At 66.0% G+C, this 56,873-nt stretch carries 52 protein-coding genes and 3 tRNA genes (1 of these 55 cut by a window edge); 30 read left to right on the forward strand and 25 right to left on the reverse strand.

Features of this window, described 5'->3' with window-relative positions; translation table 11 throughout:
• Window positions 1–415 precede the first annotated feature (415 nt).
• A complete protein-coding gene (locus ACO05N_RS02965; RefSeq protein WP_422055708.1) occupies window positions 416–1,885 on the forward strand; it encodes an oligosaccharide flippase family protein in 1,470 nt (489 codons plus the stop codon).
• Window positions 1,886–1,918: 33 nt separating this feature from the next.
• Here ACO05N_RS02965 and ACO05N_RS02970 read toward each other — a convergent pair whose 3' ends face one another.
• A complete protein-coding gene (locus ACO05N_RS02970; RefSeq protein ID WP_422055709.1) occupies window positions 1,919–2,347 on the reverse strand; it encodes a CBS domain-containing protein in 429 nt (142 codons plus the stop codon).
• 65 nt (window positions 2,348–2,412) lie between these two features.
• Here ACO05N_RS02970 and ACO05N_RS02975 point away from each other — a divergent pair, with 65 nt between their 5' ends.
• Window positions 2,413–2,697, forward strand: a complete 285-nt coding sequence (locus tag ACO05N_RS02975; RefSeq protein ID WP_300501525.1) for a hypothetical protein — start codon at window positions 2,413–2,415, stop codon at window positions 2,695–2,697.
• Here the strand turns inward: ACO05N_RS02975 and ACO05N_RS02980 are convergent.
• The 6 genes from ACO05N_RS02980 to hisS all read right to left on the reverse strand — a co-directional run bounded on the left by ACO05N_RS02980 (window position 2,694) and on the right by hisS (window position 10,053).
• Window positions 2,694–4,250, reverse strand: a complete 1,557-nt coding sequence (locus ACO05N_RS02980; protein ID WP_422055710.1) for a DUF4139 domain-containing protein — start codon at window positions 4,248–4,250, stop codon at window positions 2,694–2,696. The genes ACO05N_RS02975 and ACO05N_RS02980 overlap by 4 nt on opposite strands.
• A 10-nt stretch (window positions 4,251–4,260) precedes the next feature.
• Window positions 4,261–5,613: a DUF4139 domain-containing protein gene (locus ACO05N_RS02985; RefSeq protein ID WP_422055711.1), complete on the reverse strand. Its 1,353-nt coding sequence runs from the start codon at window positions 5,611–5,613 to the stop codon at window positions 4,261–4,263.
• Between the two features lie 133 nt (window positions 5,614–5,746).
• A complete protein-coding gene (locus ACO05N_RS02990; protein ID WP_422055712.1) occupies window positions 5,747–6,502 on the reverse strand; it encodes a DUF4167 domain-containing protein in 756 nt (251 codons plus the stop codon).
• Window positions 6,503–6,759: 257 nt separating this feature from the next.
• Window positions 6,760–7,593 carry a peptide chain release factor N(5)-glutamine methyltransferase gene (prmC, locus tag ACO05N_RS02995; RefSeq protein WP_422055713.1) on the reverse strand — a complete coding sequence of 278 codons (834 nt, stop codon included), beginning with the start codon at window positions 7,591–7,593 and terminating at the stop codon, window positions 6,760–6,762.
• A gap of 142 nt (window positions 7,594–7,735) precedes the next feature.
• Window positions 7,736–8,809, reverse strand: coding sequence for a peptide chain release factor 1 (gene prfA / locus ACO05N_RS03000; RefSeq protein ID WP_422055714.1), 1,074 nt, complete (start codon window positions 8,807–8,809; stop codon window positions 7,736–7,738).
• Window positions 8,806–10,053, reverse strand: coding sequence for a histidine--tRNA ligase (hisS, locus tag ACO05N_RS03005; RefSeq protein ID WP_422055715.1), 1,248 nt, complete (start codon window positions 10,051–10,053; stop codon window positions 8,806–8,808). Before hisS ends, prfA begins: the two co-directional genes overlap by 4 nt.
• An 83-nt stretch (window positions 10,054–10,136) precedes the next feature.
• Between hisS and miaB the strand changes: the two genes are divergently transcribed.
• The 6 genes from miaB (at window position 10,137) to ACO05N_RS03035 (ending at window position 17,509) form a co-directional block, all read left to right on the forward strand.
• Window positions 10,137–11,447, forward strand: a complete 1,311-nt coding sequence (gene miaB, locus ACO05N_RS03010) for a tRNA (N6-isopentenyl adenosine(37)-C2)-methylthiotransferase MiaB (protein WP_422055716.1) — start codon at window positions 10,137–10,139, stop codon at window positions 11,445–11,447.
• A 167-nt stretch (window positions 11,448–11,614) separates the two neighbouring features.
• Window positions 11,615–13,492 (forward strand): M61 family metallopeptidase, encoded by a 1,878-nt coding sequence (locus ACO05N_RS03015; RefSeq protein WP_422055717.1) that lies wholly within the window; start codon window positions 11,615–11,617, stop codon window positions 13,490–13,492.
• 252 nt (window positions 13,493–13,744) lie between these two features.
• A complete protein-coding gene (locus tag ACO05N_RS03020; protein ID WP_422055718.1) occupies window positions 13,745–14,749 on the forward strand; it encodes a PhoH family protein in 1,005 nt (334 codons plus the stop codon).
• Window positions 14,742–15,251, forward strand: a complete 510-nt coding sequence (gene ybeY / locus ACO05N_RS03025; protein ID WP_422055719.1) for an rRNA maturation RNase YbeY — start codon at window positions 14,742–14,744, stop codon at window positions 15,249–15,251. The genes ACO05N_RS03020 and ybeY overlap by 8 nt, the downstream gene beginning before the upstream one ends.
• An 8-nt stretch (window positions 15,252–15,259) precedes the next feature.
• On the forward strand, window positions 15,260–16,168 hold the full coding sequence (locus ACO05N_RS03030) for a hemolysin family protein (RefSeq protein WP_422058692.1): 909 nt from the start codon (window positions 15,260–15,262) through the stop codon (window positions 16,166–16,168).
• A 3-nt stretch (window positions 16,169–16,171) separates the two neighbouring features.
• Window positions 16,172–17,509 carry a PQQ-dependent sugar dehydrogenase gene (locus ACO05N_RS03035; protein ID WP_422055720.1) on the forward strand — a complete coding sequence of 446 codons (1,338 nt, stop codon included), beginning with the start codon at window positions 16,172–16,174 and terminating at the stop codon, window positions 17,507–17,509.
• Here ACO05N_RS03035 and ACO05N_RS03040 read toward each other — a convergent pair.
• Window positions 17,503–17,724, reverse strand: a complete 222-nt coding sequence (locus ACO05N_RS03040) for a hypothetical protein (protein WP_422055721.1) — start codon at window positions 17,722–17,724, stop codon at window positions 17,503–17,505. The two genes, ACO05N_RS03035 and ACO05N_RS03040, sit on opposite strands and share 7 nt — an antisense overlap.
• A 74-nt stretch (window positions 17,725–17,798) precedes the next feature.
• Window positions 17,799–18,101, reverse strand: coding sequence for a polyhydroxyalkanoic acid system family protein (locus ACO05N_RS03045; RefSeq protein WP_422055722.1), 303 nt, complete (start codon window positions 18,099–18,101; stop codon window positions 17,799–17,801).
• A gap of 78 nt (window positions 18,102–18,179) precedes the next feature.
• On the opposite strand from ACO05N_RS03045, the gene lnt reads away from it, so the two are divergent.
• From lnt to ACO05N_RS03080, 7 genes are all read left to right on the forward strand, one after another.
• Window positions 18,180–19,742 carry an apolipoprotein N-acyltransferase gene (gene lnt, locus ACO05N_RS03050; protein ID WP_422055723.1) on the forward strand — a complete coding sequence of 521 codons (1,563 nt, stop codon included), beginning with the start codon at window positions 18,180–18,182 and terminating at the stop codon, window positions 19,740–19,742.
• Window positions 19,743–19,827: 85 nt separating this feature from the next.
• Complete coding sequence (metK, locus tag ACO05N_RS03055) at window positions 19,828–21,036, forward strand: methionine adenosyltransferase (RefSeq protein ID WP_422055724.1); 1,209 nt, start codon at window positions 19,828–19,830, stop codon at window positions 21,034–21,036.
• Between the two features lie 120 nt (window positions 21,037–21,156).
• Window positions 21,157–22,218: a hypothetical protein gene (locus ACO05N_RS03060; RefSeq protein WP_422055725.1), complete on the forward strand. Its 1,062-nt coding sequence runs from the start codon at window positions 21,157–21,159 to the stop codon at window positions 22,216–22,218.
• A gap of 87 nt (window positions 22,219–22,305) precedes the next feature.
• The gene (locus ACO05N_RS03065) at window positions 22,306–23,058 is read left to right on the forward strand and encodes an EAL domain-containing protein (RefSeq protein WP_422055726.1); all 753 of its coding nucleotides are present in this window, start codon (window positions 22,306–22,308) and stop codon (window positions 23,056–23,058) included.
• A gap of 79 nt (window positions 23,059–23,137) precedes the next feature.
• Window positions 23,138–23,818, forward strand: a complete 681-nt coding sequence (gene trmB / locus ACO05N_RS03070; RefSeq protein ID WP_422055727.1) for a tRNA (guanine(46)-N(7))-methyltransferase TrmB — start codon at window positions 23,138–23,140, stop codon at window positions 23,816–23,818.
• A gap of 92 nt (window positions 23,819–23,910) precedes the next feature.
• A tRNA-Gly gene (locus tag ACO05N_RS03075) sits at window positions 23,911–23,984 on the forward strand.
• Between the two features lie 85 nt (window positions 23,985–24,069).
• Complete coding sequence (locus ACO05N_RS03080) at window positions 24,070–24,294, forward strand: hypothetical protein (RefSeq protein WP_422055728.1); 225 nt, start codon at window positions 24,070–24,072, stop codon at window positions 24,292–24,294.
• A gap of 18 nt (window positions 24,295–24,312) precedes the next feature.
• Here ACO05N_RS03080 and ACO05N_RS03085 read toward each other — a convergent pair.
• Window positions 24,313–24,399 (reverse strand) — tRNA-Tyr (locus tag ACO05N_RS03085).
• 94 nt (window positions 24,400–24,493) lie between these two features.
• On the opposite strand from ACO05N_RS03085, the gene rlmB reads away from it, so the two are divergent.
• Window positions 24,494–25,252 carry a 23S rRNA (guanosine(2251)-2'-O)-methyltransferase RlmB gene (gene rlmB / locus ACO05N_RS03090; protein WP_422055729.1) on the forward strand — a complete coding sequence of 253 codons (759 nt, stop codon included), beginning with the start codon at window positions 24,494–24,496 and terminating at the stop codon, window positions 25,250–25,252.
• Window positions 25,253–25,284: 32 nt separating this feature from the next.
• Window positions 25,285–26,058, forward strand: a complete 774-nt coding sequence (locus ACO05N_RS03095; RefSeq protein ID WP_422055730.1) for a hypothetical protein — start codon at window positions 25,285–25,287, stop codon at window positions 26,056–26,058.
• A 21-nt stretch (window positions 26,059–26,079) separates the two neighbouring features.
• Here the strand turns inward: ACO05N_RS03095 and ACO05N_RS03100 are convergent, their stop codons facing one another.
• Window positions 26,080–26,397, reverse strand: a complete 318-nt coding sequence (locus ACO05N_RS03100; RefSeq protein WP_066682426.1) for a 2Fe-2S iron-sulfur cluster-binding protein — start codon at window positions 26,395–26,397, stop codon at window positions 26,080–26,082.
• Window positions 26,398–26,460: 63 nt separating this feature from the next.
• Here ACO05N_RS03100 and ACO05N_RS03105 point away from each other — a divergent pair, with 63 nt between their 5' ends.
• Window positions 26,461–27,084 (forward strand): DNA-3-methyladenine glycosylase family protein, encoded by a 624-nt coding sequence (locus ACO05N_RS03105; protein ID WP_422055731.1) that lies wholly within the window; start codon window positions 26,461–26,463, stop codon window positions 27,082–27,084.
• Here the strand turns inward: ACO05N_RS03105 and ACO05N_RS03110 are convergent.
• A complete protein-coding gene (locus ACO05N_RS03110) occupies window positions 27,081–28,775 on the reverse strand; it encodes an ABC transporter ATP-binding protein (RefSeq protein ID WP_422055732.1) in 1,695 nt (564 codons plus the stop codon). The two genes, ACO05N_RS03105 and ACO05N_RS03110, sit on opposite strands and share 4 nt — an antisense overlap.
• Window positions 28,776–28,888: 113 nt before the next feature.
• Here ACO05N_RS03110 and ACO05N_RS03115 point away from each other — a divergent pair, with 113 nt between their 5' ends.
• The 5 genes from ACO05N_RS03115 to ACO05N_RS03135 are packed head-to-tail and all read left to right on the forward strand — an operon-like array spanning window position 28,889 to window position 33,709.
• Window positions 28,889–30,001, forward strand: coding sequence for an S-(hydroxymethyl)glutathione dehydrogenase/class III alcohol dehydrogenase (locus ACO05N_RS03115; RefSeq protein ID WP_422055733.1), 1,113 nt, complete (start codon window positions 28,889–28,891; stop codon window positions 29,999–30,001).
• A gap of 24 nt (window positions 30,002–30,025) precedes the next feature.
• The gene (locus ACO05N_RS03120; protein WP_422055734.1) at window positions 30,026–30,409 is read left to right on the forward strand and encodes a VOC family protein; all 384 of its coding nucleotides are present in this window, start codon (window positions 30,026–30,028) and stop codon (window positions 30,407–30,409) included.
• Window positions 30,410–30,420: 11 nt separating this feature from the next.
• Entirely contained in the window at window positions 30,421–31,266 is an 846-nt protein-coding gene (purU, locus tag ACO05N_RS03125) for a formyltetrahydrofolate deformylase (RefSeq protein WP_422058693.1), read from the forward strand.
• A complete protein-coding gene (gene fghA / locus ACO05N_RS03130) occupies window positions 31,263–32,105 on the forward strand; it encodes an S-formylglutathione hydrolase (RefSeq protein WP_422055735.1) in 843 nt (280 codons plus the stop codon). Before purU ends, fghA begins: the two co-directional genes overlap by 4 nt.
• Window positions 32,102–33,709: a phytoene desaturase family protein gene (locus ACO05N_RS03135; protein WP_422055736.1), complete on the forward strand. Its 1,608-nt coding sequence runs from the start codon at window positions 32,102–32,104 to the stop codon at window positions 33,707–33,709. Before fghA ends, ACO05N_RS03135 begins: the two co-directional genes overlap by 4 nt.
• 7 nt (window positions 33,710–33,716) lie before the next feature.
• Here the strand turns inward: ACO05N_RS03135 and ACO05N_RS03140 are convergent, their stop codons facing one another.
• From ACO05N_RS03140 to ACO05N_RS03190, 11 genes are all read right to left on the reverse strand, one after another.
• Window positions 33,717–34,040, reverse strand: a complete 324-nt coding sequence (locus ACO05N_RS03140) for a DUF6916 family protein (protein ID WP_422055737.1) — start codon at window positions 34,038–34,040, stop codon at window positions 33,717–33,719.
• A gap of 383 nt (window positions 34,041–34,423) precedes the next feature.
• Window positions 34,424–34,738 (reverse strand): LysR family transcriptional regulator, encoded by a 315-nt coding sequence (locus ACO05N_RS03145; protein WP_422055738.1) that lies wholly within the window; start codon window positions 34,736–34,738, stop codon window positions 34,424–34,426.
• Between the two features lie 73 nt (window positions 34,739–34,811).
• Entirely contained in the window at window positions 34,812–36,206 is a 1,395-nt protein-coding gene (locus tag ACO05N_RS03150) for an AAA family ATPase (RefSeq protein WP_422055739.1), read from the reverse strand.
• A 5-nt stretch (window positions 36,207–36,211) separates the two neighbouring features.
• On the reverse strand, window positions 36,212–37,261 hold the full coding sequence (locus ACO05N_RS03155; RefSeq protein WP_066657600.1) for a ribonucleotide-diphosphate reductase subunit beta: 1,050 nt from the start codon (window positions 37,259–37,261) through the stop codon (window positions 36,212–36,214).
• Between the two features lie 17 nt (window positions 37,262–37,278).
• Complete coding sequence (locus tag ACO05N_RS03160) at window positions 37,279–37,491, reverse strand: hypothetical protein (RefSeq protein ID WP_422055740.1); 213 nt, start codon at window positions 37,489–37,491, stop codon at window positions 37,279–37,281.
• Window positions 37,488–37,679: a hypothetical protein gene (locus ACO05N_RS03165; RefSeq protein ID WP_422055741.1), complete on the reverse strand. Its 192-nt coding sequence runs from the start codon at window positions 37,677–37,679 to the stop codon at window positions 37,488–37,490. The genes ACO05N_RS03160 and ACO05N_RS03165 overlap by 4 nt, the downstream gene beginning before the upstream one ends.
• Window positions 37,676–38,002 carry a hypothetical protein gene (locus tag ACO05N_RS03170; RefSeq protein ID WP_422055742.1) on the reverse strand — a complete coding sequence of 109 codons (327 nt, stop codon included), beginning with the start codon at window positions 38,000–38,002 and terminating at the stop codon, window positions 37,676–37,678. Before ACO05N_RS03170 ends, ACO05N_RS03165 begins: the two co-directional genes overlap by 4 nt.
• A gap of 55 nt (window positions 38,003–38,057) precedes the next feature.
• The gene (locus ACO05N_RS03175; protein ID WP_422055743.1) at window positions 38,058–40,004 is read right to left on the reverse strand and encodes a ribonucleoside-diphosphate reductase subunit alpha; all 1,947 of its coding nucleotides are present in this window, start codon (window positions 40,002–40,004) and stop codon (window positions 38,058–38,060) included.
• A gap of 473 nt (window positions 40,005–40,477) precedes the next feature.
• Window positions 40,478–42,787, reverse strand: coding sequence for a TonB-dependent receptor (locus tag ACO05N_RS03180; protein WP_422055744.1), 2,310 nt, complete (start codon window positions 42,785–42,787; stop codon window positions 40,478–40,480).
• Window positions 42,788–43,018: 231 nt separating this feature from the next.
• Window positions 43,019–43,516 carry a thermonuclease family protein gene (locus tag ACO05N_RS03185; protein WP_422055745.1) on the reverse strand — a complete coding sequence of 166 codons (498 nt, stop codon included), beginning with the start codon at window positions 43,514–43,516 and terminating at the stop codon, window positions 43,019–43,021.
• 104 nt (window positions 43,517–43,620) lie between these two features.
• Complete coding sequence (locus ACO05N_RS03190) at window positions 43,621–45,681, reverse strand: S9 family peptidase (protein WP_422055746.1); 2,061 nt, start codon at window positions 45,679–45,681, stop codon at window positions 43,621–43,623.
• An 89-nt stretch (window positions 45,682–45,770) separates the two neighbouring features.
• Between ACO05N_RS03190 and ACO05N_RS03195 the strand changes: the two genes are divergently transcribed.
• Both ACO05N_RS03195 and ACO05N_RS03200 read left to right on the forward strand, forming a co-directional pair.
• The gene (locus ACO05N_RS03195; RefSeq protein WP_422055747.1) at window positions 45,771–48,032 is read left to right on the forward strand and encodes a penicillin acylase family protein; all 2,262 of its coding nucleotides are present in this window, start codon (window positions 45,771–45,773) and stop codon (window positions 48,030–48,032) included.
• Between the two features lie 108 nt (window positions 48,033–48,140).
• The gene (locus ACO05N_RS03200; protein ID WP_422055748.1) at window positions 48,141–48,809 is read left to right on the forward strand and encodes an RBBP9/YdeN family alpha/beta hydrolase; all 669 of its coding nucleotides are present in this window, start codon (window positions 48,141–48,143) and stop codon (window positions 48,807–48,809) included.
• A gap of 20 nt (window positions 48,810–48,829) precedes the next feature.
• Here ACO05N_RS03200 and ACO05N_RS03205 read toward each other — a convergent pair whose 3' ends face one another.
• Window positions 48,830–49,537 (reverse strand): L,D-transpeptidase family protein, encoded by a 708-nt coding sequence (locus tag ACO05N_RS03205; protein WP_422055749.1) that lies wholly within the window; start codon window positions 49,535–49,537, stop codon window positions 48,830–48,832.
• A gap of 225 nt (window positions 49,538–49,762) precedes the next feature.
• On the opposite strand from ACO05N_RS03205, the gene ACO05N_RS03210 reads away from it, so the two are divergent.
• On the forward strand, window positions 49,763–51,565 hold the full coding sequence (locus tag ACO05N_RS03210; RefSeq protein WP_422055750.1) for an aminopeptidase P family protein: 1,803 nt from the start codon (window positions 49,763–49,765) through the stop codon (window positions 51,563–51,565).
• Here ACO05N_RS03210 and ACO05N_RS03215 read toward each other — a convergent pair.
• Complete coding sequence (locus ACO05N_RS03215) at window positions 51,549–51,680, reverse strand: hypothetical protein (protein ID WP_422055751.1); 132 nt, start codon at window positions 51,678–51,680, stop codon at window positions 51,549–51,551. The two genes, ACO05N_RS03210 and ACO05N_RS03215, sit on opposite strands and share 17 nt — an antisense overlap.
• Before the next feature lie 98 nt (window positions 51,681–51,778).
• Here ACO05N_RS03215 and ACO05N_RS03220 point away from each other — a divergent pair.
• From ACO05N_RS03220 to ACO05N_RS03235, 4 genes are all read left to right on the forward strand, one after another.
• Window positions 51,779–51,853: transfer RNA gene (locus ACO05N_RS03220), tRNA-Thr, on the forward strand.
• A 454-nt stretch (window positions 51,854–52,307) separates the two neighbouring features.
• Window positions 52,308–55,055 (forward strand): TonB-dependent receptor, encoded by a 2,748-nt coding sequence (locus ACO05N_RS03225; protein WP_422055752.1) that lies wholly within the window; start codon window positions 52,308–52,310, stop codon window positions 55,053–55,055.
• A 127-nt stretch (window positions 55,056–55,182) separates the two neighbouring features.
• On the forward strand, window positions 55,183–56,586 hold the full coding sequence (gene phoA / locus ACO05N_RS03230) for an alkaline phosphatase (protein WP_422055753.1): 1,404 nt from the start codon (window positions 55,183–55,185) through the stop codon (window positions 56,584–56,586).
• Between the two features lie 154 nt (window positions 56,587–56,740).
• Window positions 56,741–56,873, forward strand: the 5' portion of a protein-coding gene (locus ACO05N_RS03235; protein WP_422055754.1) for a hypothetical protein. Its footprint extends 137 nt past the window's final position; 133 of the gene's 270 nt are visible here — the first part of the coding sequence; it begins with the start codon at window positions 56,741–56,743; its stop codon lies off the right edge, out of view.

Below are 56,873 nucleotides of genomic sequence, written 5' to 3' on the forward strand. Positions count from 1 at the left end.
TTCCTGCACAATCTTTCACGTAATGGAAACGTGTAGGACATGTTTGAACCTCACCACCGAAACCGAAGCCCCGATAAGCAAAGTCCATGGAACGGCTTGATTTTACCGAGTACCCGACACCTAGAAGCTGCCAGACCCGGGGCCGCCGCCCACATGTCCCTTCATCAAAATCACAATTTCAAAGAGCGACAAAGACCGGCGCACCGCCTAACCCCTTTTTATCGGGGCGACTTGTGCGCCTGGTTTTTGGTGACCGTCGAAGCGTTCCGTGTGGAGCACCGCGTCGGTGGAGTGGCTTCTATGCGCGGCTTCGGATTCGGTCAACAGGGTTTTTGCATTTTTGTTGCGCCGCTCCTCAAACCCCCAGAAAACTGCGATTTACGCGGCATCAAGACCTGTCTGCGATAGGCATCTAATGACCCAGTTAGCCAGCGAATCGACGAATCAGGGCCGTGAATCACTGCGGAATCAGGTGCGTAGCGCGGTAATCTGGCGTTCCGGGACACAGATTCTGGGGCAGATCATCGCATGGGGCGCCACCTTCCTCGTGATTCGTATGCTCGACCCCGGCGATTACGGCCTGTTCGCCATGACCCAGGTGATCCTGGTGCTGCTCAACCTCCTCAATGGCTATGGGCTCGCCGGCGGGCTGATCCAGAAGGCGCAGGTCGACGATCGTGCGATCCGTCAGCTGTTCGGGATGCTTCTGCTGCTCAACTTCGGCCTAGCGGCGCTTCAGTTCCTCGCCGCCCCGCTCGCGGCGGCCTATTATCGCCAGCCGATCGTGGCCGATCTGCTCCGCGTTCAGGCGCTGCTCTATATAGCGACGCCGTTCATCGCCTTTCCTTATGCGCTGCTCGCGCGCGCGATGGATTTTCGCAAACAGGCACAGGTCAATCTCGTCTCCGCCGTCGCCGGCGCGCTCGCCGCCGTGGCGGGGGCCTATGCTGGCCTTGGCGTGTGGACGCTGGTCCTCGCACCGATCGTCCTGTTCGGGACACGCGCGATCGGCATCACCTGGGCGGCCGGATCACTGATGTGGCCAAGCTTCGATTTTCGCGGCGCGGGCGAGATTGCGCGATTCGGCGGGCTGATCGCGACGGGCCAGTTTTTTTGGTTCGTGCAGAGCCAGTCGGACGTCTTCATCGCCGGGCGCAGTTTCGATCCCCACTGGCTCGGCATCTATACCACCAGCCTGTTCCTGACCCAGATTCTGGTCCAGAAATTCATCCCTGCGCTGAACGAGGTCGCATTCTCCGCCTATGCGCGGATGCAGGGCGATGCCGCGGGCAGCGCCACTGCCTTTGCGCGGTCGGTTCGGCTGATCATGGTCGTCGCCATGCCCTTCTATCTCGGGCTGGCCGTGACCGCCGACCCTCTGGTCCATGTCGCACTCGGCGAAAAATGGATCGAGGCCGCACCCGTCGTCCAGCTGCTCGCGCTCGCGATGCCGTTCATGACGCTGCAGGTGCTGTTCGCCCCGGCGACCGACGCGCGTGGTCGCCCGGGTCTGGGGGCCCAGATCGCGGTGATCGGCGCGCTTCTGCTTCCCGTCGCATTTCTGATCGGGGTCAAATGGGGAGTGACCGGACTTGCCTGGTCATGGATCGCGGTGTGGCCGGTCTTTCTGCTGTTCACCGCTGTGCGCAGCCTGCCGGAAATCGGCCTGAGCTGGGGCGCGTGGTTCGGCGCGATCCTGCCCCCGATCTCGGCTGCGGTCGGGATGGCGCTGGTCGTCGGCCTGATCGACCGGCTGCTCCCGCCGCTCGCCCCCCTGCCCCATCTGCTGCTGCTGACCGGAGTGGGCGCCACGGTCTACGGCGCGTGGCTATGGTTCTTCGCGCGCGCGACCGTTGAGGACGCGATCGCGATGATTCGGCGGTAACGGACGTCCGACCCGGCAGCACCCGTCGCTGAGTTATGCCGTCTGAATATAGGCCCGCATCTGCTCCGCCTCGGCCTCGATCTTCTCGATCCGGAATTTGACCAGATCGCCGATCGATACAAAGCCGAGCAGTGCGCCGCCCTCCACCACCGGAAGATGCCGGATCCGCCGCTGCGTCATCAGCGACAATGCGCCGAGTACCGATTCGTCACGGGTCACGGTGATCGCCGGCGCCGTCATCACGCTGCGCACCGACCGGTCGAGTGCCGCCGGTCCGTCACGTTTCAGGCAATGAATCACGTCGCGCTCGGAAAAGATGCCGGCGACGTTGCCGTCTTCGACCACCGGCACCGCGCCGATGCGCCGGTTGGCGAGCAGGGCGACGGCATCGCGCACACTGGCGTCACCGCCGATGCTCACGACATCACTCCCCTTCCCGCCCAGGATTGCTGCGATCGACATCGTCAGTCTCCTTTGTCCTGTTGAGGCGGTTGAGAGTCCCACGATTCGTCCCCAAATGAAAGGGCATGGAACCCAACCTCGACAATCCCGATTATGCGCGCCTCGCCTGGCGCCGTTACCGCCGCATCTTCGGCTTTGTCGGGCTGCTGTCGCTGACCTCCGCGATCGTCGCGGTGGTCGCGCTCTATATCGCAGTGGGAGAGTTCCAGCTGCACGCGTCGATCGCGATGGCGATCGGGGTCGGGCTGTCGATCCTGCTCGGCGGCGCGCTGATGGGGTTGGTGTTCCTCAGTTCCGGCACCGGCCATGACGAACGTTCGCGCGACGCGACGGAGAAAAAGCGGGACTAACGCTGCGGGTTGGGCGGGGGAGGCAGCTGCACCGTATAGGCCAGCGTACGCGATCCGTTTGCGGGCACCGTGACCGCCCACAGATTCCGGCCATCCTTCGTGCCAAGCTTGGCCGAAGCCCCGCGCATCAGCGGCGGGTCGATATCGAACTCACCCTCGAACTGCACCGGGAAAGGGTTGGCGTTGCGCACGATCAGCTCGAATGCATAGCGGCGCGGCTCGGGCTGCTGCTGCTTCAGCTCCAGCGTAACATTGGCGGTCGCGGGAAACTTGACCTCGACCTCTTCACCCACCGCTTTGTCGCCGGTGCTCGATTCGTCGATCAGCAGCGAGCGCTCGCCCTGCCGCTCGAACAGCGCGACCGGCCCGGCGGGGAGCGGCAGGCCCAGCCCATCGCTCTCCTTGTTCTGCGCGCGAAGCAGGATTTGCGGCTGCTCGGCACCGCCGAATCCGATGTCTGACGCGTAGACGATGCGCACCGGCACCGCGTCCTTCGCCAGCATTGCGACCTGCTTCTGAGCCTTGGCGGCGACGGTGGTGCGATCAGGGATGCGATAGGCTTTCAGATCGCCCAGATTCTCCTGGACCGCCATGCGTACCCGTGCGCCGGTCACCACGACCTCTTCGCGCGCCATCGGCGGCGCCATCATCGCGGGCGGCGGCGGCGGGGGCGGCGGCGGGGGGGGCGGGGGCGGCGCTAGACTGCCGCCGTCAGGCAGATAGCAGCGGAATTCGAACTCCTCGACCGTCTCGAACGGGTTGCGTGTTCGTCCCGTCGTCCGGTTGATCTTGCCCGCAACGACCATCGTGTCGGCATCGACAAAACTGGTCATGTCGGTACTCGCCAACGTTACCCAGGCGAACAGGTCGGCGGTCCGCACCCCGGCTGCCGTCCCCCCGCCATCACGCAGCGTAGCGACATAGTTCGCCTGCCAGTCGAACCCCCAGGCGAGGTAGGACAGCGTAATCGTCGCGGTCCCGCCCTGCGGGGAATCGGTCTCGACCGACAGGGTCGGCTTGGCCGACAGCCCCTCCGGCACGCCGTCATAGGCGATGGCATCCTCGGTCGGGCCGCAATTGAGCACCTCGATCCCGCGCTCGGTCTCGACGATCGCCGCGCCCGCCGGACCGGAGCGGATGATGGCGCGCTCCTCCACGGTCTTGCCATCGCGGGTGCGGCGCAGCGTGACCGGCCGGGCAAAGCCGCGGCGATAAAGGCTGGAGGGCGACAGCAGATCCCCGTCGAGGTTCTTTTCACGCACCCCGGCAGGCAGCCCGGTGACGATCGCGCTTTCCGGCAATATGCCCGACGCCACGCCTTCGAACCGGATCACCGCGCGCCCGGCAGGAATCGTCACCGTCCGCGTCTCGGTAATCAGCGCATAACCGCCAAGCCAGCCCAGATCGATTTTCTGGTCGGCGTCGCGGTTGGGCGCGCGATAGATGGTGACTCCCACCGAATCCGGTCCGGCGGATGTCTGCATGCTTTGCGCCGACGCCCCACCCGTATCGGCGAGCACCGTCGCGATCAGCAACAGGGCGGGCAGCCGCATCGGCCGCAGCTCAGTAACGCGTTTCGAAGGTCGCGGTCAGCGTTGCCTCGCCATTGGCGGGCACGCTTACCTTCCACAGCGCCTCGTCAGCGTTGATCCGTTCGCTCGCCTGCGTCTCCTCCAGGATCCGCGTGTCCTTCCACCAGCTGTCGAGCCCGCCCTGCGACAGCTCGACCACCACCGCGTCGGGCCGCGCATTGGTCAGCGTATAGACCATCGTCGTGCGCCACTTGGTCGACCCCGCGCGCTCGCGCGTCTGGACCACCGACTTGACCTTCACGTCGAACGCCTCGCCGGTCTTGATCGCCAGCCGCGACCCCATGGGCGTGTGCGGGATCGCATTCTCGCCGATGAACTGCGGCGCTCCGCGCGCGTCCCGCATATAAATGCGCACCGTCCCCGCGGGCAGTGCATCGCCAAGGCCACCTTCCTTCGAGGACGAGAAACGCAGTACCGTGTCGACGCTGCGCGGCTGATCCTGCCGCCCCAGCCACGGGTTGCGATAGGCATAGGCCTTGGCCGCCGGCGCGCCCGCGACGTCGAGGAAGCTGACCTGCTTCTGCTGGCGCTGCGCAATCGTCGTACGGCCGGGGATTGGATAGACATAGAAGTCGCCGATCCGCTCACGCCCGGCGGTCTCGGTTCCCGGTACCATCGCTGACGACGCCCCGCGGCCGCCACCGCCGACCGCACCCGCAACGAGCAAGGTGCTGGCGTTGCTGTAGGTCACGCCGCTATTGTTGGTCAGCGTCAGCCAGCCCTGCACGTCGATCTTGCCCGCCTTTTCGTCGAACAGCGCGACATAGTCGGACTTCCAGCCCATCCCGTAGGTCAGGTAGCTCAGCGTCACCGGCCGCGCGCCCGCCGCATCGGCGTCCAGTGTCACCGACAGGGTCGGCCGTGCGCGCAACGACGGGGGCAGCGACGGGAAGATCACCCGGTCGTCCTTGCCCAGCACCTCGATCCGTCCGCCAATCTCGACCACGGTGCCGTCATTATAGGCGAGCACCTTGGCCGGAAGATTCTGTCCGCCGCGCACCACCGTCACCGACTGGCCGACGGCCTTTTCCATCAGCGCCTCGGGGGAAAGCAGGTCGAAATCGAAATTCTGTTCAACGATGGTTGCGCCCGGCGCGCCGATCGTGACCGTTTCAGGGCGGATCTGTCCCGCGACGTCGGGGAAGTCCTGCTTCGACTTGCCTGCGGGCAGGCGCATCTCGCGCTTGTCCTGCACCAACGCCAGATTGTTGTTGTAGATGGTGACCGCAACGTCGCCCTGGGCAGTCTGCGCAAGGACGGGAGTCGCCAGCGTCGTTCCGGAAAGTGCGGCTCCAGCCACAAGCGCCAACGTCGTCCGCCGCATCGCATCCCCCTTCGATCTGGTTGCCGCACCATCGCGACCCGGCTCCCGATGTCAACGGTCAAGGGATCAGGACATAAAAAAGGCCGGCCCGTAAGCTACGGACCGGCCTGTATTTTATGGAGGAGAATGGCGCTTATTCGGCCGCTTCCGGCTCGCCCTCTTCCTTCTTCACGCGGCGGCGGCGCGGCTTGACCTCGACCACCTCGCCCTCGACGCCCAGCGCGGGGGGCAGCACCGCGGCGATATCGCCGCCATGTCCCGCATCGCTGCTCGCCTCGTCGCGGCGCGGACGGCCACGGCGGGGACGACGTTCTTCGACCGGCACCTCATCCTCGTTCGCGGCGACCGGCGTTTCCTCGCCCTCGACGCCACGCGGCTGACGCTCGCGGCGGTCATCGCGGTTGCGATTGTCGCGATCGCGGCCGTCACGATTGTCGCGTCCATCGCGCTCGCGGCGCGGACGGCGTTCGTTGCGCTCGCCCCGGTCACGATTGTCGCGATCGCCAGGTGCCTGACGCTCGGCCTGCTCGTCGCCCTCGTCGCCGGTCTCGCCGCGCGGACCCTCGTCGCCCTCGAACTCGTCCTCGTCGCCGTCGAACTCGTCGCGCTGGCGGCGCTGCGGATTGTGGTCCTCGAAGCGCGAACGGCTTTCGGCCAGCACGCGGAAGTAGTGATCCGCGAACTGCAGATAATATTCGGTGTTCACCCGATCGCCCGCCATCTGCGCGTCGCGAGCGAGGTTCTTGTATTTCTCAAGCAGCTGCGCGGCGTTGCCACGTGCGCGATTGTCGATGCGGTTGCCCGAATTGGGGTTGTTGCCGCCGCCCTGCTGGCGCTGGCCACCACGGCCGCGACGGCGACCGTTGTTCGCCTGACGATTGTTGATCAACGTCTGTGTGTCCTGTCCTTACTCAATCCGCCATCGGTCAAACAGCGATCCCGGATGCGTGTTACACCGCACGCCGTCACGGCCCATCGGACCGAAACGGCTCCCGCATGGCTGCCGGACAATCAGCAGCGCGCATGCCTTGATTTGGGTCGGCAAACCTTTTCAACGATTTAGGTTGCCGGTGCCTGCCCCGGGCTCATCCTTAGCCCGCGCGGCAACAATCTCCAAGCCTTATATTGGTGCAGCGCATCGATAGTTCAATTTCGCGGCATTTTTGCCGCAACCGCGCGCGGGCGTCCGCCCAGATCGTGATGCAGCACAGGATCGAGCCCCGCGCCACGCATCAGCGCCGACACGGCCTCCCACTGCGTCCAGCCGATCTCCAGCACCGCCATGCCGCCCGGCGCAAGCAGCCGGGGCAGGTCGGGAATGATGCGGCAATAATCGTCGAGGCCCTCGGCCCCTGCGAACAGCGCGGACGCCGGCTCATGCTCGCGCACCTCCGGCCCCAGTTCCTCGGCCGCGCCGATATAGGGCGGGTTGCACAGGACCAGGTCGAACTGGCCGACAAGGCCCGCGGCCCAATCGCCGCGCCGCAGATCGACCCGTTCCGCGACACCCAAAGCTCCTGCGTTGCGCCGCGCATAGTCGAGCGCGGTATCGGACGCATCGACCCCGACACCCGTGGCGCCAGGCCATTCCGCCAACGCCGCGAGCAACAACGTCCCCGGCCCGGTCCCCAGGTCCAGCACCCGCCCCGGCCCATTGCTCCCGGCAAAATGTGCCACCGCCGCCTCGATCAGCGTCTCGCTGTCCGCACGCGGCACCAGCACGCCGGGGCCGACGCCGATCTCGACCGTCCAGAACCCGCGCGACCCGGTGATATAGGCGACCGGCTCATGGGCCAGCCGTCGTTCGACCAGCCCCGCGAACCCGTCCGGCGCGGGATCGCCAAGATGCTTCAACAACAAATCCTGATGCGACACGTCCAAGGCATGCGCCATGAGTAGTTCGGCATCAAGGCGCGGGGAGGCGGAGGTAATGCGCGCGGCCGCATCGGCGATGGCGGCACGGACGGACCCGACGCTCACCCCACCCCCCTCGTCACCCCGGACTTGTTCCGGGGTCCACTTAAAGTCGAGGCGAAAAGCCAAAGGCTTGAGCGCAGAGAGCGCGGCACCGTGGACCCCGGCACAAGGCCGCGGTGACAACCGTTAGGCAGTCGCCCGGCGATCACGAATCCAGCGCCGCCAGCCGCTCCGCCTCATCTTCCGCCACCAGCGCGCCGACCAGCTCGTCCATCTCCCCCTCGAGAATCTCGGGCAGGCGGTGGAGGGTCAGGTTGATCCGGTGGTCGGTCACCCGCCCCTGCGGGAAGTTGTACGTGCGGATCCGCTCCGACCGGTCGCCCGATCCGACCATCGATTTGCGCGCGCCCGACCGCTCGCTCGCCAGCCGCTCGCGCTCCAGCTCATACAGCCGCGTGCGCAGCACCTGCATCGCCTTGTCGCGGTTCTTGTGCTGCGACCTTTGGTCCTGCTGGATCACCACGAGGCCCGTCGGCACGTGCGTCAATCGCACCGCCGAATCGGTCGTGTTGACGTGCTGCCCGCCCGCGCCGCTCGCGCGATAGATGTCGATGCGCAGATCCTCGTTGCGGATCTCGACATCGACCTCTTCCGCCTCGGGCAGCACCGCGACGGTCGCCGCCGACGTATGGATACGCCCGCCGCTCTCGGTCACGGGCACGCGCTGAACGCGATGCACGCCGCTCTCGAACTTCAGCTTGGCGAACACGCCCTTGCCCGCGACGCTCGCGACCACTTCCTTGTAACCCCCGGCTTCGGAGGTGGACGCAGAGATCAACTCGACCTTCCACCCCTGCCGCTCGGCATAGCGGGTGTACATGCGCAGCAGATCGCCCGCGAACAGCCCTGCTTCGTCCCCGCCGGTCCCGGCGCGGATTTCGAGCATCGCCGCGCGCTCGTCCGCCGCGTCACGCGGCAGCAGCGCCAGCGCAAGGGCGTGGTCGGCCTGCGCCAGCGCCGCCTCGTTCGTGCGCAATTCCTCCGCCGCCATCGCGCGCAGCTCGGCATCCGCCTCGCGCGTCATTGCAGCCAGGCTCACCGCCTCGGCGCGCAGCCGCCGCACCTCGCCCGCCGCTGCCGCGACCGGCTCCAGCTCGGCATATTCCTTGGACACCGCGACAAAGCGATCCGACGGCAGGTCGCCGGTCGCCATCATCGCCGACAACTCATCCCGCCGCGCCTCGATCTGCGCGATCCGCTCGGGGGAAATGCGGGTCACATCGCCGCCAGTGCGGCCATCACCGCCGCAACCGCGTCGCCATCGACCGTGTCGGCGCTCAGCGTCCTGCGATTGATCGACAGTGCGTCGTCGCGGACATCGATTGACACGATCTCCGCCGGATTGAGCTTCACCGCCTTGTCGTAGCGCTTCTTGGGGCTACCCGTCGCGACCAGCTCAGCGACCACGCCCGCGCGCCGCAGCGCGGCAACCATCTCGACGCCCTTGGCCTCGTAGCCATTGCGCTCGACTACGACCGCGACCTGCAGCGTCTCAGCCTCTGGCTCCGCCAGCAACATCCCCAGCCGCTCAATCCCCGCAGCCCAGCCCACGCCTGGCGTCTCCGGCCCGCCCAGATTGCCGATCAGCCCGTCATAGCGCCCGCCGGCCAGCACCGTGCCCTGCGCACCCAGCCGGTCGGTCACGAATTCGAACGCCGTGTGCCGGTAATAGTCGAGTCCGCGCACCAGCCGCGCATTGCGCGTCCAGGCGACACCCGCCGCGTCGAGCCCGCTCGTCACTGCCTCGAAAAACGCCCGCGCCTCATCTGTCAGATAAGCGTCGATGTCCGGCGCCGAATCCGCAATCGGCCGGTCGCGCGGATCCTTCGAATCCAGAATCCGCATCGGGTTCTTCTCGAGCCGCGTCAGGCTGTCCTCGCTCAACTCTCCGCGATGCGCCTCGAAATGCGCGACCAGCGCCGCGCGCCACGCCTCCCGCGTCTCCGCATCGCCCAGCGTGTTGAGCTGCAGCGTCACGCCCTCGGCGACGCCCAGCTCCTTGAGCAGCTGGTCGGCCATCGTCAGCAGCTCGACATCGGCCTGCGGTTCGGCCGCGCCGATGATCTCGGCATCGATCTGGTGGAACTGGCGATACCGGCCCTTTTGCGGGCGCTCATACCGAAACACCGGGCCATGCGTGGTCAGCTTGAGCGGCGCATATTGCTGCCACCCCTCGGTGATATACGCGCGGCAAATCCCCGCGGTGAACTCCGGCCGCAACGTCAGCAGCTCGTCGCCACGGTCGGGGAAGGTGTACATTTCCTTCGATACGACATCGCTGGTCTCGCCCATCGATCGCGCGAACACCCCGGTGGATTCGAACACCGGCACCTGAACCTGCTGGAAACAATAGAGCCGCCGCACATGCTCGAACGCCTCGACCACGCGGGCGAAGCGGCGCTGCTCGTCGCCAAAGATGTCCTGCGTGCCACGCACGCGGCGGGGGGTTTCGATCCGTGCCATTTGCGGCGGCTATCTATTGGCAGCGCGGGCGGAACACCAGAGGCGGTTTCGCGGCCCCCGCCAATCCACTATAGGCCCGCGCCATGACCTCCACCCCCAAGACCTATCACGTCAAATCCTTCGGCTGTCAGATGAACGTCTATGACGGCGAGCGCATGGCCGAGCTGATGGCAGCACAGGGCATGACCGCAGCGGCAGACGCCGACAGCGCCGACCTGGTCGTCCTCAACACCTGCCACATCCGCGAAAAGGCGACCGAGAAGGTCTATTCGGACATCGGCCGCGTCCGCAAATCCGCGCGCCTTGCCGATCGTTCCGCGCCGATGATCGCCGTCGCGGGCTGCGTCGCGCAGGCCGAGGGCGAGGAAATCGCGAACCGCGCCAAGGTCGACATCGTCGTCGGCCCGCAAGCCTATCACAACCTGCCCGACCTCGTCGCTCAAGCTGCGGCTCAAGGCCGCGCGATCGACACCGACATGCCCGCCATCGCGAAGTTCGGTGCGCTCCCCGCCCGCCGCAAGACCGGCCCGACCGCGTTCCTGACGGTGCAGGAAGGGTGCGACAAATTCTGCACCTATTGCGTCGTGCCCTATACACGCGGCGCCGAGGTCAGTCGGCCGTTCGCGACGATCGTCGACGAAGCCAAGTCGCTGGTCGACGCCGGCGCGCGTGAGATCACCTTGCTTGGCCAGAACGTCAACGCATGGGACGATGCCGAGGGCACCGGCCTGCACGGCCTGATCGCCGCGCTGGACAAGATCGATGGGCTGGCGCGCATCCGCTACACCACCAGCCACCCCAACGACATGAAGGAAGGCCTGATCCGCGCGCATGCGGAGGTCGAAAAGCTGATGCCCTTCCTCCATTTGCCGGTGCAGGCGGGCAATGATCGTATCCTGAAAGCCATGAACCGCAGCCACAGCCGCGATTCGTACTTGGCGATCCTCGACCGCGTCCGCGCGGCGCGGCCGGATATCGCGCTGTCGGGCGACTTCATCGTCGGCTTCCCCGGCGAGACCGAGGCGGAGTTCCGCGATACGCTCAGCCTCGTCGACGCGGTCGGCTATGCCCAGTGTTTCAGCTTCAAATACTCCCCCCGCCCCGGCACCCCGGCCGCGGACATGGACGGCGCGGTGCCCGAAGAGGTGATGGACGACCGCCTGCAGCGCCTGCAGGCCGCACTCAACCGCGATCAGGCCGCGTTCAACGCCGCCAGCGTCGGCAAGATTTGCGACGTCCTCATCGAACGGAAGGGCAAGCTACCGGGTCAGATGCTTGGCAAATCGCCCTGGCTGCAATCGATCCATCTGATGACCGACGCGGCGATCGGCGATCTGGTGCGGGTGCGGATTGACAGCGCCGGTCCGAACTCGCTGGCGGGTGTGGCGGCCTGAACCTATCGTCACCCCGGCCTTGTGCCGGGGTCCACTGTGCCGCACCTCCAGCGCTCAAAGCTCTTGCTTCGCGCCTCGTCTCCCGGTGGGCCCCGGCACAAGGCCGGGGTGACAAGTGAGGTCGGCAGGTGCTGGACACGCCCCGCCCGCTCCGCCACTTTCCCCCAATGCACCTGACCTCGACCGCGCGCCTGTTCGCGCTCGCCGCGCCGCTCCTCCTTGCCACCACCGCGCTGGCTCAGCAGGCCCAGGACCCCGGCCCCAACGCCCCGGTCTCCTACGATCTGAGCTTCGACAATGCCGCGCAGCGTGAGGCGCGGATCGCGGTCACCTATCGCGACCTCAAGCCCGGCGCGGTCGAGTTCCGCATGGCCCGCTCCTCCCCCGGTCGTTACGCGATCCATGAATTCGCCAAGAACGTCTATTCGGTCACGGCGAAAGACGGCGCGGGCCGCGATCTGACGATCGACCGCAACGATCCCTATAGTTGGCGCGTCAGCGGCCATGACGGCACCGTCACCTTTGCCTACACCCTCTATGGCGACCGTGGCGATGGCACCTACAGCCAGATCGACCAGACCCACGCGCATCTCAACATGCCCGCGACGCTGATCTGGGCGGCGGGCTATGACGACCGCCCGATCCGCGTCACCTTCCGCCCCGCCGACCCGAAATGGAAGATCGCGACCCAGCTCGCGCCGGTCGGCGGCAGCGCCACGACCTTCTGGGCGCCGCACCTCCAGTATCTGCTCGACAGCCCGACCGAGCTGTCCGAACATCATTTGCGCGAATGGACGATCAGCTCGGGCGGCAAGACCCAGACGATCCGCCTCGCCGTGCACAGCGCCGACACGCCCGAAACCATCGACGCCTATGCGGAGAAGGCCAAGAAGGTCGTCGCCGAACAGATCCGCATCTTCGGCACCGCGCCCGAGTTCGATTTCGGCACCTATACCTTCATCGCCGATTATGTGCCGCAGATCAGCGGCGACGGGATGGAGCATCGCAACTCGACGATCATCAGCCAGCCGCGCACGCTGGCGGCGGGCAAGTTCGCCCAGCTCGGTACGCTCAGCCACGAATTCATCCACGCCTGGAATGTCGAGCGGCTGCGCCCGGCCGAGCTGGAGCCGTTCGACTTCACCCAGGCCGACCCGACCCCGTCCTTGTGGTTCGCGGAAGGCTTCACCCAATATTACGGCCCTCTGGCCATCCGCCGCGCCGGCGAAATGCCGCTCGACGCTTATCTCGCCAGCCTTGGCGGGACGCTCGACTTCATCGTCAACAACTCCGCGCGCCGCTATGGCTCGCCCCAGGAGATGAGCCTGCGCGCGCCGTTCGTCGATGCCGCCGCGTCGATCGACCCGGTGAATGAGCGGATCTTCGCGTCCTATTACCCCTATGGCGCGGTTGTCGCGCTCGCGCTCGACCTGACGCTGCGCCAGCGCTTCGGCAGCGATCTCGACGCCTATATGCGCCACTTGTGGCAGCGGAACGGCGCGGCACAGCAGGGCTTCGCGCCGGTCAAACCCTATACCCCTGCCGATCTGGAGGCAGGCCTTGCCGAACTGACCCGCGACCCGGCCTTTGCGAAGCAGTTCTTCGACGCGCATATCCGGGGCAGCGCCCTGCCCGATTTCGCGCTCTTGCTGGCCCAGGCCGGTCTGGTGCTCCGACCCGCCGATGCCAGCAAGGGATGGATCGGCGCGAGCAACGTCGCCGGCGGCGGCGACGAACCCGTCACGCTCTCCGAAATCCCGGTCCCCGGCAGCCCGCTCTATGCCGCCGGCCTGACGCGTGGCGACACGATCACCGCCCTCGACGGCAAGCCGATCGCCACCCCGGCCGACTTCCGCACCGCGCTGGCCGCGCTCAGGCCGGGCCAGCCGGTCGCGGTCGCCTTCATGACGCGCGCCGGGCCGGGCAGTGCCACGATCACCCCGGTGGCCGACCCCAGGCTTGCGATCGTGACACTCGAAAGGGCGGGCAGCCAACCGACGGCAGCGCAGCTCGCCTTCCGCCGGGCGTGGCTCGGCGGGGACTGACTGTTCTGGTGTTGCCCGGCTGCGTCACCCGGTACCAATCGCTGTCAGAGGCATCATTTCCGCTGTCCTACCCGCTCCGGCTCTGCCATCCTCGCCGCACGACATGCGAAACGGAACCTCCGCGCTGCACACCGGTTCGGCCCATCATGGCCCGCTGTCGCCCCCACACGCGCATTTTTGTCAGAATTGTCAGCCAATGCCGACACCGATCGATGCGCGACATCGTGACAGTCTAGCCAGCGAAAGGACCGCATGAGCCGCAAGCCCGTCCCCGCCCAGCAAGGTCAGCGCGCCCGCGTCGAGGTGAATTTCGACCGCCCGCAGCTGCTTCCGCAATTGTTCGGCGAATATGACAGCAACATCCTCGCGCTCGAGGAGCGGCTCGGCGTCTATATCCATGCGCGCGGCCAGCGCGTGGTGATCGAGGGCAGCGCCGAGGCCGTCGCCCATGCCCGCGAAGTGCTGATCGAACTGCACAGCCGCGTGATCCGAGGCGAGGCGATCGACACCGGGCTGATCGACGCGGTGATCGCGATGGCGACCGAACCGCTACTGACCGGCATCGTCCGCGCGGAAAATGACGAGGGCGCGGCACCACCCATCATGATCCGCACGCGCAACAAGACGATCGTCCCGCGCTCGCTGACCCAGACCACCTATATGCGCGCGCTGATCTCCAACGACATCATCTTCGCATTGGGACCGGCGGGCACCGGCAAGACCTACCTCGCGGTGGCGCAGGCGGTGGCACAGCTCATAACCGGATCGGTCAAGCGCCTGATCCTCTCCCGCCCGGCGGTCGAGGCGGGGGAGCGGCTGGGCTTCCTCCCCGGGGACATGAAGGATAAGGTCGACCCCTATCTGCGCCCGCTCTACGACGCGCTTTATGACTGCCTGCCGGCCGAGCAGGTCGAGCGGCGGATCGCGAGCGGCGAGATCGAGATTGCCCCGATCGCGTTCATGCGCGGCCGCACCCTCGCCGACGCCTTCGTCATCCTGGACGAGGCACAGAATACCACGCCGATGCAGATGAAGATGTTCCTAACCCGCTTCGGCCAGAATAGCCGGATGGTGGTGTGCGGCGACCCCAAGCAGACCGACCTGCCCGGCGGGCCCTCGGCGAGCGGCCTCAACGACGCGGTCAACAAGCTCGAGGGGATCGACGGGATGGCGTTCGTGCGCTTCGGCATCGGCGACGTCGTCCGCCACCCGATCGTCGGCCGCATCGTCGACGCCTATGAGAACGAGCATGCTTGAGGTCGCCGTCCAGATCGAACCCGGCTGGCCTGACGTCGACTGGGCCGCGATCGGCGCCAGGGCCGCAGCCGCTGCGGTCGCGCAGACGCCCTATGGCTATCTCGCCACCAGCGCTGCGGCGATCGAGGTCGCGGTGCGCCTGACCGACGATGCCGAGGTGCATCAGCTCAACGCGCAGTACCGGCAAAAGGACAAGCCGACCAACGTCCTGTCCTTCCCGATGATCGAGCCCGACCTGATCGAATCGCTGACGCAGAACAGCGACGATGGCGAGGTCATCCTGGGCGACATCATCCTCGCGCACGACGTCTGCGCGCGCGAGGCGGAGGAAAAGGGCTTCACGGTGGAGCAGCATGCGACGCACCTGATTGTCCACGGGGTGCTGCATTTGCTAGGTTACGACCATCAGGGGGATTCCGAAGCCGAAGCGATGGAGTCGATGGAGCGCGCCGCGCTCGCAATTCTGGGGATCCCTGACCCCTATCTGATATGCGAGGATTGAACGCCAACATGACGGACGGCCCCAGTAGCAACGGGAACGGCGACAGTAGTAGCGAAGGCGGAATATGGCGCGGCCTTCGCGCGCTGCTCTTCGGCGAAGAGCACAATGAAACCCTGCGTGAGCGGATCGAGGAAGCGATCGACGAGGCCGATGGCGACAGCAAGCCCGCCAAGGGCGACCTCTCTCCGCTCGAGCGCAAGATGCTCCGCAACCTCCTTCATTTCGGCGAGCGCGATGCGGGCGATGTCGGCGTTCCGCGTGCCGACATCATCGCGGTCGACGAAGCGACCAGCTTTGCCGAACTGGTCCAGATCTTTGCCGAGGCGGGGCACAGCCGCTTGCCCGTCTATCGCGAGAAGCTCGACCGCGTCATCGGCATGATCCACGTGAAGGACGTGTTCGCCGTCCTCGCCGCCGGGGCCGGGCCGCCGTCGAAGATCACCGATCTGATGCGCCAGCCGCTCTATGTCCCGCAATCGATGGGCACGCTCGACCTGCTTGCGCAGATGCAGGCGAGCCGCACGCACCTCGCCGTCGTGCTCGACGAATATTCCGGGACCGAGGGCCTGATCACGATCGAGGACCTGGTCGAGGAAATCGTCGGCGAGATCGACGACGAGCATGACGACGCGCCCGAAGCGCTGTGGGTCCCGCTCGACAACGGCGGATGGGATGCCGATGCCCGCGCCGAGCTGGAGGATGTCGCCGCGGCGATCGACCCCCGGCTGGGCGAGGTCGAGGAAGATATCGAGACGCTCGGCGGCCTCGCCTTCATCCTCGCCGGCCATGTGCCCGAAGCGGGCGAGTGCCTGAAACACCCGAGCGGCTGGACGCTCGAAGTGCTGGAGGCCGACGCCACGCGCGTCCGCCGCCTGCGCCTGCACCCGCCCGAAGAATTAGTTGAAATCGAGGACTGACCATTGCGCCGCAAACTCCTGATCGCCACCGCCGCAATCGTCGTCATCGGCGGCGGCACCTATTGGTTCCTGTCGCGTCCCGATGTCGCGCAGCACAGCGTAGCGGACACGAGCGGCGTGCGCCCCAAGCTGGTCGCGCCGCGCGAACAGACGATCCCGACGGTCAAGATCGCCGACGCGGTGGGCTGGCCCGCCGGCACCAAGCCGGTCGCGGCCAAGGGGCTGGCGGTCAACGCCTTTGCCACCGGGCTCGATCATCCGCGCTGGCTCTACCGCCTGCCCAATGGCGATGTGCTCGTTGCCGAGAGCAACTCCCCGCCGCGTGAGGAAGGGGGCATCACCAACTGGGTGATGAAGAAGCTGATGAACCGCGCCGGAGCCGGCGTCCCTTCGGCCAACCGCATCACCCTGCTGCGCGACGTCGACGGCGATGGTGTGGCGGAAGCGCGCTCGGTGCTGCTGACCGCCGACAATGGCCTCGATTCGCCCTTCGGCATGGTGCTGGTCGGAGACACGCTCTACGTCGCCAACCACAATGCCCTGATCCGCTTCCCGTTCAAGCCGGGCGAGACCAAGATCACCGGCAAGGGCGAGAAGGTCGTCGACCTGCCCGGCGGGGGCAACCACTGGACCCGCGACGTGATCGCCGGGCCGGAGGGCAAGCTCTATGTCAGCGTCGGTTCCGCATCGAACATCGCCGAAAAGGGCCTCGACGTCGAAAAGAACCGCGCGACGATCCTTGAGGTCGATCCGCAGGCGAAGCGTTTCCGCATCTTCGCCGCGGGCCTGCGCAATCCGATCGGCCTGGCGCTGCACCCGGAAACCGGGCGGCTGTGGACCGTGGTCAATGAGCGCGACATGCTCGGCTCCGACGGCCCGCCCGATTATCTGACCCAGGTGACGATCGGCCAGTTCTTCGGCTGGCCGTGGAATTACTGGGGCGGCTATGTCGACAAGCGCGTCCAGCCCGAGCGCCCGGATCTGCGGGAATATAGCGCACGGCCAAGCTATTCGATGGGGCCGCACACTGCGCCGCTCGGCCTCACCTTTGCGACCGACATCAAGCTCGGCAGTGCGTTCGCCAAGGGCGCGTTCGTCGGCCTGCACGGATCGTGGAACCGCGTGCCCGCCTCGGGCTACAAGGTCGTGTTCGTGCCGTTCGGCGAGCGCGGCCTGCCGGTCCCCGATGCCAAGCCGGTCGATGTCCTCACCGGCTTCCTCGATGCCAATGGCAAGGCGCAAGGACGCCCGGTCGGCGTGACGGCGGATCGCACCGGCGCACTGCTGGTCGCGGACGATGTCGGCAATACGATCTGGCGGGTGAGCGCTCCGGGTCAGTAATCGGCGACGGCGTAGGACAGGTCGGAATAGCCGGCCTCCTCGCCCCAACCGGTGCTGGCTTCGGCCACCGCCTCGCTCGCGCGCACTTCGGCCTGATAGACGGGCACCCCGCCCGACGGCGCGAGCGGGAGCATGCCGGTCACGGTATAATGCGCTGCGACCGTGCCGGCACAGCTGCCCAGCGCGCCGGTGGCGAGCAGAGCGACGGCAATCATGGGCCACGGGCGGGGCGATCGGTTCATCGCGTGTCTCCTCGCCCGGAAAAACCGCGCGCGGGAACGCAGGTTCCCTATTTCAATAGCTTGGGCGCTTCCTGCAGTAGCTTCTCACGGATTTTGCCGGCGAACAGCGCCAGCATCGGCGGCAGATCGACTTCGGCATGGACATGGGCGTCATGGATCTCCAGCCGGCTGGCGACGCTCTGCCCCAGTGCGCTGACGGTAAAGTGCAGCGTGTCGCCTTCCCACCGCTCGTCCACAGTGCCCCCGCCGGGGAACATCGACCCGATCTTCCCCACCCCGCCCGCGACCCGCGCCCGCGCCGCGTCGCGGCCAAGCTTATGGGGGATATCGACGATGACGGGTTCGGGCATGATGCTTCCTTTAGGTGTGGTGACTGCATAACGCACGATGCTTGTATCTGTCACCGTCCCGCCCGATAGCGGTGCGCGATGACCGTATTGCCCCGTCCCCGCCTGATCGCGCTGCTGACCGGCGCCATATCCGCCACCGCCTTTGCCCCGCTCGATTGGTGGGTCGTCGGGCTGGTCTGCTTCGCCATCCTGCTGCGCCTGACGCATGAGGCGCCGAGCCTGAAGCAGGCGCTGTTGCGCGGCTGGCTGTTCGGGCTTGGCCATTTCACCGTCGGCAACAACTGGATCCAGCACGCCTTCACCTATCAGGACAGGATGCCGGCCGAGCTCGGCTATGTCGCGGTGGTCCTGCTGTCGCTCTACCTCGCCATCTATCCGGCACTGGCGATGGGGCTGGCGTGGCGATTCGGGCAGCGGCGCACACTCGACCTGTCCTTCGTCGTGGTCGCGGGCGCGGCGTGGATCGTCGCGGAGTATCTGCGCAGCGTGCTGTTTACCGGCTACCCGTGGAACCCGCTCGGGGTAATCTGGCTCCCGGTGGCGGGAGTGGCGCAGACGGCGAGCTGGATCGGCACCTACGCGCTCTCGGGCCTGACGGTCCTCGTCGCCGGCGCTCTGCTGCTCGCCAGCCAGCGGCACTGGCGCTTTCCCGCCGCGGTCGCGGTCACCCTCGCGCTTCTGGCACTGAGCGGGATCGAGGTTCAGCACACACGCGCTGCCAATGAACCCGCCCGCCCCATCGTCCGCGTGCTCCAGCCCAATGTCGGTCAGGAGACCGTGCTGGACGGAACCTACGCGCAAAAGGCGTTGAGCGAGCTGATCCGCCTGTCCAACGACACCGCCACCATCCTGCCCGGCGGGCCGGTCCCGCGCCTGATCGTCTGGCCCGAGGGGACGGTCGATTACTGGCTGGAAGAGGGCTATCCCGCCCCCTGGTACGCCAGGAATGATCCCCGCACCGTCCGCCGGATGATCGCCCAGACGCTGGGGCCTAAGGATATCGCGCTGGTCGGCGGCAACGGCCTGTTGTTCAAGGGCGACGACAAGCTCGACGCCGCGACCAATTCGGTGTTCGCGATCGACGCGAGCGGTGCGATTCTCGGTCGCTACGACAAGGCGCATCTCGTGCCCTATGGCGAATATCTGCCGATGCGCACCATCCTCGAACCGCTCGGCCTGTCGCGACTGGTCGCCGGCGAGATCGATTTCGAACCCGGCCCCGGTCCGCAGACCATGACCGTCCCCGGCTTCGGCACGGTCGGCATGCAGATCTGTTACGAGATCATCTTCTCCGGCCAGACGGTCGACGCCGCCAACCGCCCCACGATCCTGTTCAACCCGTCCAACGATGCCTGGTTCGGTGCGTGGGGACCACCGCAACATCTGGCGCAGGCGCGAATGCGCGCGATCGAGGAAGGACTGCCGATCCTGCGCGCCACCCCGACCGGCATCTCCGCGATCATCGACGCGCGCGGCCGGATCGTCGCCGCCGCCGGCATGGGTGAGGCGCGGGCGATAGAGGCACCAATGCCCCACGCTCTGCCCCCGACGCTGTTCGCGCGGATCGGCAACCTCATGGCGGGGCTCGTCGCGGCACTGCTGCTTGCCATCGCCATTGCCTTCCGCCGCTTCGCTCGCTAGGGCGAGCGGCATATAAGGAAAGCTTTATATCAAGCCCATTTTCCCGTCAGGCATGGCAACGGCCTGACTTTTCTTGAGGAAGACCATGCGTTCCACTTATCTCTTTACGTCCGAATCGGTTTCCGAAGGCCATCCCGACAAGGTTTCCGATCAGATTTCCGACGCGATCGTCGACCTGTTCCTGTCGAAGGACCCCGAAGCACGCATCGCGTGCGAAACGCTGACGACCACCCAGCTGGTCGTGCTCGCCGGCGAAATCCGCTGCAAGGGCGTGTACGAGAACGGCGAATGGGCACCGGGCGCGAAGGAAGAGATCGAGAAGACGGTCCGCGATACGGTCAAGCGCATCGGCTATGAGCAGGATGGTTTCCACTGGGAGACGCTACGCTTCGAAAACAACCTGCACGGCCAGTCGGCGCACATCGCGCAGGGCGTCGATGCCGGCGAGAACAAGGACGAAGGCGCGGGCGACCAGGGGATCATGTTCGGCTATGCCGCGAACGACACCCCGGACCTGATGCCGGCGACGCTCGACTATAGCCACAAGATCCTCGAGCGCATGGCCGCCGACCGCCATTCGGGCGCGGCCCCGTTCCTGGAGCCGGACGCGAAGAGCCAGGTCACGCTGCGCTACGAGGGCAGCAAGGCCGTCGCCGCGACCGCGATCGTGGTCTCGACTCAGCACGCCAAGGGCTATGACGCGGGCGAGAAGGAAGCCGAGCTGAAGGCCTATGTGAAGAAGGTCGTGGCCGATGTGATCCCGGCCGAGCTGCTGAGCGACGCGACCGAATATCACATCAACCCGACCGGCAGCTTCGAAATCGGCGGCCCGGACGGCGATGCCGGCCTGACCGGCCGCAAGATCATCGTCGACACCTATGGCGGCGCGGCTCCGCACGGCGGCGGCGCGTTCAGCGGCAAGGACCCGACCAAGGTCGATCGTTCGGCGGCGTACATCACCCGCTACCTCGCCAAGAACATCGTTGCGGCGGGCCTCGCCCAGCGCTGCACGATCCAGCTGGCGTATGCAATCGGCGTGAGCAAGCCGCTGTCACTCTATGTCGACACGCACGGCACCGGCACCGTCGGTGACGACAAGATCGAGGAAGCGATCGGCAAGATCGAAAAGCTTGGCGGCCTGACGCCGCGTGGCATCCGCACGCATCTCGGCCTCAACAAGCCGATCTATGCGCGCACCGCTGCCTATGGCCATTTCGGCCGCAAGCCCGAGGGCGACTTCTTCCCGTGGGAGCGCACCGATCTGGTCGAGGATCTGAAGGCCGCGCTGGCCTGATCCAGCGCCAGGCAACGTGAGCAAGGGGGCGATGGTCTGCGGACCATCGCCCCTTTTTTGTTTTCGCTTGCAGCACAGCGATTTACGCGCAGAATCGGGCAAGATTTCCGGAGACGCAGCATGATCGTTCGGCTTGCCCTGTCCATGATGCTGCTCGCGTGCCCCGCGCTCGCCCGCCAGGAACCCGCCCCGATCACCGCGCGCGACGGGCAGGCGTTCAAGCACAAGCATAGCGGATTCAGCTTCCCGCCGACGCTGATCGGCCTGAAGCGCGTCCAGGGGCGCGAGGTCGTCGCGCCGCAGCTGGACCTGGTGTTCAACTATCGCGCGGCGGACGATAGCGAGGAAGTGTCGGTCTACGTCTATCGCCTGACGACCGGCTCGATCCCTTTGTGGTTCGACGTGTCGCGCCGGGTCGTGGAAACGCGCAAGGAAACCGGGACCAAGACCGCCTGGGGTGCCCCCACAGCCTTCACCCCGCCGGGCCAGGCCAATGCCTCAGCGTTGCAGCTTGGCTGGACGATCACCGGGAGCGACCTGCGCAGCACGTCGCTCACGCTCATCCCGATGGGCGACTGGCTGGTCAAGATTCGCTACTCTTCGGTCGCGCATGAAGTCGCCTCGCTCCAGCGCCGCACGGCCGAGCTCATCGCCGCGCTCGGCTGGCCCAAGCGCATCGCCGCCTCCCCCGGGGCGACGGCAATCGCCGATTGCACCGACTCGCTTGCCCTGAACGGCGCGGCCAAGCCGGTCGCCAGCAACGGCGCAAACATGCTGCTCGAAGCGGTCATGGCGCAGATGGCGGGCAATCCGGACAGCCGGAAAAAGGCGCAGAAGACCGCGCCGGCCACGCCTCAGACCTGGTGTGCGGACCGCGCGGCGCAAAGTCCGGTCGGCCTCTATCGCCCCACGGGGACGCGCGACCGTTATCTGCAGTCGCTGTCCGACTCGGGCATTGCGCTGCTGACCCAGCCGTCGGTCGCGTCGGCGCTGATGGACGACAAGGGTGACCCGACCTGGTCGGTCAGCCTGTTCACCGCGGGCAGAACCTACAACTTTGCCGCGCGGGACCGCCTGCCGCTCCCCGCGCAGGCCGACGCGATCCTCAAGGAGCGCCCGACATCGAGCGCGGCGACCTGGGGCGACCGCCAGATCAGCATCGACTCCGATGCGATGAAATAGCCCTTTCCACAGCCGCTACGCAAAAATCCCTAGTGCGGTTAACCATCCGCCGCCCGCCCGTCCTAAAAGGATCGGGTGGAGACGCTGATGCAGACTGTGACGACCCTTGCCCCGGCCCCGGTCGAGCCGGATTTCAACCTGACCATGGCGTTCCAGCCGGTCTGGGACGCGCGGCTGGGCGAAGTCTATGCCTATGAGGCATTGGTGCGCGGACCCAATGGCGAAACCGCGCGTGCGGTGATCGATTCGATCAAGCCCGAAGATCGCTATGCGTTCGACCAGCAATGCCGCGTCGCCGCGATCAAACAGGCGGTGGCGGCGGGCATTCTCAAGGTCCCCGCGCTGCTCTCGATCAACTTCTTCCCGGATGTAATCACCGATCCCTTTGCCGATAGCGAGCGGACGATGCGCGTCGCCAAGGAAACCGGTCTGCCGCCCGAACGGCTGATGTTCGAATTCGCCGAGCATGACCGGCTCGACGGGTGCCGCATGGCCGAGACGATCGAGGCGCACCGCAAGATGCACATGCAGACCGCGTTCGACGATTTCGGATCGGGCGATGTCGGGCTGGCGCTGCTCTCGCGCTTCACACCCGATGCGATCAAGCTCGATCCCGTCCTCATCCGCGGCCTGTCGACCAGCTGGTCGCGCCGGTTGCTGGTCGAAAAGATGATCGAGATGGCCCGGCTGCGCGCGGTGCGACTGATTGCCGAGGGCGTCGAAACCCGCGCCGATTATGACAAGCTGCTCGCGCTCGGCGTGCGTTACTTCCAGGGATATTATATCGCGCGACCGCAGATCGGCGTGCTGGAACAGCCGAGATTACGCCCCGCCTCCTGAGCCGGCGGCCGGGTGGCACGGCGCGTCCGATGCAGCTCACATCTTGCTCCGCCGCACCGGCTGCGCCAAGGGGCTCGCGATGAACGATCCGAGCACGATCCGCCGCCTCTATGGCCGCGCCAAGGGGCACAAGCTGCGCGCCGGTCAGCAGGCGCTGGTCGACGAAGGGCTGCCCCGGGTTGCTGTTCCCGCCGAAGGACCGATCGACGCGATGCGGCTGTTCGGTGACAACCGCCCGCTGGAGGTCGAGATCGGGTTCGGGGCGGGCGAGCATCTCGCGGGACAGGCGGCGATGCGCCCCGACCATGGATTTATCGGCTGCGAACCCTTCCTCAACGGCGTGGTTGGCGCGCTCGGCCATCTCCGCGATGGCGGGCTGGCCAATGTCCGGCTGCACATGGGCGATGCGCTGGACGTGATCGAGCGCCTGCCCGACGCCAGTCTAGACCGCGTCTATCTGCTCCACCCCGATCCCTGGCGAAAGGCGCGCCATGCCAAGCGCCGGATGGTCAATCACGGACCGCTCGACCTGATCGCAGCAAAGCTGAAGCCTGGCGCGGAATTCCGGCTGGGCACCGACGACCCCACGTATTGCCGCTGGTCGATGATGGTGATGAACCAGCGCCGCGATTTCGCGTGGCAGGCGCGCGAAGCGAAGGATTTCCTGAATCGCCCCGACGACTGGCCGGAAACGCGCTACGAACGCAAGGCGCGGCGGCAGGGCCATGAGGTATGGTACTTCCGCTACCTGCGGGTCTGAGCGCACGCTTGACCGACGGCGCCCAGTCGTGGCAGTGCGCGCTCTCGCTCGGGTCACCCGCGCGAGGCCCTGCGGCCATGCGGCCAGAGCGGGCGGGTATAGCACAATGGTAGTGCAGCAGCCTTCCAAGCTGAATACGCGGGTTCGATTCCCGCTACCCGCTCCAGCCGCGAAATGATTCGGTAAATGTGCGGATTTACGTCGAGTTGGTAGCGCGATAACCGCGACCGCGATTCGGGGGAATCTTACCTATGACGAAATTTCGGGATTTGATCTCGTCCAACGCCGGTCTGCTCGCGCTCGTTGCGGCGCTGGCGGCGTTCATAGTCGTGCTCGCCTGGCGCGCCCGACATCGGCGCAAGCGGCGCGAGCAACGGCGGGTGCGCAGACTTGCCCGGCAACGCGTATGGGACTGGCTCATGATGCGGTCGCATGTCCGGCGCCTCACCCACCAGCCCAATGACGACCCGATCTGATCGCCCGACCGGGGGAGGTGGTGGAAGGGACTGGATTCGAACCAGTGTACGGGAAACCCGGGCAGATTTACAGTCTGCTGCCTTTAACCACTCGGCCACCCTTCCATGCGGCACGCCGAAGCGAGTGCGCGCCAATGCCGAAGCGATGCGGCGCTGTCAACGCCTTGCGCAGCCGAATTGTGCCGCCTAGCGTTTCAGGATGAGCAAGGGACTTCGCCGCGGCCAGCGGCCATCGGGCAATATGGGCAGCAACAACCGCCCCCGTTTCTGGGGCCGCCATGCCGTGACGGCGGCACTGGCCAATCCCGAACGCCGCGTGCGCAAGGTGTGGGGGACGCGCGAGGCGCTGGCGGCGCTGGAGCTGCCGCCGGTGCTGCCGATCACCTATGCCGATGTCGCCGATCTCGCGCGGATGGTCCCGTCGGACGCGCCACATCAGGGAATCGTGATCGAGGTCGATCCGCTTGAGGAAATCTGGCTCGGCGACCTGCTGGAGCAGGGCGCGAACGATCGTCGTCCGTTGCTGGTGCTGGACCATGTCACCGATCCGCACAATGTCGGCGCGATCCTGCGGTCGGCCGCTGCCTTCGACGCACTCGGCATCGTGACGCAGGACCGCCACGCCCCGCTCGAATCGGGTTCGCTGGCGCGGGCGGCATCGGGCGCGCTGGAACTGGTGCCATGGGTTCGGGTGGTGAACCTCGCGCGTTCGCTGGACGAGATTGGCGAGGCAGGCTTCTGGCGAATCGGCCTGGCGGGCGAGGCCAAGGGCACGCTCGGCGAAGTGATGGGCGACACGCGCCCGGCATTGGTGCTGGGCGCCGAGGGCGAGGGCATGCGCCACAATACCGCGGCGCATTGCGACGAACTGGCGCGCCTGCCGATTTCGCCGCGAGTCGAAAGCCTCAACGTATCCAATGCGGCCGCCATCGCGCTGTACGCAGCTATCTCGCGCTGACCCGGATGGGTGCGCCAACGGGGAAATGACGCATGTTCGACCGGTTCAAGGGAGTTGCGCTGGCAATTCTGGCCCCGGTGCTGCTGGTCGGATGCGCGTTCAGCCCCGGCAAGTTCACCTCGACGCTCACCATCCTGGCGGATCGCAGCTTCACCTTCAGCTATCAGGGTGAAGTGATCGCGGTCGATCTCGCGAGCGAGATGGCCAAGGGCATGGGCGACGCGTTCAAGGGGCTGGGTGACGAGGACGACAAGAAGAAGACGACGACGACCGCCTGGCTTCGCGACGCCGCCTGGCAGGCGGAAGAGGACACCCCCGCCGACGAGGATGGGGACAGCGCCAAGGACGATGCCGAGGAGGCAGCAAAGAAGGAAGCGAAGTTCAAGGCGATTGCCGAGGCCCTGACCAAGGAAGCGGGCTATCGCTCGGTCGTGTACAAGGGCGACGGTGTGTTCATGATCGACTATCAGATCAGCGGCACGCTGACCCACAATTTCCTTTGGCCTTTCAACGTCGATGCCGAGGTGATCTTCCCCTTCGTCGTCGTCGAACTGCGCGGGCCAGACGTGGTGCGGGTCAAGGCGCCGGCTTTTGGCGACAGCGACTCGGCGGCCAAGGGCAAGTCGGACGCAGCCAACGCCAAGCTCGACGGTACCTTCACCCTGGTCACGGATGGCGAGTTGGTCAGCCAGAATAACGAGGACGGCGCGAAAGCCGCAGGCAATCGCCGCACCATCACCTGGAAGGCAACCCCGCTGACCAAGGACGCGCCGATGGCGGTGCTGAAGCTCGCGCCGAAATCCTGATCGGATCGCGGCGCGACCGCTTCAGTCCTCGGCTGCGATCGTGACCTTCAGCCCGTCCAGCGCGGACGTGAACTGGATCTGGCAGGACAGGCGCGACGTATCGGTGCGGTCGGAAGAGCTGTCGAGCAGGTCGTTCTCGTCCTCGCTCATCGGCGGGAGTTTGGCCGCAAATTCCGGGTCGACATGGATGTGGCAGGTCGCGCACGAGCAGCAGCCGCCGCAGAGGGCGAGCAATTCGTCGAACCCGTTGTCCCGGATCACTTCCATGACGCTCAGGCCCACCTCGCCTTCAACTTCGCGTTCTTCTCCTGCGCGGGTGACGACGATAAGTTTGGGCATGGCTTTCTCCTCCGTGTACCGTGCCCATGCCGAGGAATGGCGCGGCTTTCAAGGATTCGAAACATGGGCCTGACCGCCGACCAGCTGCGCGAGTCGCTCGATGCGATCGCCGCGCTCGAACCGCTGATCGCCGCAGCGGTCGCGCGCGTGGGCTATCCCGAGCCGCGTATCCGCGAGCCGGGCTATGAAACGCTGCTGCGCACGATCGTCGGGCAGCAGGTCAGCGTCGCGGCGGCGGCGTCGATCTGGAACAAGCTCGCGGCCGGGGTCGGCGACCTGACTCAACCCGATATCGTTGCCGCCGCGAGCGACGAGGCCCTGCGCGCCGCCGGCCTGTCGCGGCAAAAGGCAAGCTATGCCAAGAGCTTGGCCGAAGAGGTGTCGAGCGGGCGGCTCGACCTGACCGCCCTGCCCGCCGATGACGAGGCGGCGATCGCACAGCTGGTGCGGGTCAAGGGGATCGGCCGCTGGTCGGCGGAAATCTACCTGCTGTTCGCCGAGGGGCGCCGCGACATCTGGCCCGCTGGCGACCTGGCCGTGCAGATCGAGGTCGGACGGATCATGGGCCATGAGGAGCGCCCGTCGGAAAAGCTGACCCGTGAGATCGCCGAAGCCTGGCGCCCGCATCGCGGTGCCGCCGCGATCCTGGCGTGGCACCATTACAAGGCGGATATGGCCGCGATCTAGATGAGCTTTCCGCCCTCGACCTGCAGCGCGCGCGGGCAGCGGGACAGGGTTTCCATGCGGTGCGCGACGATCAGGATCGTCGGGCGCGGTTCGAGCGCGGCGAGGCGGTCCAGCACCGCCGCCTCGCTCGCGGGATCGAGCGCGGCGGTAGCCTCATCGAGCACCAGCAGCCGGGGGCGACGCAGGATCGCGCGCGCAATCGCCAGCCGCTGACGCTCGCCCCCGGACAGGAGCGCGCCGCGCTCACCGATGATCGTGTCGAGGCCGCGCGGCATGGCGGCGACCCGCTCTGCCGCGCCGGCGATGGCCAGCGCCTCCATCAGCATCGCGTCGTCGATGCCCGTGTCGCCCCAGTCGAGGTTACGACGGACGCTGTCGTGAAACAGGAACGCGTCCTGCGGCACATAGCCGATTGCCGCGCCCCAGCCGCCGGGCGGGAGCACCACGCCGCCAACGGTTACCGTCCCCGATTGCGGGACGAGCAGGCCTGAGATCAGATCGATGAGTGTGGTCTTGCCGCCGCCCGAAGGGCCGGCGATGCCGACCAGTTCGCCCTGGCCGATCTCCAGCGAGACGTCGGCGAGCCCCGCACCCGAAGGATGGCGATAGCTCACCGAGGCGAGCCCGATCGGACCCGGCGGCAAATCAACCGCGCCGCTGCGCGCGAACTGCGCGTCGCCAAGTTCGGACAGCGCCGTCTGTACCGCGCCATAGCTGGCGCCGAGGTGGAGCAGCTGCTGCGCCGATTGCTGCAGCTGCATCGCCAGTGGGGCCATGCGCGAGAAGATCAGCGCGAGCATGACAAGGGTGGTCGGCGACACCTGCAACAGCAAGCCGCCGGTCAGCACCCCGGCCGCGGCAAAGGCCGTGCCGATGCCGAACCAGGTGCGGGCGGTGGACTGGGCGACCATGAAGCCGCGCTGCTCCCCCGCCGCTGCGCGCTGGGCCGCGTCGAATTCGGCCGCGAAGCCGAGGCTGGCGTCCTGCGCTGCCGACGCCTTCAGTCCGCTCAGGAACGAGGTCGCGCTGCCCATCAGCGCGCGGTTCTTGTCGACCATGCGCGCGCCGAGCGCAGCGCTGTCGCCGCTGCGGCGGTTGACCAGCAGGGCGAGCAAGCCGAGACCGCCCAGCGCCGCGATCGCAAACAGCGGCGCCAGCGTCAGCGCCACGACAAGCTGGATGACCAGCATCGCGACCGCCACCAGCGACATCGAGATATAGTGTGCCGCGACGCCGATCCGCCCGATATCGCTGGTCAGCAGGCTGGTGATCCGGGCGTGCTCGACACCGGCCAGCCGTTCCCACGACGCCGACGCCAGCGTGTTGACCACCTTGCCCCGCAGATCGAGCGTATAGGCCATCTGCGCGTCGAACAGCGTCATGTCGCGCTTGCGCAGCACCAGCGCGCGCACCACCATCACCGCCACGAAGACCGCGATCAGCGCAGCGAGCCGCGAGTTGGTATCGCTGCCCAGCCAGCCGGGCAGCCAGGCCAGCGCGTCCCCTGGCGCGACGATCAGCCCGATCAGGGGAACCAGCAGTGCGAGCCCCAGCCCTTCCATCATCGCGCCCGCCGCGACCCAGGCGAGCGCCACCGCACCGCTGCGCCCGGCCTGACGGACCAGGCTGACAGCGAAGGCGATCGCCTGCCGTCCGGCAGAGGCAGCGGTGGGCGGTGCGGAAACGCTCATGCCGGTGCTTGTGCCGTGCTTTGCGCAAAGGGCAACCGACTTTGCGCGGCACGGGCTGGAAACCGACGCTGCGCTGCGCCAATAGGGGGGGAGCCAACCGGAGATGAAGACCCATGAAGACCCGCGCCGCCGTCGCATTCGAGGCCAAGAAGCCGCTCGAGATTGTCGAGCTGGATCTGGAGGGGCCGAAAGCCGGGGAAGTGCTGGTCGAGATCATGGCGACCGGCATCTGCCATACCGACGCCTATACGCTGGACGGGTTCGACAGCGAGGGGATCTTCCCGAGCGTGCTGGGGCATGAAGGCGCGGGGGTGGTCCGCGAGGTTGGCGCGGGCGTGACCAGCGTGACGCCGGGCGACCATGTCATCCCGCTCTACACCCCCGAATGCCGCCAGTGTAAGTCGTGCCTCAGCGGCAAGACCAATTTGTGCACCGCGATCCGCGCAACCCAGGGCAAGGGGCTGATGCCCGACGGCACCACGCGCTTCAGCTACAAGGGTCAGCCGATCTATCACTACATGGGCTGTTCGACCTTCTCGAACTTCACCGTGCTGCCCGAGATCGCGGTCGCCAAGATCCGCGAGGACGCGCCGTTCCAGACCAGCTGCTATATCGGCTGCGGCGTCACCACCGGGGTCGGCGCGGTCATCAACACGGCCAAGGTGCAGGTCGGCGACAATGTCGTGGTGTTCGGCCTTGGCGGCATCGGCCTCAACGTCATTCAGGGCGCGCGGCTGGCCGGGGCGAACCAGATCATCGGCGTCGACATCAACCCCGATCGCGAGGAATGGGGGCGCAAGTTCGGCATGACCGACTTCCTCAATTCGCGCGGCATGAGCCGCGAGGATGTGGTGGCGCGGATCGTCGCGATGACCGACGGCGGCGCCGACTATACGTTCGATGCGACCGGCAACACGGACGTCATGCGCATCGCGCTGGAGGCATGCCATCGCGGCTGGGGCACCAGCATCATCATCGGCGTAGCCGAGGCGGGCAAGGAAATCGCCACGCGCCCGTTCCAACTGGTCACCGGTCGCAACTGGCGCGGCACCGCGTTCGGCGGGGCAAAGGGCCGGACCGACGTGCCCAAGATCGTCGACATGTACATGACCGGCAAGATCGAGATCGACCCGATGATCACCCATGTCATGGGGCTGGAGGACATCAACAAGGGGTTCGACCTGATGCATGCGGGGGAAAGCATCCGCAGCGTCGTCGTGTTCTGAAATCATAACAGGGGAGAGGAAGCCATGTTCAGCCACATTATGCTCGGCGCGAACGATATCGATGCGTCCAAGGCATTTTACGATGCAACGCTGGGCGCATTGGGTGCGCGGGCCGGGAGCGTCGATCCCAAGGGCCGCGCCTTCTACATGCACAATGGCGGCATCTTCATGCTGAGCAAGCCGCTGGACGGCCAGCCCGCCTGTCACGCCAATGGCGGCACGGTCGGCTTTGCCGCGACCAGCCCGGAGATGGTCGACGCCTGGCACGCCGCCGGCCTTGCCCATGGCGGCACCGCGATCGAAGACCCGCCCGGCATCCGCGAAAATGCCTTCGGCGCGCTCTACCTCGCCTATCTGCGCGATCCGGCGGGGAACAAGGTCTGCGCGATGTATCGCGTCCCGAAGTGAGCGCGGGCTGGATCCTCACGCTGACCTGTGCCGACCGCGTCGGGATCGTCGCGGGGGTCAGCGGTTTCCTGGCGGAGCAGGACGGGTTCATCCTGGACAGCCAGCAATATGCCGATCTGGAGACCGGCCGCTTTTTCATGCGGGTGGTATTCACCGCCGGAGGGCCGCGCTTTCCGGCGGATCGCGCCGCTTTGGTCGCGGCCTTCACGCCCGTCGCGGAGCGGTTCGAGCTGGACTGGGGGCTGTCGGCGGCGGACGAGAAGCCAGCGCTGGTGGTCGCGGTGTCGAAGGGGTCGCACTGCCTGAACGACCTGTTGCACCGGCAACAGGCGGGGACATTGTCTGCCCGGATCGCGGCGGTGGTGTCGAACCATGAAAAGCTGCGCGACCTGACCGAATGGCATGGCGTGCCGTACCATCATCTGCCCGTCGAACCCGGCGGCAATGCCGACCAGGAACGTGCGATCGAGGCGGTGATGGAGGCGGCCGGCGCGCCGTATCTGGTGCTCGCCCGCTACATGCAGGTGCTGACGCCCGAATTCGCCGACCGGCTGGCGGGGCGCTGCATCAACATCCATCACAGCTTCCTGCCCGGGTTCAAGGGCGCCAAGCCCTATCACCGCGCCCACGACCGTGGCGTGAAACTGATCGGCGCGACCGCGCATTTCGTCACCAGCGACCTCGACGAGGGGCCGATCATCGAACAGGCGGTCGAGCGGGTCGACCATCGGGACAGCGTCGACGACCTGATCCGCATCGGCCGCGATATCGAGGCACAGGTTCTCGCCCGCGCGGTCGATGCGATCGGGGCGCGGCGGGTGTTCCTCAATGGCCAACGAACGGTGGTATTCAGATGAGTGTGGAGACGGTTTCGACCAATCGGGCGCATGGCGGGATGCAAGGCGTCTATCGCCATCAATCCACCGCGACCGGCACGCCGATGACCTTTTCGGTATTCGTGCCCGACCATGCGGAGGGGGCGCAGCTGCCGGTGCTGTGGTACCTTTCCGGCCTCACATGCACCCATGCCAATGTCACCGAAAAGGGCGAGTATCGCGCCGCCTGTGCCGAACAGGGGGTGATCTTCATCGCCCCCGACACCTCGCCGCGGGGCGATGATGTGCCGGATGATGAGGCCTATGATTTCGGCAAGGGCGCGGGCTTCTATGTCGATGCGACCGAAGAACCCTGGGGCGCGAATTTCCGGATGCGGTCCTATGTCGAGGACGAGCTGCCCGGGCTGATCCTGCGGGAATTTCCGATGGCGGACCTGGCGCGGCAAGGGATCACCGGCCATTCGATGGGCGGCCATGGCGCGCTCACCATCGCCCTGCGCAACCCGGATCGTTTCCGCTCGGTCAGCGCCTTCGCGCCGATCGTCGCGCCGGCGCAATGCCCCTGGGGTGAGAAGGCGTTGGGCGGCTATCTGGGACAGGACCGAGCGGCGTGGCGGTTGCACGATGCGGTGGCCCTGATCGAGGATGGGGCGCGGCTGCCCGAATTGCTGGTCGATCAGGGAGACGCTGACGCCTTCCTGACCGAGCAGTTGAAGCCGGAGCTGTTGGCGGGGGCATGCCGAACCGCCGGCATCGACCTCCAACTGCGGATGCAGCCGGGGTATGACCATAGCTATTACTTTATCTCCAGCTTCATGGCCGACCATGTCGCCTGGCATGCCGAGCGGCTGAAACGGTGACGCAGCGGTTCGACGCGGTCGTCATCGGGGCGGGGCATAACGGGCTGACCTGCGCCTTCTATCTTGCCCGGGCCGGCCTGAAGGTCTGTGTGGTCGAGCGGCGGGACGTGGTCGGCGGGGCGGCGGTGACCGAGGAGTTCCACCCCGGCTTTCGTAACTCTGCCGCCAGCTACACCGTCAGCCTGCTCCAGCCCAAGGTCATGGCCGACATGAAGCTGGTCGAGCGCGGCTATCGGGTGATCGAGCGGCCGGTGTCGAACTTCTTTCCGCTCGACGGCGATTATCTGAAGCTGGGCGGCGGGGCGGAGCGGACCCGCGCCGAGTTCGCCCGCTTCTCCGCCAGGGACGCTGCGGCGCTGGACGGTTATGAGGCGGCGCTGGAACGGGTGGCGGACCTGTTGCGGAGCATGGCGCTGAAGACGCCACCCAATGCCGGTGGCGGGGTCGCGGCGCTGCTGGCTGCGGCGGCTCAGGGGCGGCAGGTCGCGGCGCTGCCGATCGAGGGGCAGCGGGATGCGCTGGCGCTGTTCGTCCAGTCGGCGCGCGAGTTTCTCGACCAATGGTTCGAGAATGATCACGTGAAAGCCGCCTTCGCCTTTGATTCGGTGGTCGGCAATTATGCCGGGCCGTCGGCTCCCGGATCGGCCTATGTCTTGCTGCACCATGTGTTCGGCGAGGTGAACGGCAAGAAGGGGGCGTGGGGCCATCCGGTCGGGGGGATGGGTAGCATCACCCGGATGATGGCCCAAGCGGCGGGACAGGCCGGGGCGGTGATCCGGCTGGAGGAACCGGTCGACCGGGTGCTGACCGACAAGGGTCGCGCAGCCGGGGTGCGGCTGTCGAGTGGAGAGGAGATTGCGGCGAAGACGGTGGTCGCCAATGTCGGCCCTGCCCTGCTGTTCCGGCACCTGGTCGATCCTTCCGATTTGCCGGACGATTTCCGGTGGCGGATCAATGGCTTCAAGACCGGATCGGGCAGTTTCCGGATGAACGTCGCCCTGTCCGAACTTCCCGATTTCACTGTCCTTCCCGGCAAGGACGAAGAGCATCTCCGCAGCGGCATCATCATCGCGCCGACCATGGATTACATGGACAAGGCGCATGAGGACGCGGTCCGCTATGGCTGCTCCAACGCGCCAGTGGTGGAGATGACCATCCCCTCCACTGTCGATCCCACCCTCGCCCCGCCGGGCTGCCATGTCGCCAGCCTGTTCTGCCAGCACTTTGCCCCCATTTTGCCCAATGGTCGCAGCTGGGACGATGAGCGGGAGGCGGCGGCGGACGACATCATCGACACGGTGACGCAGCACGCCCCCAATTTCCGCGACTCGATCATCGCCACCCAGATCCACTCCCCCACCGACCTCGAACGTAAATTCGGGCTGGTCGATGGCGACATTTTCCACGGCCGCATGTCGCTCGACCAGCTATGGGCGGCGCGGCCGGTGCTGGGGCATGGCGATTATCGCAGCCCGATCAGCGGCCTGTATCTGTGCGGCGCGGGCACCCATCCCGGCGGCGGGGTGACCGGTGCGCCGGGGCACAATGCGGCGCGGGAAATCCTGAAGGACCGCAGCGTGTTCGGAAGGTTGCTGCGGAAGTAGGTCCCCCTCAGTCGAACACCGCCTCATACCGCACCGCGCCGGTCAGCGGTTCGCGGCTGCGCGGGACCAGGAACAGGCACATGCGGCCGAAGCTGGGGTGCGAGAGCCAGTAGAGCCCCTGCGGCAACGCGGTGCCGGCGGGGCCGCGCAGATACATGGAATAGGGCATGCGCCACGCGGTCGAGCTGGTGCGCGGCCGCTCGGCCCGCACCTCTTCCAGCGTCAGTTCATGCGCCGGGCCGACAATGCCGCCGACCAGGAACACGTCGCCGATCGCGGCGCAGGCATCGATCGAACTTGGTAGCGAAAGCAGCGGACGGGTCCCGGACATCAGAAACGGCAGCCCGCATCGGCGGGGGGTGAAAACGCGGCGCAGGCCATGACCTGAAGGCTCCAAAGAGTGTGGAACGCCGGATTCACCCCTCCGGACACTGGCCAGATTATGCGTGAAGTGGGTAGGCCGACAAGACGGGGGTTTTGCGGATCGGCAGATTAACCATGCGGTTTGTCGCATCCGGCGGGCTGCTCGCGGGCGGGTGGCGGACGGGCTGTCCGACGAAGCTGACGATCCGGGGCGTGGTGTGGGACGAATCGCCGGGGAAGCGACCGCGAGGCGACCGGCTGACACCTGCGACGCGACAGTGGCGCGACACGCACGCGACACCGGGGCGACGCGGGCGCTACGCGGTGTGGCGACGAGGCGACGGGCTTGGGTCATGGACGCGACGCCGACGCATCGGGCGCGCGACCGGGCGAGTCGCGGGGTGCCTTACGCGGCGCCAGCGGATCGGGCGCGAAGGGATCGGCGAGCCGCGCGGCGTGGAGCTTGAGGGCGTGGCTCCAGTGATGGTCGAACGGCGTGCCGGTCAGGCGGTTGCGCAGCGCATGCGCGCTGGACCGCGACATGCCAGCGGCGCGGGCCGCCCGCGCGACGCTGCCCGTTTCGACGAGCGCGGTGAGGAAGACGCGTTGCTTGGCGGGGGTCCAGTTGCTGCGCGGACGCGCGGCGGGGGTGGGTTGGTCGGGCATCGGATCGACTCCGGTTGGCTGGAGTCGATTCAGTTGACCTATTTGGTTCGTGTAGGAAAGGTCTAACAGATCGTCACGTCTGCTCGGATGTGTCCGGCTTATCGAATGGTAGCGTCGGTTCAGCGTCAGATTCCAGTACGCGAACACGCGGCAGCGCAACGTCAACTTTGATGTGTTGTAAAAACTCCCGGACGATTTGATTCAGCGAGAAGCCCTTATTACCACTACCAACAATCTTCAATTTCTGCCGAAGAAAGAAGAGAAAGGTAGGCTCGGTAATATGCAACATGTCTTGTGCGGCCTGCCATTCAAGTAAATTCACTCCCATACGCCGCTGGTGACCGGCGAGAGCTGTCAAAGATGAATTAATGGAGGCTAACGGGATTTTTTCGTCTTCTGACAACTCTTGAACTCTCCCGACTAGCTCGTGCTTACGTAGCGAAAACTCCAATGGCTCAAGAGCGAATGCTCCTAGTATGGCTCCATAGGTATCGTATTTTCGAGATCCACTCCTTGGCCCAGCCAAGAGTCGTTCATAATCCCGTTCATAATCGGAGTAAAATAGCTCCATCACCTTTACGAAAGCCGCATGCAAATGTGCGGGTTGGTAATCTCGCCGTCGATCCAACGAAGACGGACTCAAATCCAAGCCCAGCGCAAAAGTCTGACATATTTGCTGTGCAACAATCGGCAGTCCGCAAGATTCGTTTGCGATCATATTTCTAAATGGAACACTGCTCTTTACACCGAGAACTTCAAAACCGCGCTTGGGAATAAGCGAAAGATCAGAGAGATTCCACTTATCCAACTCTATATGACGCGTCCGCCCACGAAGATCTGGGTTTGACCTTGCAATATCAGAAGCATGGTGAGTGGTGCTTACGACAAGCACACTGACCTCTTCATCTACAAATGCCTTCCACTGCTGAAATATTTCTCTCTTAACGGCATCCGAAAGATAGTGAAAATCTTCTACGACAAGCAAAACAGGCAGCGTTCTTAAGACGGGAATTAAGTGCTTCGCAGAAATATCTGACTTAATGACGGCATAACGAAAAGACTCTTCCGATTTCTCGGTTCCAGCCAGCTTTACGGACGGAATGATCTTTGCAAGCCACCCCCAACCAAACTCCCCGCTAGCAGAAAGTTCAAATGAAACCTCTCCCGCGCTCCCTTTCGACCGCTCCTGAATCTGTTCAAAATTTAAATCTTCCAGCGCGGAAGCCCAAAAATTTCGAGCATCTAATCCCTCGGTGCAACGAATAACGACAGGCTGCCTTTTGAGTTCGGACAGCACTCGCTTGTAAAGCGTGGTCTTCCCGAGCTTACTCGGCCCGGTTAGCAAGCACAGCTGCCCCCTTGATTGTGTCGCATCCCGAAGCCTTTTCTCAACATTTCCGCTTTCCTGCGCGACATATGTTACAGTTGGCTTCCCGACGATGGGAAATACTTCTTGGGCAGTAGGCAATGCTTCTACTCCGCCGCAACCGTCCCATCGAACAACCCGCCCTCAGCGGCATCCTCGTTCGCTGCCGGAGCCGCCTTCGCCTTCTGGCGCTTGTCGAACGAATCCCACACTTCGTTCCAGTTGCCGCGCGTCGCGCCCTTTGAATATTCGGTCGCGCGGGTTTCGAAGAAGTTGGCGTGTTCGACGCCATTCAGCAGCGGGGTGAGCCACGGCAGGGGGTGTTCGTCGATCATGTAGATCGGCTTCAGGCCCAGCTGATTCAGGCGCCAGTCGGCGATGTAGCGGATATACTTCTTGATCTCCTTGGGCGTCATGCCGGGGACCGGGCCCTGTTCGAACGCCAGGTCGATGAACGCATCCTCCAGCCGCACGGTCGTCTGGCACACGTCCATGATGTCGTCCTTCACCGCCTTGGTCAGGCAGTCGCGTTCCTTGGTGAAGGCGTGGAACAGGCGGGTGATGCCTTCGCAGTGCAGCGATTCGTCGCGCACCGACCAGCTGACAATCTGGCCCATGCCCTTCATCTTGTTGAAGCGCGGGAAGTTCATCAGCATCGCGAACGACGCGAACAGCTGAAGCCCCTCGGTAAAGCCGCCGAACATGGCGAGGGTCTTGGCGATATCCTCGTCATTATCGACGCCGAACTGCTGAAGATAGTCGTGCTTGTCCTTCATCTCGGCATATTCGAGGAACATGCCGTACTCGCTTTCGGGCATGCCGATCGTGTCGAGCAGGTGGCTGTAGGCCGCGATGTGCACCGTTTCCATGTTGGAGAAGGCGGCGAGCATCATCTTGATCTCGGTCGGCTTGAACACGCGGCCGTATTTTTCGTGGTAGCAATCCTGCACCTCGACATCCGCCTGGGTGAAGAAGCGGAAAATCTGCGTGAGCAGATTGCGTTCGTGGTCGGTGAGCTTTTGCGCCCAGTCGCGGCAATCCTCGCCCAGCGGCACCTCTTCGGGCAGCCAGTGGATCTGCTGCTGACGCTTCCAGAAGTCATAGGCCCAGGGATATTCGAACGGCTTGTAGGTCTTGCGGGCTTCGAGAAGAGGCATGGGGTTACTCCGATGGATTACTGCGCGGCCGCAATGCGGCCGGTGAGCATGAGAATGGCGAAGATCGCAGCGACGATCATGAAGAACGCGCCCATGAGGCGAAGATGGCGCAGGGACAATTCGCTGCCCTGGACAGGTCGCGGCCACGGATTGCGGGGCGTGACGATCAGGAACAGTCCGACCGCCGCGAGCACGACCGGCATGAGCTGGAGGAACAGCGAGTCGCTCATGCCCCACCCACCATACCGGCCACCAGCGCGAAGCCGGTGAGGAACAGGCAGAGCGCGAGGAGCATCGTGCCGGCAATGCGCAGGGCGTACATGCCCTCGGGCGAGGCGGCGCGGCGGCGCAGCAGGGTGAGGCCCGCCATGCCCGACGCGATGCCGATGCCGGCCTGAATGGCGAGCGCGCGTGTCACTGATCGATCACCGTACCGCCGCGGTCGCGCACGACGACGCGCTCCTTGATGATCACCTTTTTGCCCCGGTTGGCGCCGACGCCGAACACGCAGATGCCGAGGAAATAGCCGAAGTCATACCAGCCGCCATTGTTCGGCACGGCATAGACCGCGACGTCGGGGACGAAGAGCGAGAGCACCCAGGCGACCGGGAAGATGAAGCCGTGCCATAGGCCGAGCAGGAAGCCGGGTGCGCCGGGCTCGACGCCGGTCGCGACCTGCTGCGCGCAGGCGGCGAGCAAGGTGAGGCCCAACAGGGGGAGGAGACGGAAGGAACGGGTCATGGGACTCTCCTTTGTCGCGCTCCCCGCACGGAGGGCGCTCACATGCCGGTGCGGCTCACTGGCAAGCCAGGCACTCATCATAGTCGGTCGATTCACCCAGATCGAACTTGGGCGCGTCGATCGTGTTGTCGGCCTCCACGCCGCCGGCGAACCCGGCGCGCTGCACCGATTTGCTGCGGAGATAATAGAGCGACTTGATGCCGAGCTCCCATGCGCGGAAGTGGAGCATCAGGAGGTCCCACTTCTCGACATCGGCCGGGATGAACAGGTTCAGCGACTGGGCCTGGTCGATATAGGGCGCGCGGTCGCCGGCGAGTTCGAGCAGCCAGCGCTGGTCGATCTCGAACGACGTCTTGAACACGTCCTTTTCCTCCTGGGTCAGGAAGTCGAGGTGCTGGACGGACCCGCCGCGCTCGAGGATCGAGTTCCAGACATTGTCCGAGTTCTTCGACTTTTCGATCAGGATCTTCTCAAGATACGGGTTCTTGACCGAGAAGCTGCCCGACAGCGTCTTGTGCGTGTAGATGTTGGCCGGGATCGGTTCGATGCAGGCGCTGGTGCCGCCGCAGATGATGCTGATCGACGCGGTCGGCGCGATCGCCATCTTGCAGCTGAAACGCTCCATCACGCCCATATCGGCGGCGTCGGGGCACGGGCCACGCTCGACCGCGAGCTGCATCGAGGCTTCGTCGACCTGCGCCTTGATGTGCTTGAAGATCTTGCTGTTCCAGGTCTTGGCCATCGCGCCCTCGAAGGGCAGGCCGCGCGCCTGAAGGAAGCTGTGGAAGCCCATCACGCCGAGGCCGACGCTGCGCTCGCGGCCGGCCGAATAGGCGGCCTTTTCCATGCCCGGCTCGGCGCGGTCGATATAGTCCTGAAGGACGTTGTCGAGGAAGCGCATGACGTCCTCGATAAAGCCCTTTTCGTTCTTCCACTCGTCCCAGGTTTCGAGGTTGAGCGAGGAGAGGCAGCAGACCGCGGTGCGCTCGTTACCCAGATGATCCTTGCCGGTCGGCAGGGTGATTTCCGAGCAGAGGTTCGAGGTCGAGACCTTGAGGCCCAGATCGCGGTGATGCTTGGGCATGTTGTTGTTCACGTGATCGGCGAACACGATGTACGGCTCACCGGTCGCGAGGCGGGTTTCGACCAGCTTCTGGAACAGCGCGCGGGCGTTGACGGTGCCGCGGACGCTGCCGTCCTTGGGCGATTTGAGGTCCCACTCCTCGCCATTGCGCACCGCTTCCATGAACGCGTCGGGGATGAGGACGCCGTGGTGCAGGTTCAGCGCCTTGCGGTTGAAGTCGCCGCTGGGCTTGCGGATCTCGAGGAACTCCTCGATCTCCGGGTGGCTGATGTCGAGATAGCAGGCGGCCGAACCGCGACGCAGGCTGCCCTGGCTGATCGCGAGGGTGAGCGAATCCATCACGCGGACGAACGGGATGATGCCGCTGGTCTTGCCGTTGAGGCCGACCGGTTCGCCGATGCCGCGGACATTGCCCCAATAGGTGCCGATGCCGCCGCCGCGCGAGGCGAGCCACACATTCTCGTTCCAGGTGTCGACGATGCCGTTGAGGCTGTCGGGGACCGAGTTGAGGAAGCAGCTGATCGGCAGGCCGCGACCGGTGCCGCCGTTCGACAGCACGGGGGTGGCGGGCATGAACCACAGGCGCGAGATATAGTCGTAGATGCGCTGGGCATGCGCGGCATCGTCGGCATAGGCCGAGGCGACGCGGACGAACAGGTCCTGGAAATTCTCACCCGGCAGCAGATAGCGGTCGCGCAGCGTGTCCTTGCCGAATTCGGTCAGCAGCGCGTCGCGCGAATGATCGACCTCGACCGGGTAGATGCGCGGGGCAACGGTCTTCGAATCCAGCTTCTTCTTCGCCTTCGCAGCCTTTTCAGGCGCGGCGGCAGCAGCCGGAATCTTGGGCTCGACGAGCATTTCGGTGGTATCGGTCACGGTTTCACTCACGCTCGTTTCCTGGCTTTCCCTGAAGTCCATCGGTCGTCCCCTGCCACGTCCAATCGTCACGACTCGGGGGGCGATGCCGATGCTGGCATCATAGCATCCGGCGCGGAGAGAACAAAACATGCCCATCCGCCCGCATCAAGCGACGGAAAAAGACACCCCGCGATATAGGATCGCGAGCGATGCTCCACCAGTGCTTGGGCTTGTCCCCCTGTGTGACCACTAGAGATTGTGCCAATCCGGCAGCAGAGGCAATACCGTAAATGACAGTTAAGCGACTCGGTTCGTCGCTGATATGACTCGGTTCATGGCACGCCGCCCAGCGCGGAGAGGCCGCGACGCGCGGACCTTCCTCGCCTTTTCAGAATGCAAGAGAACGACGTGCGAACGCAGGTTTTTTTTCGCAGGCCGATTCATCCACAGCTTTCTGATGCCCCGCCCCCACCAGATACAGTGATCCCCGCCCGGCGCGCCGGACGGGGATGTACTCGGGACCGGATTCGCGATCAGAATCGGCCGGTCAGCTCGATCCCGTAGAAGCGCGGCTCGGCCGGGATGAAGGTGGGGATGCCGAACGCGCCACCGGTGTTGCCGGCGTCGAGCAGATAATCCTCGTCCGACAGGTTGCGGCCGAACAGCGCCAGTTCATAGCGGTCGTCGGCGAACGACACGCCGGCGCGCGCGTTGAACAGGGTCACGCCCGGCTGGCTGATCAGCGAATTATTGGGGATCTCGAAGAAGATCTGCGAACGATAGGTGACGGTCGGCGTCGCGAAGACGCGCATCCCGCCCAGCTGCGTGTTGAGCGTGAAGCCGCCCGCCGCCTGCACCTCCGGCTGGAGGCGGAAGCGCGCGCCGGAGAAGGCGGGTGCGAGCGAATTGCCCTCTTCGATCTTCGCATCGATATACGCGCCATTGGCGAATACGGTCAGCCACGGGGTCGCGCGGACGCTGACTTCGGCCTCGACACCGAAGTTGCTGGCCTTGCCCGCGCTCTGGGTGACGGTGCTGCCGTCGGACTGGACCACGCTGACCTGGAAGCCGTCATATTTCTGGTAATAGACGCCGAGCGTGCCCGAGACGGGGCCGACGCGGCCCTTGAGCCCGGCTTCATAGTTCCACACCTTTTCCTCATCGACGATGCTGAGGTTCTCGGCCGGGCCGGCGGGGGTGGAGCGCGCCGAGAGCTGGACCACCGGCGAGCGGCGCCCCTTCGACACGGTGGCGAACAGGTTGATGTCGTCGGTCGCGCGGAACAGGATGTTGAAGCGCGGCAGCACGGCGGTGAAGCTGTCCTCGGCATGGAGCGTGCGGCCCGCCGTATCGACCTGGCCCGGGATCAGCGACGCGCCGCCGGTGAGCACCGAACGCGGCACGCGGGCGAAATAGCCGGAACGGCGGGTTTCGGTCAGCCAGCGCACGCCGGCGGTCAGCTCAAGCGCCTGGAACGGAATCCAGGTGCCGTCCGCGAACAACGAATAGCTGCTGTTGCGGCCCTGATTCTCGAACACGGAGCTGTAGGGGATCGCGGTGACCAGTCCGCCGGTGGCAAGCGAAGTCGCCTGTGCCGCCGTCACCACGCCGGCGGAATTGATGCAGGGAAGCCCCATGACGAGAAGGCCGGTCGCGCACTGGATGAAGGTCCCTTCCTCGGACGAGAAGGGCACGTTCTGGAAGCTGTCTTCGCCAAACACGTTGAAGCCGAACGAGCCGCGGAACCGGTCGCTGGTATAGGCGAAGCGGCTTTCCTGGCTCGCCTGCCAGCCCTTGGCGTATTCGGCGAACTCCAGATACCAGGCAGCCGAGCCATCGGCATCGAACACCTCGAGGCTGTCGAATTCGCGATAGCCATTGACCAGCGTCAGCGACCAGCGATCGGTGATGTCCCAGCGGAGCGTCAGGTTGGCGTCATAGACTTCGCGGTTGAGGCCCAGCTTGTCCATGCCCAGCGCCTGCGCCGAGACGGGCGAGCCGCCGAGATGCGCGACGCCGAACGGGTTGCCCGGACCGGCCGTGGTGGGGAGCGCGCGCGAGATGAACGGCGTGCCGCTGTTGCGCTGCTGGTCATAGGTGAGGATCAGGTCGGCGCGGAACGCGTCGCTGGGCTCGAAGCGCAGTGAACCGCGCACACCGAGCTGGTCCTGAGCGTAGAGATCGTCCTGATTGGCGGCGAGATTTTCGACATAGCCGTCGCGCTTCTTGTACTCGAACGCGATGCGGCCGCCGAACACGTCGTTGCCGGCATTGACGAAACCGGCGACGCGCCACGCGTCGAAATTGCCGTAGCTGGCGCTCAGCTCACCCGAAAACCCCGGCTCCGGACGCGCCGAAATGATGCTGATCGCGCCGATCGTCGAAGCGGTGCCGAACAGGGTCGCCTGCGGCCCCTTGATCACTTCGACGCGCTCGAGGTCGTAGATCGCCTGGTACGAGCCGCGCGAGCGCGAGATGTCGACGCCGTTATAATAGAGCGAGACGCGCGGCCCCTGCTGCGCCGAACCCGAGTCCGACGTGATGCCGCGGATCACGATGCCGGGGTTGTTCGCGCTCTGCTCCTGCACGTTGAGGCCGGGGACATAGTTGGACAGCTCGTCCAGATCCTGCACGCCCAGCTCGCGCATCCGCGCGCCGCTGTTCGCGCTGATCGTGATCGGCACGTCCACCGCGCGCTGCTCGGTCTTTTGCGCGGTGACGATGATCTCGCCATCGTCGGCCTGTGCAGCGGCGCGCGCTTCGGGCGCTTCCTGTGCGAGCGCGGTGCCGGACACGGTGGTGAGCAGCGCCGCGAATGCGACGCCGGAAAGGCGCAATGCCATGATCGGGTTCCCCTGAATATATTGTATCGGTGACCGCCCCCTGCGCCCGATCTGTTGCAGTGCAACGCCATTTCGATGACGGAGCGGGGAGAATTCGGTGACGGTTTCGCGACGGGTGCGGGGTTCAGGGCGCGCGCGGTGCGAGCGCAATGCTGCGCAGAGCCGCGATGTGCGCGGCGCTCCCGCTTCGCCCTGTTGGCGGCGGCTTCGGATCCACCGCCGTCCGTGTCGCTAGCTGCACCAGCCCATGCGGCGGCCGCGATAGGGGCGCGCCAGACCCTCGGCGACCAGCGTGTCGCCGACGCCGCGTCCGTCGACGGTGACGCGGCGCAGCTTGCGGCCATAGCGGTCGGAGTCGCGGTCGATCGGGTGGAGGGTCACTGCGCCGCTGTTGAGCAGCGCGTGGAGCCGCTGCGTCGCCGCCGCGCCGAGCCGGGCTTCCTCCGGGCAGCGCGCGGGGTGGGTTTCGGGCGTGTCGATATCGGCGATGCGGATCCTGTCCCCCGCCATGCGGAAGGTGTCGCCATCGACCACGCAGTCATCGCCGCCGCCGCTATGGCAGAAGCCGAAACTGGTTCGGGGCGCGGTAGCGGGCGCGGGTTCGACCGCAGGCAGCATCGACCAGGCGAGCCCGCCGACGACCCCTGCAAGCAGCGTCCCGCCCAACTCGCGCCGACCAAAGCCGGCGCGCCGATGGCGGCCACGGTGCAGTTCCAGGGAATGTTTCACGCCAGCGTCTCCATCGGAAACGCACTTAAAAGGCGCGGCTGATCAATTCCTTAACCGACGCATCCAGCATGGCGGGGAGTCCCGCCACAATGGAGGAACGCGGGTCAGGCGTTCGCCAGCCCCAGCTGCCACAGGATGAAGGCGTTTTCGTCGGCGGCTTCGCGCAGGCTTTCCCAGCGACCCGACTTGCCGCCGTGGCCGGCGCCCATATTGGTCTTGAGGACCAGCACATTGTCGTCGGTCTTGGTCGCGCGGAGCTTGGCCGCCCATTTGGCGGGTTCCCAATAGGTGACGCGGGGGTCGTTGAGGCCGCCCGAGATGAACAAGGGCGGGTAACCCTGTGGCTTGACGTTGTCATAGGGCGAGTAGCCGCGGATCAGGTCGAACGCCGCCTTGTCGGTGATCGGGTTGCCCCATTCGGGCCATTCGCCGGGGGTGAGCGGCAGGCTGTCGTCGAGCATGGTGTTCAGCACGTCGACGAACGGGACATCGGCGACGACCACGCCCCACAAATCGGGGTCGGAGTTGACGACGGCGCCCATCAGCTCGCCGCCCGCGCTGCGCCCGGCGATGGCGATGCCGCCCTTGTAGGTGTAGCCGCGGTCGATCAGCCCTTTCGCCACATCGACGAAATCGTTGAAGGTGTTGGCGCGCTTTTCCAGCTTGCCGTCGAGATACCATTGCTGGCCGAGATCATCGCCGCCGCGGATATGCGCGATGGCGAAGGCGACGCCGCGGTCGAGGAACGACATGCGCGCGGTCGAGAAGCCGGGCGGGATGGCGTAGCCGTACGCGCCATAGGCGTAGAGATAGACCTTGCCCGTCCCGTCGCGCGGGAAGTCCTTCGGATAGACGATCGAGCACGGGATGTCGGTGCCGTCGCGTGCGGCGATGTGCAGCCGCTCGGTCGCGTATTTCGACGCGTCATAGCCCGAGGGGATGATCTGGACCTTGAGCGTTTCGAGTTCGCCGGTCGCGACGTCATAGTCATAGACGGTGCCGGGCGTGACCATCGATTCATAGCCGATGCGCAGCTTTGCCATCGCATATTCGGGATTGTCGCCGAGGCTGGCGACATAGCTCGCCTCCGGAAAGGCGATGCGCTTGCCGGGACCGCCTTCATACTGGTGAATCTCGATCTGATCGAGCCCGGCCTCGCGCCCCTCGACCACGAAATAGTCGGCGAAGGTGGTGACGCCGGTCATGTAGAAGGTTTCGGACGGGGCGATCCGCTCGTGCCAGTCGCCCGGCGCGTCGAGGCTGGCGGTGACGAGGCGCCAGTTGGTGTGGGTGTCGTTGGTGTGGATGAAGAGCGTGCCGTCATGCTCCTCGACATCATATTCGCGGCCGGTCTGGCGCGGGGCGATCAGGATCGGTTCGGCGAGCGGGTTGTCGGCGGGAAGCAGGCGGATTTCGCTGGTGACATGGTCGCCGGTCGAGATGACGAGGAAGCGGCGCGACTGGGTTTCTCCGACGCCGACGCGATAGCCCTCGTCATCCTCGTGAAAGAGTTCGATGTCGCTTTCGACCGGATCGCCGAGCTTGTGCCAGCGGGCATTGTCGGTGCGCCACTGGTCGTTGGCGACGCCGTAGAGGAAGCCACGTGAGTCCGAGGTCCAGACGAGGTCGGAGAGGACGCCGGGGATGGTGTCGGGGAGGAGGTCGCCGGTGGTGAGATCCTTGACCCGCACCTCGAACCGTTCCGAACCATTGTCGTCGAAGGCGTAGGCGAGATAGCGGTCGTCGGGGCTGACCGAGAAGCCGCCCAGGACGAAATACTCTTTCCCTTCGGCCAGTTTCGGTTCGTCGAGGATCAGTTCGGCGTCCCCGCCCGCAACGGGCCTGCGCCACCAGCGGCGATATTCGCCGCCGGTCTCGTGATCGGTCCAGTAGAGATAGGCGCCGTCCTTTTGCGGGACCGTGGCGTCGTCTTCCTTGATCCGCCCGCGCATCTCCTGAAACAGCGTCTCGGCGAGCGGCTTCAATGGCTCCATCACGGTTTCGAAATAGGCGTTTTCTGCCTCGAGATAGGCGAGGACGTCCTTGTCCGTGACCTCGGGATAGCCGGGGTCGCGCAGCCAGTTCCATGGGTCATCGATCGTCACGCCGTGGCGCTCGTAACTGAAGGGGCGGGTGGCGGCGACGGGGGGCGTGGTCTGGCTCATTCGGCCCGTCTAGCGCAGCCGATGGTTGGCGCAAACGGTTGCCGTGAACGGAAGCGGCGCTAGGCTGCTGCGAAACATGGGAGGATCGGATGGGCAAGGCGATGCTGTTGGCGGCTGCGGGCGTGGCGCTGGCATGGAGCGGCGCGGCGCAGGCTCAGCGCTACGAAGCGACGATCACCCGGACCCAGCATGGCGTGCCGCATATCGTCGCCAAGGACTGGCGCGGGGCGGGTTATGGTGTTGGCTATGCCTATGCGCAGGACAATCTGTGCATGATCGCCGAGGAGTTCGCGACGGTCGCGGGCGAACGCTCGCTGCATTTCGGGGCGAAGGGCAGCGCGACATTGGGTTTTCAGAGCGTCGACAATCTGTCGTCGGACCTGTTCTTCCGATCGGCGATCGACCTGCCAGCGCTGCGGCGCGGGGCGAAGGCGCAGGGGGCGGCGGCGCTGGCGCTGACGGCGGGCTGGGTCGCGGGGTATAATCGCTATCTCAAGGATCTGGGGCCGGACAAGGTGCCCGCCGAATGCCGTGGCAAGGCGTGGGTGCGGGCGATTACCGCGGACGACATGCTGCGGCTGAATGAGAAGCAGATGCTGCTCGCCAGTTCGCTCAACTTCGCGCCGGCCATCGCCAATGCGGTGCCGCCGGGGAGCGCGGCTCCGGCAAAGGTGAGCATGGCGCTGCCCGATCCGGCCCAGTTCGAGGTGGCGAGCAATGGCTGGGCGTTCGGGGGCGAAGTCACCGCCAATGGCAAGGGGATGGTGATCGGCAACCCGCACTTCCCGTGGCATGGGCCGAGCCGCTTCTGGCAGATGCATGTCACGATTCCCGGCAAGATGGACACGGCGGGGGTTGGAATTGCCGGGTCGCCCTTCCCCACTTTGGGCTTCAACAAGGATATTGCCTGGACGCATACGGTGACGGCGGCACGGCACTTTACGCTGTACCAGCTGGCGCTCGATCCGACCGATCCGACCGCCTATCTGGTCGATGGCAAGTCGGAGAAGATGGTCGCGAAGACTGTGACCGTGCCGATGCCCGATGGCGCAGCGCCGGTGACGCGGACGCTGTATTCGACCCGCTTCGGCCCGGTGATCGTGATTCCGCAGGCGATGGCGAACTGGAGCAAGACCACCGCTTTCGCAATGCGCGACGCCAATGCGGGGAACCAGCGCGGGATCGGTACCTGGGTGCGGATCGCGACGGCGCGGAACGTCGGCGAGGTGCGCGCGGCGGTGAGCGAGACGCTGGGCATTCCATGGGTCAACACGATCGTCGCCGACCGGCATGGCGATGCGCTGCACGCCGACGTGACCGCGGTGCCGAACGTGTCGGCGGAGAAGGCGAAGGCGTGCGCGACGCCGCTGTCGCCGGTCGTCGCGCGCACCGCAATCCTGCTCGACGGGTCGAAATCGGCCTGTGCATGGGATGTTGTTGCGGGGACGCCGGTGCCGGGGCTGATGCCCGCCGGCGATCAGGCGGTGCAGCAGCGGCGCGACTACGTCGCCAACATGAATGACAGCTATTGGCTGAGCAATGCCGACCATCCGCATCGCGTGCTGTCGCCCATCCTGGGCGAGGCGGAGAAGGCGGTATCGCTGCGCACCCGGTCGGGGTTTATCGAGACCCGCGGGCTGATCGCGGGCGGCAAGGTCGATCATGACCGGGCCAAGACGATGGCCTTTGCCAACAAGAGCCATGCGGGCGAACTGGCGTTGAAGCCGCTGCTGGCCCTGTGCGCGGGGAAGGCCGAGGTCGCGGAGGCGTGCGCGGCGCTGGGCAAGTGGGACGGGCGGTTCGAGCTGGACAGCCGCGGGGCGTGGCTGTTCGACCGGTTCTGGATGAAGGCGGCGCGGGTGCCGGGCATCTGGGCGGTGCCGTTCGATGCCACGGACCCGATCCATACTCCGCGCGATCTGGTGACCAGCGGCGAGACCGGCGAAAAGCTGATCGCGGCGCTCAAGGCGGCGGCGGAGGACGTGACCCAGGCGGGGATCGCGCTCGATGCGCGCTGGGGCGATGTCGCGTTTGCGCAGCGGATTACGAATCGCATCCCGATCCATGGCGGCGATGGCGCGCTGGGCGTGCTCAACGTGCAGATGATGGTGCCGGCGCAAGGCGGGGTCACGCCGCGCCATGGATCGAGCTATGTGCAGGTGGTCGGGTTCGATGACGCGGGGCCGGTGGCGGACACGATCCTGTCCTACTCCCAGTCGCCCGACCCGCAATCGCCCTGGTATGGCGATCAGACGCGCATGTATTCTGCCAAGCAATGGGTGCGCTTTCCGTTCACCCCGGCGCAGATCGCGGCGGCGAAGGTCGGGGAGGCGGTGAGGATCCGCGAGTAGCGCAGCGACCGGGCGCTCACCGCGTTCGCTTCGCCGCAAGTCCATTGCATACTAATTCAGTGGGAATGAATTGGACAGCAAGGGAGCCGCCTTCGCTGGAGACGATGCATGTCCATGTTCTCACCGCACGACGCGCGATCGCCCGTCGTTCTGACCGTTCCCGGCCTGGGCGGGTCGGGCCCGTCGCACTGGCAGAGCCTGTGGGAGGTGTCGCGCCCCGATACCCGCCGCGTCGAGCTGGGGATGTGGAACACCCCGCACCGCAATGCCTGGGTCACCAAGCTGGATCAGGCGATCCGCGCGGTACAGGGGCCGGTGGTGCTCGCCGCGCATAGCCTGGGCTGCCTGGCCGTCGCGTGGTGGGCGGAGCTTTCCGGACAGACCTATGGCACGCCGGTCGCAGGCGCATTGCTGGTCGCGCCGGCGGATGTCGATGGTGGCAATCACGCGGCGCTGAGCGCCTTTGCGCCGTCGCCGTCCACGCCCCTGCCCTTCCCGTCGATCCTGGTCGCGAGCAGCGACGATCCGTGGGCGCCGATCGCGCATTCGCGCAACCTGGCCGCCAATTGGGGGAGCGTGTTCGTCGATGCCGGGCCGCAGGGGCACCTCAATGCCGACAGCGACCTGGGTTGGTGGTCCGAGGGTCAGGCGATGCTGGACCGGGTGCTGGATGCGGCGAGCGACCGGCACGGGCGGTCGCGACCCGTGGAGCGGCATGCGCTGCTGGCGGTGAATGCGTCCGATGCGGCGCAGCGGCATTATCTGGGGCGGGATTAATCCGCCCGCGCGGCGGCGCGTCACTCCGGGGTGACGACGCCGCCCATGCCGAGGCGCTTGCCGCGGGTAATGATCACCCGGTCGCCGAGCTTGGCCTGCGCGAACACCAGCTTGGCGAACTCGGTGGGAACGCCGATGCAGCCATGGGTGGCGCGACCTTCCTCCACCTCCGACCCGTGGATCGCGACGCCGTCCCAAGTGAGTCGCATCATGTACGGCATCGGCGCGCCGTAGAGGTTCGAGATGTGGTGGACCTTTTTCTGCTTGATCATGTGCACGCCGAGCGGGGTCGGCTTTTCGTCCATGCCATAGAGGATCGCGGTCGCGCCGATCTCGTACCCGTCGCGGAACACCGACATGGTCTGAGCCTCAAGGTCGACGGTGATCACCAACGGGCCATCGGCGGGAACGCCGTCGGTGTTCCAATAATAGGTGCCGAAGCTGATCGGGCCGGGGATGTCGAGGATCCGCTTGACCGTCATCGCGTCCAGCGCCGGGGCGGCGGGCGGGAGCGCGGCGGAGGCCGGTGCAGGCGCCGGCGCGGCGGCTGCCGCGACAATCGGTCTGGGCGCGGGGGCGGGCGGCCTGGGCGCGGGGGCGGGCGCTGCCGTGACCGGGGCTGCACTGCGAGCCGGTTCGGGCGCGGGGATCAGCGCAGCCGCAGCCATCGCACCGACGCCGAGCGCCGCCACGATCCCTGTCCGCACCATCCATCCGCCTGCGCGCATCAATCTCCTCCGGTCCATCACGCCAGATCGTGCATCGAACTGCTCCTTACCACCCCCCGATTTGGCCGCGTATCGCTGTGGGACAGGGTCGCGGGGCGTTAACCTGAGTGCCTCACCCCCCTTTTCAACCCGCTTCGCTTGGGCCACCAGAGCGGCTTAACGGCGTGGCGTCCGCTCCCCATATGGAGCCAACGCCGTCGCCCCAGCAGTTCGAGGACCGTTCCCATGTCGACCTACGCCGCCCGCCTTCAGGCCCTGCGCGAGCAGCTCTCCCGCGATCAGCTCGACGGGTTCGTCGTGCCGCTGACCGATGAGCATATGAGCGAATATGTCGGGGCCTACGCGCAGCGGCTCGCCTGGCTGACCGGGTTTCAGGGGAGCGCGGGGAACGCCGTGGTGCTGCCGGAGGCTGCCGCGATCTTTACCGACGGACGCTATACGATCCAGGTGCGCCAGCAGGTCGACGGGGCGCACTGGGAGTATGTGCCCGTGCCGCAGGTGAGCATCGCCGACTGGCTGCGCGACCACGCGCCGCAGGGCGGGCGGATCGGGTACGACCCGTGGCTGCACACACGCGGCTGGGTCGAGGATGCGAAGAAGGCACTGGCCGAACGCGGGGCGGAACTGGTGGCAGTGAGCCGCAACCCGATCGACGCGGTGTGGGACGACCAGCCCGCGCCGTCCGACGCCAAGCTGATCGTGCAGCGCGATGATGCCGCCGGGCGCACCAGCGCGAGCAAGCGCGCCGAGATCGCCGACTGGCTGGCCGAGCGCAAGGCGGATGCGGTCGTGCTCTCCGCGCTCGATTCGATTGCTTGGGTCTTCAACGTGCGCGGGGCGGATGTCAGCCACACGCCGGTCGCGCTCGCCTATGCCATCGTCAACGCCGACGGCACCGCCGATCTGTTCGTCGCGAAGGACAAGGTGGGTGACGACGTCGCTCAGCATCTGGGCAATGCGGTGCGGGTGCATGACCGCGCGGCCTTTGCCCCGGCGTTGCAGCGCTTTGCGGGGAAGCGGGTTGCTGCGGACCCGGCCGGGTCGGTTGCGGCGATCTTCGATGCGCTTGATGCCGGTGGGGCGACAATCCTGGCGACGCGCGATCCGGTCGTGCTGGCCAAGGCGATCAAGAATGACGCCGAGATTTCGGGGCACAAGGCGGCGCAGGCGCGCGATGGCGCGGCGCTCGCCCGCTTCCTCAAATGGGCTGAGGCGGAAATGCCCAAGGGCGGGGTGACCGAATGGTCGGCCGCCGCGCGGCTGCAGGCGTTCCGGGAGGAAACCGGCGTGCTGCGCGACCTCAGCTTCGACACGATTTCGGGCACCGGCCCCAATGGCGCGATCCCGCACTACAAGGTGACCGAGGAGTCGAGCCTGCCGATCGAGAATGGCCACCTCTACCTCGTCGATTCGGGCGGGCAGTATGAGGATGGCACCACCGACGTCACCCGCGTGATCCCGGTGGGCGAGCCCACGCAGGAGATGCGCGACCGCTTCACCCGCGTGCTCAAGGGCCATATCGCGATCGCCACGGCGGTGTTCCCGGCGGGGACGACCGGCGGCCAGATCGACGCCTTTGCGCGCCGCCCATTGTGGGAAGTCGGCTGCGACTATGGCCATGGGACCGGGCATGGCGTCGGCGCGTATCTGTCGGTGCATGAAGGGCCGCAGCGGATCGCCGCGCCCAACTATCCCGGCGGCGGTCCGGCCGAACCGCTGCGCGCGGGCATGTTCCTGTCGAACGAGCCGGGTTACTACAAGGCTGGCGCGTTCGGCATCCGGATCGAGAATCTGGTGCTGGTGGTCGAGAAGGACATTCCGGGCGCCGAATCGGTGATGCTGGGGTTCGAGACGCTGACCTTTGCCCCGATCGAGCGCAGCCTGATCGAGCCGGGCCTGTTGACCGAGGAGGAGCGCCGCTGGCTCGACGCCTATCATGCGCGGGTGCTGGAGATTCTGGGGCCGCAGCTGTCGCCCGAGGAACGGGCATGGCTCGACGCGAAGTGCCGGCCTATTGCGGCGCGTTAGGATCGGGGGTTGGCGGAGCGGGCTGTTCCGCCGCCGCCCGCGCCTGTGCCTTGCGCTTGCGCAGATTTTCGCGGAGCGCGGCGGCGAGGCGGGCCTTTTTGTCGGCGTCGGTCATGGTGCGGCGATAAACCGGGTGCCAGCGCCTTGACAATGGGGCGCTCCCGCGCGAAAGGGCCGCTCCCGCGCGGAACGGACCTGCCGCCCGCGCCGAGTGCTGCCGTAGCTCAGTGGTAGAGCGCATCCTTGGTAAGGCTGAGGTCGTGAGTTCAATCCTCACCGGCAGCACCATTTTTTCAATGACTGATCGGGTCGTGCGGCGCACGTCGCCGCGCCTGACGCGACGATCGCGTGCGCGTGGCGCCGGATGGCCGCCGCCTTGCGGACAGCAGCGGAACGCGCGCGCCCCGAGCGCCGACAAATTCCCGCTTTGGCTACATAATGGTCCGCGCGTCACAACCGCGTAACAAGTTTTCTCCACCTGCGTGCCAAGCCGAAGGGGGAGGCGCAGTGATCGTCTGATTGGCAATTCGCCAAGCATTGCCGCTGTTTCCGCAGCGACACACTCGTTCGGCCGGGAGGGGCTGACGCGCCGGAGCCGACGGGCTGCCGAGCGTCGGAACGACAAGACAAGCACAGGACCAAGAATCACGATCCGGGTCGGTGGACCGGCCGGGAAGCGTCGTTGCGCGCGTCGAATCCGCGGCGCGCGCGCAGCCAGTTATTGAAAAAGGGGGCATTAACTATGCGTTGCACACTCAACCGGCTCGACCGATCGCGCCCGCTGCTTCTGGGCGTGGCGCTCGCCGCGCTGACCGCCGTGCCGGCCACCGCGCAGACGGCCGATCCCGCGCCGGTCGACGACACGGTCGACGAAGAGATCGTCGTTTCCGGCTATCGCCGCAGCCTTGAGGAGGCAATCGACATGAAGCGCGAGATGGTCGGCTTCTCCGACTCGATCGTCGCCACCGACATTGCCGACTTCCCCGAACAGAATCTGTCCGAAGCGCTGCAGCGCGTCCCCGGCGTAACCATCGAGCGCGAAAAGGGCCTTGGCACCCGCGTCAACGTGCGCGGCCTGCCGACCGAGTTTACCTTCGTTTCGATCAACAGGCTGGCGACCGCGTCGGGTTCGGGCGGACGCGACGTCGAATTCGACATCTTCGCGTCCGAACTGATCCAGTCGGTCACGGTGCAGAAGTCGCCGACCGCCGCCGATGAAGAGGGCGGCATTGCCGGATCGGTTTCCATCCGCACCGCGCGCCCGTTCGATCATTCGGGCCTGCGCCTGGTCGGCAGCGTCGAAGGCGCGTACAACTCGATCTCGCAACAGGTAGATCCCAGCTTCTCGTTCCTCGCCAGCAACACCTTTGGCGACATCGGCGTGCTGGTGTCGGTCGCCAAGCAGCAGCGCACCAACCGCACCGATTCGAATTCGGGCATCAACTTCCGACCGATCGCGCGCTGGACCGACCGTTCGGGGACCGTTTATCGCAACCAGGCGATTTCGGTGCTGCAGCGCGACGCCGGCATCACCTTTACCGATGCGATGAAGAACAAGATCGTCTTCCTCGATAAGGTCGGCGACCGCGTGTACAAGAATGACCAGGATCGCCTCGGCATTTCCGGATCGGTCCAGTACAAGCCGAGCGACAGCTTCAGCGTCGCGCTCGACGCGTTCATCGGCTCGTACGACACGGTCGAGGACGAATATGACGCGGCCGGCTATTCGGCATCGAGCAATTCGACGCTGGAGACGATCCACGCGTTCGACGCGACCACGCTGAGCAGCAGCGGCATCGTCGTCCTGCGCGACGTGTCCTACACCAACACCCAGCATGAGTTCCTGAGCAAGGAATATCTCACCGACACCGACTATCGTCAGTTCGGCGGCGAGCTGAACTGGGAAACCGGCAACTGGAAGATCAGCGCGCTGGGCGGCTATTCAGGCGCCAAGCGGACGATCGATTACGCCAACCTCAAGCATGTCGCCTATGCGCCGTCGCGCACGCGCTATACCGAGACCGGCGGCGAGACGATTCCCAGCGCCAACCCCAACACGATCGACATGTACAACGCGCCGACGCGCTACCTGTTCGAGGCGTATGAGACGACGCGCGAAGAGGTGAAGGACGACAAATATGCCGCGCAGGTCGATGTAAGCTACAGCTTCGACGATCTGTTCATCAAGCGCATCAACGTCGGCGGCCGCTACACCGACAAGACCAACCAGCGGCAATATGGCGAGGAGAAGATCCAGGGCCCGACGCGCGGCAGCACCGCCTATGTCAATGTCCGCCGCCTCGGCGACAGCCCGCTGACCAACGTCATCGATCTGGTCGGCGGCAGCGAATATCAGGCGCGGGACCTGAGCTGGGCGCAGGTGTCGAACGCCTATGCGCGGGACTTCTTCCGCCCGGACGGCTTCGTCACGCCGTTCGCCAATGCCAACTATGCCAAGGTGCAGGAACAGACGTTCGCCGGCTATGCCATGGTCGATTTCGAGTTCGAGCTGGGCGTGCCGGTGTTCGTCAATCTCGGCGGCCGCTACCTGCGCACGGACATTCGTTCGGCGGGCTATCACCAGATCCAGAATCCGAACGGATCGACCGGCCTGACCCCGGCACCGGTGGCGAGCGAAGGCAGCTATGAGAAGTTCCTGCCGTCGTTCAACGTCCATGCCGAACTGACCGACAGCGTGATCCTGCGCGCCGCCGCGTCGCAGACGCTGATCCGCCCGGCGCTGGGCGACCTCGCCTACAAGCGCACCGCCAGCTACAGCAGCTTCCGCTTCACCGACGGCAACCCCGGCCTCAAGCCGACCTATGCCGATCAGTGGGAAGTGGGCGCCGAGAAGTATCTCGGCGGTGGCGGCATCCTGTCGGCTTCCTATTTCTGGAAAAAGATCAAGGGCGTGGTGCAGAACCAGCTGACCGGCAAGGTCGAGGACGTGACGGTCTATAACGCCAATGGCACCGTCAACGGCATCTATGACTTCGACGTCTACCAGCCGGTCAATGCCGAGGGTTCCTACAAGGTCAGCGGGTTTGAGCTGAACGCGGTCGTTCCGTTCGGCATGTTCAGCGACTGGGCCGACGGGTTCGGCGTCAACGCCAATGCCACCTTCCTCGACAGTTCGCTGACCGGTCAGTCGTCGCTTGGCATCCCGACCGCACCGATCGGCCTGGCCGACACCAGCTACAACGCGACGGTCTTCTACGACAAGGGGCCGCTCTCGGTGCGCCTGTCGTACAATCGCAAGGGAGAATATGTGGAGCGGATCGAGCGTAACATGTATCCGGTCTATCGCGATGCCTATGGCCAGTTCGATTTCGCCGCCAGCTATCAGCTGACGCGCAATTTCCGCGTCGAGCTGCAGGGCATCAACATCGGCAATGCCAAGACCACCGGCTACACGATGGATCCGTCCTTCCCGACCACCTACGAGTTTTCGGGAAGCCGGATCAGCCTGGGCGTGCGCGCCCAGTTCTGAAGGCGCCATCGCGCCCCGTCGCTGCGGCGGCGGGGCCAACGGCGCACGCGTGTCACAATCCATTGTTAGCGCGCGGACCGGCGGCCCTCGGGGCACGTCGGTCCGTCTTGGTTCGGAGTTTCCATCGATGCGTTCTTGTCTGGCCCTTGCTGCCCTGCTCACCCTGACCGCGCCGAGCGCGTTCGCGCAGGATGCGCCCGATCTGGCGCGCGGCGCACAGGGCGACGTGCGCGCGCCCGGCGGCGCGCGCCGGGTCGATGGCGACATGCGCGAGACCTATCGCAAGCTGTCGGCCCAGGCCGAAGTGCGCAACGTCATCCTGCTGATCGGCGATGGCATGGGCGATTCCGAAATCACCATCGCGCGCAACTATGCCGAGGGTGCGGGAGGCTATTTCAAGGGGATCGACGCGCTGCCCTTTACCGGCCAGATGACGCATTATTCGCTCGACCGCGAAACGGGGAAACCCAATTATGTCGCCGACAGCGCCGCCACTGCGACGGCGTGGGCCTCGGGCGTCAAAAGCTATAATGGCGCGATCGGCGTCGACATTCACGGCAAGCCGCACCGCACGCTGCTGCAGATCGCCAAGGCGGCCGGGCTTGCCACCGGCAATGTCTCGACCGCCGAGATCCAGGACGCGACGCCGGCCGCGCTGGTGGCGCATGTTACCCAGCGCAAATGCTATGGGCCGGAGGCGACGAGCAAGACCTGCCCGACCAACGCGCTCGAGAATGGCGGGCTGGGGTCGATCACCGAACAGCTGCTCGACACGCGCCCGGACCTGATCCTGGGCGGCGGCGCGGCGAGCTTTGCGGAGAGCGCCAAGGCCGGCAAGTTCGCCGGGCGCACGCTGATGGACCAGGCGCAGGCACGCGGGTTCCGCATCGTGCGCAATGCTGCGGAGCTCGACGCGGTGACCCGGGCCGACACCCGACAGCCACTGATCGGCCTGTTCGCGCCGAACAACATGCCGGTGCGCTGGATCGGCCCGCGCGCGAGCGTTCGCGGCAATCTCGACCAGCCCGCCGTCGCCTGCCAGCGCAATGCGGAGCGGACCGCGCAGATCCCGACGCTCGCCGCGATGACGCGCAAGGCGATCGCGCTGCTCAAGGACAATGGGAAGGGCTTTTTCCTGCAGATCGAGGGCGCGTCGATCGACAAGCAGGATCACGCCGCCAATCCGTGCGGCCAGATCGGCGAGACCGTCGACCTGGACGAGGCGGTTCAGGCCGCGCTGGAATTTGCGCGGGCGGACGGCCACACGCTGGTGATCGTCACCGCCGACCATGCCCATACCAGCCTGATTGTCGGCAATGGCAGCCGCGCCCCCGGCCTGACCGCCGCGCTCAACACGCGCGAGGGCGGAGTGATGACGGTGCATTACGGCACGGCGGTGGAAGGGTCGCAGGGCCATACCGGCGGACAACTGCGCATCGCCGCGTACGGACCGCGCGCGGTGAATGTCAGCGGCCTGATCGACCAGACTGACCTGCACTATATCATCCGCGACGCACTCGCGCTGGACTGACGGGCCAGCGCCCCGGATCGGCTGCCGGATTACCGGCTTCAACGCGCCCGCCGAGATCGACCGGCGGGCCAGCGGGCGCGCGACCGGTCGATACCGCGTGGAACCGCTTGCCCTCCCGCTCATTGATGCGCGGCATCAACAGGAGGAAAAACCAATGAAATCCATCTTCAAGGCGGCGCTGGCCGGTGCCGGACTGGTCGCGCTGGCGGCATGCGGTGGCAATGCCGATGACCGCGCCGCGGAAAATGTCGAGGCAAATGCCGAGGCGATGGCCGACAATCTCGAGG

The organism is Sphingomonas sp., assembly GCF_965227385.1.
Lineage (GTDB): Bacteria > Pseudomonadota > Alphaproteobacteria > Sphingomonadales > Sphingomonadaceae > Sphingomonas.

Bases quoted from the DNA above. Each gene is read 5' to 3' on its own strand.
- hisS (WP_422055715.1), bottom strand. From the start codon at position 10,053: ATGGCACGGATCGAAACCCCCCGCCGCGTGCGTGGCACGCAGGACATC.
- ACO05N_RS02970 (WP_422055709.1), bottom strand. From the start codon at position 2,347: ATGTCGATCGCAGCAATCCTGGGCGGGAAGGGGAGTGATGTCGTGAGC.
- ACO05N_RS03210 (WP_422055750.1), top strand. From the start codon at position 49,763: ATGTCGACCTACGCCGCCCGCCTTCAGGCCCTGCGCGAGCAGCTCTCC.
- metK (WP_422055724.1), top strand. From the start codon at position 19,828: ATGCGTTCCACTTATCTCTTTACGTCCGAATCGGTTTCCGAAGGCCAT.
- lnt (WP_422055723.1), top strand. From the start codon at position 18,180: ATGACCGTATTGCCCCGTCCCCGCCTGATCGCGCTGCTGACCGGCGCC.
- ACO05N_RS03045 (WP_422055722.1), bottom strand. From the start codon at position 18,101: ATGCCCGAACCCGTCATCGTCGATATCCCCCATAAGCTTGGCCGCGAC.
- ACO05N_RS03095 (WP_422055730.1), top strand. From the start codon at position 25,285: ATGTTCGACCGGTTCAAGGGAGTTGCGCTGGCAATTCTGGCCCCGGTG.
- ACO05N_RS03115 (WP_422055733.1), top strand. From the start codon at position 28,889: ATGAAGACCCGCGCCGCCGTCGCATTCGAGGCCAAGAAGCCGCTCGAG.
- trmB (WP_422055727.1), top strand. From the start codon at position 23,138: ATGAACGATCCGAGCACGATCCGCCGCCTCTATGGCCGCGCCAAGGGG.
- ACO05N_RS03015 (WP_422055717.1), top strand. From the start codon at position 11,615: ATGCACCTGACCTCGACCGCGCGCCTGTTCGCGCTCGCCGCGCCGCTC.
- ybeY (WP_422055719.1), top strand. From the start codon at position 14,742: ATGCTTGAGGTCGCCGTCCAGATCGAACCCGGCTGGCCTGACGTCGAC.
- ACO05N_RS03060 (WP_422055725.1), top strand. From the start codon at position 21,157: ATGATCGTTCGGCTTGCCCTGTCCATGATGCTGCTCGCGTGCCCCGCG.
- ACO05N_RS02965 (WP_422055708.1), top strand. From the start codon at position 416: ATGACCCAGTTAGCCAGCGAATCGACGAATCAGGGCCGTGAATCACTG.
- phoA (WP_422055753.1), top strand. From the start codon at position 55,183: ATGCGTTCTTGTCTGGCCCTTGCTGCCCTGCTCACCCTGACCGCGCCG.
- ACO05N_RS03225 (WP_422055752.1), top strand. From the start codon at position 52,308: ATGCGTTGCACACTCAACCGGCTCGACCGATCGCGCCCGCTGCTTCTG.
- ACO05N_RS03065 (WP_422055726.1), top strand. From the start codon at position 22,306: ATGCAGACTGTGACGACCCTTGCCCCGGCCCCGGTCGAGCCGGATTTC.
- ACO05N_RS03040 (WP_422055721.1), bottom strand. From the start codon at position 17,724: ATGATTGCCGTCGCTCTGCTCGCCACCGGCGCGCTGGGCAGCTGTGCC.
- ACO05N_RS03175 (WP_422055743.1), bottom strand. From the start codon at position 40,004: ATGGACTTCAGGGAAAGCCAGGAAACGAGCGTGAGTGAAACCGTGACC.
- ACO05N_RS03190 (WP_422055746.1), bottom strand. From the start codon at position 45,681: ATGAGCCAGACCACGCCCCCCGTCGCCGCCACCCGCCCCTTCAGTTAC.
- ACO05N_RS02980 (WP_422055710.1), bottom strand. From the start codon at position 4,250: ATGCGGCTGCCCGCCCTGTTGCTGATCGCGACGGTGCTCGCCGATACG.
- miaB (WP_422055716.1), top strand. From the start codon at position 10,137: ATGACCTCCACCCCCAAGACCTATCACGTCAAATCCTTCGGCTGTCAG.
- ACO05N_RS02985 (WP_422055711.1), bottom strand. From the start codon at position 5,613: ATGCGGCGGACGACGTTGGCGCTTGTGGCTGGAGCCGCACTTTCCGGA.
- ACO05N_RS03080 (WP_422055728.1), top strand. From the start codon at position 24,070: ATGACGAAATTTCGGGATTTGATCTCGTCCAACGCCGGTCTGCTCGCG.
- ACO05N_RS03140 (WP_422055737.1), bottom strand. From the start codon at position 34,040: ATGTCCGGGACCCGTCCGCTGCTTTCGCTACCAAGTTCGATCGATGCC.
- ACO05N_RS03205 (WP_422055749.1), bottom strand. From the start codon at position 49,537: ATGCGCGCAGGCGGATGGATGGTGCGGACAGGGATCGTGGCGGCGCTC.
- ACO05N_RS03160 (WP_422055740.1), bottom strand. From the start codon at position 37,491: ATGAGCGACTCGCTGTTCCTCCAGCTCATGCCGGTCGTGCTCGCGGCG.
- ACO05N_RS03105 (WP_422055731.1), top strand. From the start codon at position 26,461: ATGGGCCTGACCGCCGACCAGCTGCGCGAGTCGCTCGATGCGATCGCC.
- ACO05N_RS03120 (WP_422055734.1), top strand. From the start codon at position 30,026: ATGTTCAGCCACATTATGCTCGGCGCGAACGATATCGATGCGTCCAAG.
- ACO05N_RS03155 (WP_066657600.1), bottom strand. From the start codon at position 37,261: ATGCCTCTTCTCGAAGCCCGCAAGACCTACAAGCCGTTCGAATATCCC.
- ACO05N_RS03170 (WP_422055742.1), bottom strand. From the start codon at position 38,002: ATGACCCGTTCCTTCCGTCTCCTCCCCCTGTTGGGCCTCACCTTGCTC.
- ACO05N_RS03180 (WP_422055744.1), bottom strand. From the start codon at position 42,787: ATGGCATTGCGCCTTTCCGGCGTCGCATTCGCGGCGCTGCTCACCACC.
- ACO05N_RS03145 (WP_422055738.1), bottom strand. From the start codon at position 34,738: ATGCCCGACCAACCCACCCCCGCCGCGCGTCCGCGCAGCAACTGGACC.
- ACO05N_RS03195 (WP_422055747.1), top strand. From the start codon at position 45,771: ATGGGCAAGGCGATGCTGTTGGCGGCTGCGGGCGTGGCGCTGGCATGG.
- ACO05N_RS03020 (WP_422055718.1), top strand. From the start codon at position 13,745: ATGAGCCGCAAGCCCGTCCCCGCCCAGCAAGGTCAGCGCGCCCGCGTC.
- rlmB (WP_422055729.1), top strand. From the start codon at position 24,494: ATGAGCAAGGGACTTCGCCGCGGCCAGCGGCCATCGGGCAATATGGGC.
- fghA (WP_422055735.1), top strand. From the start codon at position 31,263: ATGAGTGTGGAGACGGTTTCGACCAATCGGGCGCATGGCGGGATGCAA.
- ACO05N_RS03110 (WP_422055732.1), bottom strand. From the start codon at position 28,775: ATGAGCGTTTCCGCACCGCCCACCGCTGCCTCTGCCGGACGGCAGGCG.
- ACO05N_RS02975 (WP_300501525.1), top strand. From the start codon at position 2,413: ATGGAACCCAACCTCGACAATCCCGATTATGCGCGCCTCGCCTGGCGC.
- ACO05N_RS03215 (WP_422055751.1), bottom strand. From the start codon at position 51,680: ATGACCGACGCCGACAAAAAGGCCCGCCTCGCCGCCGCGCTCCGCGAA.
- ACO05N_RS03030 (WP_422058692.1), top strand. From the start codon at position 15,260: ATGACGGACGGCCCCAGTAGCAACGGGAACGGCGACAGTAGTAGCGAA.
- ACO05N_RS03200 (WP_422055748.1), top strand. From the start codon at position 48,141: ATGTCCATGTTCTCACCGCACGACGCGCGATCGCCCGTCGTTCTGACC.
- ACO05N_RS03100 (WP_066682426.1), bottom strand. From the start codon at position 26,397: ATGCCCAAACTTATCGTCGTCACCCGCGCAGGAGAAGAACGCGAAGTT.